The following is a 56,381-nucleotide window of genomic DNA, read 5'->3' on the forward strand; positions in this document are numbered from 1 at the left end:
GAGGAGACCACACATGGCCACAGGTGAGACCGGGTTCGACGACGTCACGTTCGACCTCATCTCCGTGCAGTACCACTCCCTCAAAGCAGGGCACGACTACGGCCAGTACGTGCGCGACGCACGCAACGCCGGCAAGGACGACATCGCCACGTTCTTCGAGCAGGTCATGAGCGAGGACTCCCAGCGCGCCCAGCGCTGCCACGAGTTCCTCTCCGAGCTGACCAAGAACGGGACCTCCGCCACCTCACCGCGCGACGGCGACGGCGCCACGAGCAGCGGCGCCCTGCAGGACGTGGCTTCCGCCGAGTGAGACCCCGGGCGGTGGGCACCCCGTGCCCACCGCCCCGGCCTGGTCAACTCACGACCAGACCCTCAGCCCGGGCCCGGCCCGGGCCTGGGCCCGGACGGGACCGCTCCGTGCTCGGGCGACCAAGGACGTCGAGGCACGCGGTCGACGTGACCGTTGCGGCGGGCCCAGCGCTTCCACGGGACGTCCTGCGGCCAGTGCAGCACGACCGACCGGACACCGCGGCGCCACCGGACCACGAGCCCGCGCCGTGACAGGAGGGGTCGCCCGGAGATCCCCACCCGCAAGGACCGGTCGTACCGCAGGACCGCGACCCGGCCGAGGTGGTAGCTCAGGTCGATGTCGTCGTGCACGTCCGTCCCCGTGTGCACGTGGTCGCGGACAGCCCGCCACGCATCCGCACGGAACGCGGTGTTGGACCCGAAGAGCGCGGCGTGCCCCAGGGTCACCCACATGACCGCGAAGTACAGCCGCATGTAGAGGACGGCGCCGCACCAGGACAAGGCCACGGGCACGTCGTAGAACCGACCAGGCCCGCTCACAGCCCCCACCTCGTCGTGCTCGACGAACGTGCGGCCGATCCGCTGGAGCCAGTCCGGAGGCAGCACGCTGTCGGCGTCGCACCGGGCGATGATCTGGCCGCTCGCCGCGTCGTACCCGGCTGCCGCCGCGTGACCGATGCCGCGCCGCTGCTCCTGGATCAGGACGGCGCCGTACGCGGCAGCCACCTCGGCCGTGCGGTCGGAGCTGCCGTTGTCGACGACGACCACCTCGCTTGCCGAGACGTTCTGCTCAGTGAGCGACTGCAGGCACCTCTGCAGCATGGTGGCGTCGTCGAGGACCGGGATGACGACCGAGATGGTGAGACTCCCGGCGGCGGGCCCCGTGCTCCGGCCGCCCTCGGCGGACGTGCCGGCAGGGGCGCGAAGGCCTCGGCTCGCCCGCACAGGGCGTCCCTCGGCCTCGTCTCGGCGGCTCTCGCTCGCCGGCACGCGCCCCTGCCTCAGCCCGTCAGGCGTTCGCGTCGGAGCTCGACGCGATCTGCGTGGCGTCGCTTCCGTGCTGCACCTCGATGCGACGCGGCTTGGCCTCCTCGGCGACCGGGATGCTCAACGTCAGCACACCGTCGGCGTACGTGGCCGAGATCGCGTCGAGCGCGAGCCCGCGACCGACCGTCACCTGTCGGGCATAGGTCCCGGCCGGGCGCTCCTTGGCGAGCCACTGGACGTCGCCGTCTGTGTGAGACGTCCGCTCGGCCCGGATCGTCAGGCTGCGGTCCTCCACGTTCACGTCGATCGATCCCGGGTCGACGCCCGGCAGGTCGACGTGCAGCACGTAGTGGTCACCGGCGCGGTACAGGTCCATCGGCATCGTCGCCGAGGTCCGCTCGGCCGTGAGCAGCTGACCGAAGAGACGGTCGATCTCCTGGAACGGGTCGAATCGCGTAGCCATGACCCTCACCTCCCTCGAGTCGGGGCACCGGACCGTCCGGCCCCCGGGTGCTGTCCGAACCGTGCTCGGACCGGCTACAGGACAGATATTTAGCACTCAGTACCGGAGAGTGCCAGTGGAGCGGGCAACGAGTTCGGCGCCTCCCCCATCCGAGCTCACCCAGCCCGAGCGGCCCTGTCGCGCGCGCCCGTGACGGTGCCTACGCTGGCCCCGCCGGTCGAGACGGGGCCGCTGCGGGCGCAGCGCAAGGGCGTGCACACATGACCAGCTCCCCCACCGTCCAGGTACCCGACCCGACCGCGGGGCCCGGCCCCCGCCGCGTGCTCGTGACAGGCGCAGACTCGGGCATCGGCAAGGCCGTCGCCGTCGCGCTGGCAGACGACGCCGAGCACGTCGCGATCACGTGGCACGAGGACGAGGACGGGGCGCGTCGGACGGCGGACGAGGTCGCCTCGCACGGCGCCACAGCGCACGTCCTGCACCTCGACCTCACGGACCCGACGAGCGCACCCGGGGTCGTCGACGACGCGGTCACCGCGATGGGCGGGATCGACGCGGTCGTCCTGAACGCCGGAACCGGTACGTCCACCCCCCTGCTCGACCTCACGTGGCAGCAGTGGCGTGACGTGCTCGCCGTCGACCTCGACGGGGCGTTCCTGTGCCTGCAGCGCACCGCCCGGCACCTGGTGGACCAGGGCACGGGTGGTCGCATCGTGGCCATCACGAGCGTGCACGAGCACGCGCCGCGCGTGGGCAGCGCGCCCTACTGCGCGGCCAAGGGTGGGCTCGGGCTCCTCGTGAAGGTCGCCGCCCTGGAGCTCGCCGAGCACGGCATCACGGTGAACGCCGTGGCGCCCGGCGAGATCGCGACACCCATGACGGGCCAGGAGGACCAGTCGCCCTTCGAGGGCGCGGCGCGGCCGGGTGTGCCCCTGGGGCGTCCGGGCGACGCGCGCGAGGTCGCCGCCGTGGTGCGGCTCTTGTGCGGTCCCGACGGCGGCTACGTCACCGGCGCGTCGTGGGCCGTCGACGGCGGCATGCTCACCATGGGCCCGATGGCCGGCTCGCACCTGCAGTCCGACGACTGGCGTCGCCCGTGAGCACGACGCTCGACGACGCCGCCCGGCGGGTGCTGGGCACCGGTGAGCGGCTCCGCGACATCCAGTCCGACGCGCTCCGGTCGCTCGGCTCCCACGACACCCTCCTGGTCGCCCGCAGCGGTGCCGGCAAGACCGCGGTCTACGCCGTCGCGACGCTGCTGACCGGCCGCCTCACCGTCGTGGTGTCCCCGCTGCTGTCCCTCCAGCGCGACCAGGTCGAGGCGCTGCACCACGCCGGTCTTCGCACCGCGTCCGTGAGCTCGGCACGCTCGCCCGCCCAGCGCCGCACGGCCCTGGCCGACGCCCGCAGCGGCGCGCTCGACGCCCTGCTGCTGGCGCCCGAGCAGCTCGTCCGGGCCGAGGTCGTCGAGGCCCTCACCCAGGCGGACGTCGGACTGGTGGTCGTCGACGAGGCCCACTGCGTGAGCGAGTGGGGCCACGACTTCCGACCGGACTACCTGGCGATCGCCCAGACGGTCCGGCGTCTGGGGCGACCTCGGGTCCTGGCGATGACCGCGACCGCGTCCCCCAGGGTCCGGGAGGAGATCGTCGACCGCCTCGGGATGACGGACGCCCGTGTGCTGGTCGGAGACGCAGACCGGCCGAACATCTGGCTCGGCGTGCGCCACTGCGCGACCGCGGGCGACCGGGACGACCTCGTGGTCCGGACGGTGCTCGACGACCACGGTCCGACGGTCGTCTACGCCCGCACGCGCGGCCACGTGGAGGCCCTCGCGGGCGCACTGACCGCCGCCGGACGCCGGTCCGACGCCTACCACGCGGGCCTCGGGGCGCGGCAGCGGGCCCAGGCGCAGGACGCCTTCCTCAGCGGCCGCACGGATCTGCTGGTCGCCACGAGCGCGTTCGGCATGGGGGTGGACCGCGCGGACATCCGGCTGGTGGTGCACGCGGGCCTCCCGCCCTCGCTCGACTCGTACTACCAGGAGGTCGGGCGCGCCGGACGCGACCAGGAGCCCGCACGCGCGGTCGCCGCCGTGCTGCCCGGCGAGGTCGGGCTCAACCGGTTCCTCGTGTCGACGGCAGGACCGCGACCCGCATCCGTGCGCGCCGTCCTGCGAGCGGTACGGGACGGCGCCCGGGACCGTGCGCAGGTCGCCGCCGCAACCGGGCTCGGCTCGCGCACGGTCTCCCGGACGATCGGCGCCCTGGTCGAGGTCGGTGCCGTGCAGGACACCGGGCACGGGCTCGTTCCCGGTCCGCTCGACGACACGGAGGCGCTGAGGTCGCTGCGCGAGCGACGGGACCGCCTGCGCGCCCTGGACGGGTCGCGCGTCGAGATGGTGCAGACCTACGCCGACTCCTCGGACTGCCGCCGCCGGCTGCTCCTCGAGCTGCTGGGTGAACGACACCCGGACCGGTGCGGCGCCTGTGACAGCTGCGACGCCGGCACGAGCCTCGACGTGGTCGTCTCGCGACTGATCGGAGGGCAGCGCGTCGTGCACGCGCAGTGGGGTCCCGGCACGGTCAGCGCCGTGGAGGCGGAACGGGTCACGGTGCTGTTCGAGGACCGGGGGTACGTCACGCTCGACACGGAGATCGCCCTGGACTCCGGCCTCCTGGTCCCCGGCTGATCGCTGCGCGCGCGCACTGCGGGTGCGGCGGCTTACGGTCGGGTGAGCGCCCAGCAGAGGGCGCTCACGGCTCGATCCACGGAGCTGTCATGACCACTTCCACCACCACACGTCCGTTCGCCGTCGTCACCGGAGCCTCCAGCGGGGATCGGGCTCGCACTCGCCACGGTGTTCACCGAGAAGGGCTTCGACGTCATCGTCACGGCCGACGACGACGGCGTCCACGAGGTCGCCGCAGAGCTGGGCAAGGACGGAACCACTGCGCGGGCGGTCCAGGCCGACCTCACCACCCCGGACGGCGTGCAGGACCTCGTCGACGCCGTCCACGGCCACGGCCGACCGGTCGACGCGCTCGCGCTCAACGCCGGTGTCGGCCAGGGCGGCCCCTTCATCGAGACGCCGCTCGACGGGGATCTCGAGGTCATCGCGTTGGACGTCGTCGCACCCGTCCGACTGGCGAAGGCCCTGGTGCCGGACATGGTCGGGCACGGCTCCGGGCGCGTCCTGTTCACGGCGTCGACGGCGAGCCTCATGCCTGGGCCGTACTACGCGACGTACGCCGCCTCGAAGTCCTTCGTGCTGTCGTTCAGCGAGGCGCTCCGGCATGAGCTCAAGGACACGGGCGTCTCGGTGACCGCGCTCCTTCCCGGCCCGACCGACACGGCGTTCTTCGAGCGCGCCGACATGACGGACACCCCGGTGGGGCGCGGCCCCAAGGACGCCCCCGTGAAGGTGGCCACCGAGGCGTTCGACGCGCTGATGGCCGGCAAGGACAAGGTCGAGGTGCACTCGCTCAAGACCCGGTCCCAGACCGCTGCCGCGGCGGTGCTGCCCGACCGCGCCAAGGCCGCCATGCATGCCGGGTTCACCAAGCCGTCCGACGAATGAGGCAGGGCCGCGCCTGCGCCACCGCGTGAGGCCGCAGACCCGCTGCCGCAGACCCGCTCGAGAGCGCACGGCGCGCTCTCGAGCGGGTTCCTCACGCCTGGATGATCGGTCCGTGGGCGTCCGGGTTGGCCGGGTCCTGCGTCGCGGGCGGCGAGTCCTCGGGCTCCTTGTCCGGTAGCCCGTCGAGGGCTTCGGGCAGGTCGGGGACGTCCGGCCGGTCGGGGGTGTTCTCGCTCATGTCGACCTCTCCTCTCGTTGTGGTGCCTGAGGTGCTGGCGCCTGACGACCGCCACGTCGTTCTGGACGGGCGGCGTGTCCTGCGCTCAGAGCTGGAGCCGCACGCCCGCCTCTCGGCGGAGCGCGTCCTGCTGGGCCTCGACGTCGGCGTCCATGGCCGCGGCACCAGCGCCACGACGGAGCACCGGCAGCACGGGCCGCTCGTGGACGTCCTCGAGCTCGAACGCCAGCGCGGCGTACAGCGCGAGCGCGGCCAGGCCGATACCGACCCACCCTGCGAGCCGTGTCCAGTCCGCTGAACCCGTGAGCTGCACGACTCCGGTGCACGCGAACCGCACCGCGCTGAGCGCCATGACGGCGGCGGCGACGAGCTTGCCCGATGCGGAGACCGCCGGCACGAGCATGGCGGCCGCGGCACACACCAGGAGGATGCCGAGCCCCGGCGAGTGCGCCCCGGGCTGGGCCCGCGACGTCGTCACGCCCACCGCTGCCCAGGTACCCGCCAGCACACCCATCCCGGTCCCGGCGACCGGGTCGCGGGCGAGGAACCCGATCGCACTCGCCAACAGCTGGACCGGCACCGTGAACACCAGGACGCCGGCGGCGACGACAGCGGCCTGGTCCGCGGGGACCCAGCCGAGCTGCACGGCCGAGAACCCCGTCGTGGCGACGACCAGCCCGAGGAACCCGAGCGGCAGGGGGGACCCGACGGGCCGCAGCATCACCCGGACAGGTGGGGTCTCGGACGGCGTACTCATCGCAGCAGCCTCATCGCAGCAGCGACCGGGCCCTGTTCGCGGACGTCTCGACCACGCGCAGGCCACGCGACCCGAGGGTGGGCCCGTCCTGGCGACGCTCCGCACGGACGGCGAGCCGACGGGCGATCGTCGCGACGAGAGGGAGAACCAGGACGGCGACGAGGATGAGCCGTAGCCGACGAAAGACCAGGAACCACACGGTGCCTCCCCGTGATCGGGTGGACCACCGACGCACCCTTCCCGACGTCGTTCTCCATCCTCGGCCCACCCAGGGCAGGCCGCACGTCGGACCGTCACCGCTCGACGAGCCGCCCACCGGAGCCGACCACCGCAGCCACCTCCCGAGCCCTGGCCGCCACCGGTCGGGGCACCTCGCGGTGTCCGTTCCAGTGGCGAGCGCGTCCGCCCGGGCTTAGCGTCCCGGGATACCGGTCCGGAGCGGGGCCGGGTGACCGCCGTCCGGGACAGGACGAGTCGCCGGACATGAGAGGTGCGCGGCGCTGCGGCCCGCACACCCCGGACGCTGAACCCAGGGCGCCTCGCGCGCCCGACCTCCCCACGGACGGTCCCGCGGCAGACATTCCAGGCCGCGAGACCTACAACGATCCGTGCTGCGCGCCCCCACGCACTGCCGCACGGATCCCCTCGGATGTATGACACGAGACGAGGAAGACGATGACTGAGTACACCAGCAGCTACGCGGGAACGTCTGACGGCGGATCCACGACGAACGGCGGGTCCACGAAGACGGACACCGCGAAGGACCAGGCCAGCCGTCTCAAGGAGTCAGCCACCCAGAGCGGTGGGCAGCTGCTCGAGGACGCCAAGAGCGAGGCGGCAGCCGTCTCGCAGGAGGCGCGCCGCCAGGTCGGCGACCTCTGGGGCCAGGCACGGTCCGAGCTCTCCGACCAGGCGAGCACGCAGCAGAGCAGGCTCGCGGGCGGACTGACCTCGGTCGGGAGCCAGCTCACGCAAATGGCCTCGACCCAGCCGGACCACAACGTCGCGACGGACGTCGTGCACGAGGTCGGTCAGCGCATCGACACCCTCGGCCGGTGGCTCGACACCCACGGCCCGGACGAGCTCGTCGAGGAGGTCCGCGACTTCGCCCGGCGCCGCCCTGTCACCTTCCTCGCGCTCGCGGCCGGTGCCGGGATCGTGCTCGGACGCCTCACCCGCGGCCTCAAGGACGCCCCGGACGACGCCTCCCGGACGCGGCCTGAAGCCGAACGGTTCACCCCGGCGACCACGGCGACCCCCGTGACGCCCGTGACCACGAACGGCTACGGCTACGTCGCCGAGGAGCGGTCCCCGCTCGCCGACGACCTCACACCGCCGGTGCCGGGTACCGCGGGATGGGACGAGCGATGACGGAGCCCCTGAACGCCCCGCCGCGACAGTCCGTCGGCGACCTGCTCGGCGACGTCACGCGCGACCTGTCGACGCTCATCCGCCAGGAGGTCGAGCTGGCGAAGGCGGAGGTCACGCAGTCCGCCAAGCAAGCGGCCAAGGGCGGGTCGATGTTCGCCGGCGCAGCCGTCGCCGGACACTTCGTCCTGCTGTTCCTCTCGGTCGCCCTGTGGTGGGCGCTCGGTGACGCGATGGACTCCCTGCCCTGGTCCGCGGTGATCGTCGCCGTGCTCTGGGCGGTCGTCGCAGCGGTCCTCGCGTCCCGCGGCCGCGCGGAGGCCAAGCGGGTCGGCGGGATGCCGCGCACCACCGACACGGTCAAGAAGATCCCCAACGCTCTGCAAGGACACGAGGAGAAGAACTCATGAGCACGGACCCGGACCAGATTCGCGAAGACATCGAGCGCACCCGCGCCGAGCTGAGCTCGGACGTGGACGCCCTCACCGACAAGGTCAGCCCGACGCAGGCCGCCCAGCGGCAGGCACAACGGGTGCGTACCGCTGCGACGGGTGTGAAGGACCGCGTCATGGGTGCCGTCTCCGACGGTGTCGACGCCGTGCGCGGCACCACGGCCAGCGGTGCCGAGAGCGTCGGGTCGACCGCGTCGGCACTCGGCGACAAGGCGTCGGACGTTCCCCGCATGGCCGCGTCCAGGACGCGCGGGAACCCTCTGGCGGCCGGTCTGATCGCGTTCGGTGCGGGCTGGCTCATCTCGTCCGTCCTGCCGAGCACCCGGCAGGAGCAACGTCTCGCACAGTCCGCCAAGGACCAGGCGGCACCGCTGGTGCAGGAGGCCAAGGACGCCGCCAGGGACGTGGCGGACAACCTGCGCGAGCCCGCTCAGGACGCGGCCGCCGCCGTCAAGGACCGGGCCGCCGAGGCCGGGTCGACCTTGCGCGACGAGGGCCGTGACGCGGCGTCTGCGATGCGCTCCGAAGCGGGCGACGCGGCGGACAACGTCAAGGGCGCCCACGCGGCGGACGACGGCGGTCAGTCCTTCTAGCGCTGGCAGGCGACGGGGCGGCCACCGCCCCGTCGCCCACCACGGACCCATGCCGCAGGACCCGGTGACCGACGACCTGCGGCTCGTCGCGTCGTGAGTCCGGTCGACGCCTCGGTCCTCGCGGCCGTCCTGGCCGCCGTGCAGGAGCGGCGGCCGGGACCGGCCCCGGACGGCTGGACGCCGAACGTCCAGGGAGCCGTGGGCCAGGTGCTCGGGATGCGGGACGCCGACGGCACCCAGCTCGCGCTCAAGATCTACCCGGGCGCGAGCGACACCCGGCCGGCCGCCGAGGTGCTCGGTCTGCGCCTCGCGGCATCGGTCCTGCCGGTTCCTCGCGTCATGCTCCACGGTGCGCTGGCTGATCGTTCCGCCGGGTACCTGCTGATGACCCGCCTGCCGGGCGTGCGCTGGGCCGACGTCCGGTCCGCGCTCGACCCGAGGAGCGCGACGGCCCTCACCAGCCAGGCGGGCGGCCTCCTGCGCCGGCTGCACTCGGTGCGCGGTGAACGCTTCGGCGGCCTGCTCGGTCCCCGGTACGGCACGGCATGGGAGCGCGTCACCGCACTGCGCGACGCGCTCCTGCCCGCGTACGTGCGCTCGGGTGGGCCGTCGCTCCTTGCCGGCCGGGTGGCGCACCTGGTCCAGAGCCGCCGCGCGGCGGTCGAGTCCTGCCCGGCACCGGTCCTGTGCCACCACGACTTCATCAGCGGCAACATCCTGCTGGCGGACGGGCCGGCTCCCACGATCGCCGGCGTGGTCGATCTCGAGGGTGCCGCGTGGGACGACCCGATGAGCGACCTGGCCCAGACGCTGGTGCACGTGGCGTTTCACGCCCCGGCAGACGTGGAGGCGCTCCTCGAGGCCTACGGCCCGAGCACCCACCTGGAGCGGCTGCGGCTCGACCTGTTCACCGTCCTGCACCGGGTCCGCGAGCGCTCGTGGGTCGCCCTCGACCGGCCGCAGGGGTGGCAGGGGTCGGCGGCGCGGCTCGACGCGCTGATCGCCGCGGTGGTCTGAACCACCCCGTGTTGCGGTGGCCTCGGCCCGGAGTTACGTTCGCGAAATCGTGGCCCGAGGGCCACACCAGGAGCGGGGTTCCGGGCGAGAACAGGCCGGTGGCACCCGCGCTGGTCGCGCAGGCGGAGGCGCTCATGGCGCAGACCGACGTCGTGCGGGCCGCCTCGCCGACGCGGCCGAAACCCTCCCGTGCGCGCTTCCACCGCCGCGAGGCCATCGCGGGCTACCTGTTCATCTCCCCCTGGCTCATCGGCTTCCTGATCTTCACCGCCGGCGCGATGATCTACAGCCTCGTCATCTCGTTCAGCCACTACAACCTCGCGACGAACGCCGCCGTGCCGGCCGGTCTGTCCAACTACCGGGGGCTCGTGGAGGACCCACGAGTTGCCACCGCCCTGGGCAACACGCTCTTCTACGCCCTGCTGGCAGTGCCGCTCGAGATCGCGTTCGCGCTGTTCCTGGCCTCGCTGCTCAACGGCATCGGACGTGGCGCCGGCGCCTTCCGGACGCTCTACTACCTGCCGCGGATGACTCCCCTGGTGGCCACGGCCGCGGTGTTCTTCCTCCTGCTCAACGGGAACACCGGCGCGATCAACCAGGGCCTGCGCGTGTTCGGGATCGAGGGCCCGCAGTGGCTCGTCGACCCCACGTGGATCAAGCCGTCGATCGTCCTCATGCAGCTCTGGGCGGTCAGCGGCACCATGGTGATCTTCCTCGCCGCCCTGAAGAACGTGCCGCGAGAGCTGTACGAGGTGGCGTCGCTGGACGGCGCCGGACCGGTCCGACGGTTCTTCAGCATCACCCTTCCGATGATCTCCAGCGCGATGTTCTTCAACGTCATCGTGCTCACGATCGCCGCGTTCCAGGTGTTCGACCAGGCGTACCTGCTGTTCTGGCGCGACCAGTCGAACTCGTCGCCCGAGGCGTCGCTGTTCTACGCCGTGTACCTGTTCCAGCAGGCCTTCCGGCAGTTCAACTTCGGGTTCGCCGCCGCGATGGCCTGGCTGCTGTTCGTCATCATCATGATCGTCACGTTCGTGCAGATGAGGTTCGGCAACCGGCTCGTCTACTACGAGGGAGACCGCTGATGTCCGCCGTCGGCACCGCGGGTCCGCGCCCGGGCCCGGCCGTCATCGTCGCGCCGAGACCCGAGGACAGGCCACCGGACGGAGGGCCGCACGGACCTCGGCACCGGGTCGGGCGCATCGTGCTCTGGGTGCTGTCCGTCGGCTTCGCCCTGATGTTCCTGTACCCGTTCGCGTGGCTGCTCGCGGCGAGCCTCAAGGGGCGCGGCAAGGTCTTCGACAACTCGCTGTGGCCCGGGACGTTCCAGTGGTCCAACTACGTCGAGGTCTGGCGCGAGCTGCCGCTGCTGCACTGGGTGGGCACGAGCTTCGCGATCGCCGTCATCGCCTCGGTGGCCGTCGCGCTGTCCAGCTCCATCGTGGCGTTCGGCTTCGCCTACTTCCGGTTCCCGGGGCGTGGCCTGCTGTTCGGGCTCGTGCTCGCGACCATGATGCTGCCGGGCGCGGTCACCATGGTGCCCATCTACCTCATCTGGAAGAACGTCGGGCTGCTGGGCACGTGGGTCCCGCTGTTCGGCGCCAACCTGTTCGGGTCGGCGTTCTACATCTTCCTGCAGCGCCAGTTCTTCCTCGGCCTGCCGCGCGAGCTGTTCGAGGCCGCCCGCATCGACGGCGCGAGCTACTGGAAGATGTTCTGGAAGGTCGCGATGCCGCTGTCCATCCCGTCGTTCATCATCGTGCTGCTGTTCGAGTTCCAGGCCAGCTGGAACAACCTGCAGCAGGCGCTGATCTACCTGAACGCGGGCAGCGTCGAGGGGTTCACCGCTCCGCTCGGGATCGCCTACGCGATGACCAAGTACAGCCCGACGGCGGGCGGGCAGGGCGACTACCAGTACGTCATGGTGGCGTCCCTCATCGTCACCATCCCCATGCTGGTGCTGTTCGCCTTCGGGCAGCGGTACTTCATCGAGGGCGTGGCCACCACGGGGCGCAAGGGGTAGGTCACCGCGCGGGGACCAGGAGCTCCGGTCGCGCGATCGCCCCCTCGCACGCCAGCAGCAGGACCCCGACCGACCAGGCGTGCGACAGGGTGAGCAGCATCCCCTTCGGCTGGAACGCCTCCGTCTGGTAGTAGCGCTCGCTCGCCATGCCCCGGTAGGCGTTGAAGTCACCGTCGAACCGCGCGATGAGCTGCCGGAAGCACGCCAGGGTCTCGCGTGCGCGCTCGACGTAGTGGTCGTCGCCCGTGGCCGCCGACAGCTCGGCGAGCTCCACGGTGCAGACGAGCCCGTACGCGTGCAGGTGCGGGTTCGGCGGGGAGGCGTTGTCCGCTCCCCTGGTCCGGAAGTCGTAGACGTCGAGGAGCGTCCCGGCGGGGAACGTCGTGTTGTAGGTGTACCGGAAGGTGAGCATCCAGTCGGCTGCGCGTCGGGCGAGGTCCAGCCAGCGCGGGTCGCCGGTGCGCCGGTGCAGTGCGACGTAGGACATGACGGCGACGTACCCGTCCTCGGAGGTCGGCGCCGCGTCGACGTCCTCGGGTGCACCGTGGAGCAGCCCGTCCTCCACGAACGACGCGTAGTACTCACCGGCGCGCAAGGCAGCCGCCAGGTAGGCGCCGCCGTCCCAGCGGGACGCCTCCGCCAGCGGCCCGACCCACGCGAGCCCGGCGGTGCCGTCCCACGACAGCACGTCACCCGTGAGGGCGTGGTGCGCGGATCCGAGGTTGCCGTCTGCGCGTTGCCGCGCGGCGACGACGTCGAGCGTGGACCGCAGGGCGTCCGACCAGCGGGGGTGCCGGAGCCGCACCTCGGGTCCGAGCTCGAGTGCGCGCAGCAGGAACAGCGATGCCTCGGCGAGCGTGCGTGACTGCAGCGCGTGCGGCCGGCTCGACCAGCTCTGGGTCCAGCCCTTCTCGGCGTACCAGACGCCCCAGAGCGATCCCGACGGCGAGAGCTCGGCGCACACGAAGTCGATCACGCGCTCCGCCCGGCGCACCTCCTCGCCCCGCGCACGGCGACGGCCGTGCACGAGCAGGGCGTACGCCCACGGGATGCCGCTGAGCCACCCGACGTGCATCGCCTGCCTGTCCACCGACAACCCGTCGCGTCCCGCGATCCCGCGGTCGAACCCCACCGTCTCGAGCAGGACGCCGGGCTCGGCGTAGTGCCATCGGCACAGGCCGTCGGCGGCCAGGTCCGCCGCCTCCTCGACGCCCACCCACGGCCGCAGCGGAGCCTCGGCCCGGGACCTCGCGTGCTCGGCCCGCAGGACCGGGGCGTACCCGTGGCGGTCGGCCCCGAGGGCGTGGACCACCGCCTCGAGGATGACCTCCTCGCCGGGCACCCAGCGGTGGCTCGCCCGCTCGGCCGGTCGAGGGGACGGCGAGCCGTCGTAGCTCACCGGTTCCTCCCGGAACGGGAAGGTCAGGTGCAGGGTTCCCCGACGTGTGCCCGCGTCGTGCGCGAAGCCCATCCCCGTCATGCCGAGTGCGGTGGTCTCCGGGGCGAGCATGGCCAGCCCACCCGGACCCGCCCAGCCGAAGACGGCGGGCGTGGCAGCCCGGTCGGCCCGCAGCGCCCAGTGGTCGCTGACCAGGCGGTCGTAGTCGCGCGCACCGACCTCGAAGCGGGGAAAGGCGAGAGGGCTGTCCGCAGGTCGGTTGGCGCCGTAGAACGCCCCGGGCACCAGCCACCACGGCGGGTCGTCGTCGGGGGGCAGCTCGCACCGCACACGGATGGACGCGTCCGCCACGTCCGTCCCGTCGTAGCGGACCGTCAGCCGCAGCGTCCGTCGGCCGGAGCGATCGGGCGGCGACCACCGAGCGTCGGCGCGGAAGCCACGGCAGGTGCCGCGCAGGGTGCCGTCCGGGGCAGACCCGACGTCGAGGAACCGCTCCGCACGCCCGTCCGGGAGCAGCAGCTCGGCCACGTGCTCGACGCGGCCGACCACGGTCCCGTCCGGCGTCCGCAGCTCCAGGGGCACGGTGCTCACGCGTCCACCACCTCGAGGACCGCCTCGGCGTGCTGCCCTAGACGCAGCTCCCCGATGCTCACGTCGAAGGCGACCGGCACCCTGCGACGGGCCGGTCCGCACGCCGTGACCGAGACGTGGACGTCGGCCACACCGCCGCCGGCCACCTCCGTGGTGGCGACGCGAGGCTCGCAACGCCAGCCGCCGGGCACGACCGTCCGCACGACCGCCGGGCGTGGCCCGGCGAACGGGTTGCGCACCTGCACCGTGAAGTCGCTCGGCTCCCCCGCCACGAGCCGCGCGCGGTACGGCGTCGCGCGGGCCAGCACGCCGTCGGCGCCGAGGTCGAGCTCGTCGAGCGGGAGGAGGTCGCGGTGCACGCGGACCACCTCCTCGCCCTGCGCGGCGAGCATCTCGAGGTAGGGGTCGTCTACCCACCGCGGCTCCCAGTGCCCCGAGACCATGACGCCTGGCGCGACCTCGCGGTACAGCCGCGCGCTGTCCCGGTAGTCCCCGACGCGGAAGCGGTTGCGGTACTGGTAGTTGAGGACCTCGCGGCGGCGGCCCGGGATCCCGAGCCCGTCCTGCTGGTCACCCGTCACCAGCACCCGGGTGCCGTCGACCACGACCTCGAACGCCGCCGCGAACAGCGTGTGCCCGGGCAGCTCGTGCACGGTGATCTCGTACTCCCGCCAGGACACCGTCGCGCCGAGCGGAAGCACCCGGTCCACCGGCACGGGATCGAACCACAGGCAGGGCAGGTCGTGCTCGGCGGGTGACTCGAGGACGGGGGCCACGTTGGCCGCCGCCCACACCTGTGTTCCTTCCACGTCCCGCAGGAGGTTCATGCCCGCCACGTGGTCGTCGTGGTAGTGCGTCGCCAGGACCACCTCGACCGCACCGACGCCGTAGGTGCGGCGCAGCGCGGGCAACGACGCGAGCCACGGACGGCGCGACGCCCGGTCGTAGCCGGCCGGCAGGCCCGTGGTCATGTCGTACCCGTAGTCGATGAGGAGCGCGGCACCCGAGCGGGACAGCAGCACGTAGCTGCACGCGAGGCTCGACGTGTTCAGCAGGAGGTGCTCGGTCACCCGCAGGTACGGGTCCTCCCACCGGGTCCGCAGGTCCCACGGCAAAGGTCGACGCGAGTCGACGTAGGCCCGCATGCGCGTCGCGAGCAGCCCGAGTGCGTGCCGCGGGTCATCCATGACGTCCCCGTGCGACGGGAGCAGGAGGTCCACGCCGCGGTCCGTGAGCAGGTAGGCGGACAGCACCGTCATCGCCGGGCCCTCGGTGTCGGTGTAGCTCCACTGGCTCGCCGCGAGCGACCACACCTTGCCCGGCGCGTACACGAGGTCACCGCTGAAGGCCAGGACCAACCCCGCGGCTCGGACCAGGTACGTCACGGACCCGACGGTGTGACCGGGCGTGGGCAGCACCTCGACGTCGACCCCGCCGTACGAGGCGGTGCGGTACTCGGGCACCACGCTGTCCACCGGCACGGGCGCCAGCAGCGAGAAGCGGTCCTGCCGCAGGTTGTAGTCGTTGTCGAGGGGACGGGTGCGCCACATCTCGTCGACCCGGTCGAACAGGTCGCGCTCGACCGGCGGGACGTGCACGCGGATACCGGCGGCCACGGCGCGCGGCAGCCCCTGCGCCTGGTCCCGGTGGTGGTGCGTCAGCAGCACGTCGGTGATCCGGTCGACGCCCATGGCGTCGAGCTCGTCCAGCACGGCACCCGAGCCGAAGTCGATGGCGATCCCGGTGCGCCCGGAACCATGTTCCGCGACGACGACGTACACGTGGCAGGTGTCGGCGACGCGGAACACACCGGGCACCACCTCCGTCGGGGCTGTGCCGCTCATCGCAGGCCGTCGCGTGCGCGGTACGCCGCCCAGGACGAGGCCACCAGAGCGAGGTCCTCGTCCCGCAGCGCCTCCCCCGACCGGTCGATGCGCTCGGCGTAGTAGAGGGCCGGCACACCCCACGTCGTCTGCTGCACGACGTACTCACGCCACTGCGCCAGCGACGCCATCGGCCACTGGTCGGTGTCCACCAGGTGCGTCGGCAGGCATGCCGCCACCGTCGCGGCGCGGACCGCTGCCTGTCCGGCGGCCGAGACGTGCGCGCCGGACGGATCGCGTTCCAGGACGTCGTCGAGCCGGACCATGTCGCACACGTCGCCGAAGGAGGGGTGCGGGGTGTGCGTCACCACGAGGGCGTCGGACTTGGCGCCCTTGGCGGCGAGGTACATGCGCCGCAGCAGCACGTGCAGCGCGGCGACACCCCACGGTCCCCCGCCGCCCGGGCGACGCACGGCCGACCCTGACGGCGACCGCTGCGTGAAGTCGATCTTCAACCCGTCGGCGTCGAGGCCGGCGCTGCCCAGCAGGTACGCGACCAGGTGGTCGAGGCGCTCGAGGTACGCCGGGTTGCCCACGTCGACGGCCACCGGCCGCCCCGCCGGGTCGAGCACGCACTCGGCATCAGGGACACCGGCCGGGTCCCATGCCTTCCACCAGAGCAGGACCCGCTGTCCCGCGCGGTGGCGACCCTCGATCCAGGTGCGCAGGTCGGGCCACCGTTCCTGGTCGGGCTCAGCGGTGCCGTAGGACGCCTGCCACCGGTCGTCCACCACGACCGTGCCAGGGACGACGCCGTGGGCGGCGAGGTGGCCCAGCAGCTCGTCGTACACGTCCGCTCGCGAGAGGTCGCTCGCCGTGGGCGCGTCGGGCGGCGCGACCGGCAGGTCAGACAGGTGCGCCGGGTGAAGCCCGGTCGACCCGGGCACACGGGCGCACTGCGCTCCCCAGCCGCAGAAGATCGGTTCGCGCCACCACGCCGGACCGGCCGCGACGGCTGCCCTGGGCGCGTAGCCCGCGTCCACCAGGTCGTCGCGGTACCTGCGAAGGGCCTCCCACGGGTCGGTGACCGGCCGCAGCACGAGGGCCGGCGTCTGGAGCTCGCCGTCCACGGCGGTGTGCCCGTCGTAGTCGAGGGCGACGAGGTACCCGTCGTCGAGCGGCTCGTACGTCACCTCGGTGAACCCGAGCGCCGCGACGGGGCCGACGACTCCGAGCGACAGCCACTCGCCTTCCGGTACCTCGAGCGGTCCCGCCGCCGGGGGGCGTCCGAGCGCCAGGCACAGCGGCGGTGGAGAGAAGACGGCATGGACCCGGCCGGGCGACCCGTCGCCCAGCACGCCGAGGGCCGCGGCACTGGTCGCCGGGCGGACGACCTGCACGGGCTCGGTGGGCGTCGGGACGAAGACGGAACGGTGCTCGATCGACGAGCGGAACGTGCCGGTCGCACCGGAAGGCAGCAGCGCCGCGCCCCCGAGCAGCCGGACACGTCCCAGGTACCCCCGACCGCGGACCGTCACGGTGAGCTCGAGGCGGTCCTCGCAGCACAGCAGCCGGACGGTCCTGGAGGACCATGCGGTGCTCTCGCAGGACAGCCTGACCTCCATCTCCGACGTGCCGACCTGCCGGACCTCGGGCGTTCCTACGGTCGTCGACACGTCGGCCACGTCGACCCGGTCGAGCGACGCGAGCAGGCTCAGCTGCGACCAGATGCGCCCCTGCCCGTCGGCGAGCACGGCGCGCGGCGGTGCCTGCAGGACGACAACCCGGTAGTGCGGACCGACGAGGGTGCCGTCGGAGGTCAGGACGACGCCCACGCCTGCCTCCACGGCCGCGCCTCCGCGTCGACGACCTCGATCAGCCTCCGCAGCCGCGGGACGGCGACCGCACGGAGGGCCGCGTCGACGTCAGCGGAGCCGACGACGTCGCTCCACAGGGCGCGGCCTGCGAGGAAGCCGCTCGCACCGCCGCGGCACGCCGCCCCGACAGCCCTCTCGAAGTCGCCCGGGTCGACGCCCTGCGACAGGACCACCCACGGCCCTCGCACCACCGCCCCCAGCCGCTCGCACGCAGCGTCGAGTGTCGTGAGCGGGCCGCGACCGGCCTGCGGGACCTGCGCCTTGTAGAGGTCGGCCCCCAGCCCGGACAGCTCGTGGGCCGCCTCCACGATCGCGTCGTCCAGGTCCCACGTAGCGGTGTCCTCCTCGGCGGCGGGCCGCGCCACGGGTTCGAGCACCGAGAGGACACCCCGCCGACGCGCCTCGGCGACGAAGCGCTGCGCCAGCTCGACCCGGTCCTGGCGCCGGGAGTCCCGCCTCCAGATCAGCAGCAGCTTGAGCGCGGCCACGCCCCGCAGGTCGAAGCCGCTGCCGAGCACGACGTCGTCGAGGCCCGTCTCCTCGACCGGGCCGCCCACGTCCTGCACGAGGCTGTCCGTCGCCAGGACCAGACCGGTGGACGAGCTGAGCACGGACCCACGGACCCGCTCGAACGCGGGACCCCGGTCGATGAGGAAGCCGGACGCGAGCGGTCCGAGCTCCCGAGCCACGGCGACCTTGAAGTCGACCACGCTGTCGTCGGTCCGCGGCACGCCCGCGGCGTCGAACATCGTCCGCAGGCTCTCGCGCTGGTCCATCGCGACCATCGCGAAGCCGCCCGAGGGCCGGGCGATCGCATCGAGGGTCACGGTCGTGGGATCGCCTGCCGAGCGGGGCACCTCCCCATCCTGCGAAGCGCTTCTGCGGCCGGTCAAGTGCACGTTGACAGACCCGGGAACCGCTTCTTTTCATGGAGCGGTGCACGCGGTGGAGACGTTTCCTCAGGGGTCGGGCGGTCCGCCGCCCAGCTCGCTGCCGCCGAACTCCTGGCGGTGCCTCGCCAGCCACTGCAGCGTGGCGTCACCCGCGAGGTCCGCGACGTGCAGCGCGGACGTGTCGAGGACCGACCCCGGGCCGGCCGCGGCGAGCAGGGGGACCACGGCCTCACGGAAGTCGGGCGCGGTGTGGACGTCGAGGACGCCCCGTGCGACGACCACCGTCCTGTCACCGTCCAGCTGGATGGTCACGTCCATGTCGGGCTCCGCAGCGTGCTCCGTGCGCCGTCGGTTCTCGCGGCGCCGGTTCTCGCAGGGTACGTCTCACCGGGGGCGACGGCGAGACCCCGACGGGTCGTGCCGTGCCTGAGCGGCGCCCCGGCGACACGGTCCCGGAGCCCGCGCGGCAGGTGCCGCCCACCTCGCGCGCCCGACGGGTCGGCCCCATGTCGAACGCCCGGGCCGGCGAGCAACCGGCCGCCGAGTCCGGCCGCCCGGACGCGACACCGCCGCGGCTCGTCCACATGATCGGGAACGCCCACATCGACCCCGTGTGGCTGTGGCCCTGGCAGGAGGGCTACCAGGAGGCGCGGGCCACCTTCGCGTCGGTGATCGCGCGGATGGACGAGTACGACGACTTCGTGTTCACGTGCGACCAGATGGTCCTGCTGTCGTGGGTCGAGGAGTCGGACCCGGCGCTGTTCGAGCAGATCCGGCGGCGCGAGTCGGAGGGTCGGTGGGTCAACGTCGGAGGGTGGTGGGTCGAGCCCGACTGCAACATGCCCCTGGGTGAGAGCTTCGTGCGACAGGGGCTGTACGGGCAGCGGTTCCTGCTGTCGCGGTTCGGCAGGGCCGCGACGGTCGGCGTGAACCTCGACCCCTTCGGTCACAGCGCGGTCCTGCCGACCATCCTGCGCGGGCAGGGAATCGACTCGTACCTGTACCTGCGCCCGGGGCCTCACGAGAGCGACGTCCACCGCACCCTCCTGCGCTGGGAGGCACCCGACGGGAGCACGGTGCTCGCGTACCGCGTCCCCCACGAGTACTCGAGCGGCGCCGGCCCCGTGGACGGTCAGGTGGACAAGGCGCTCGCCGCGCTCGATCCGGACCTGGGCGAGGTGATGGTGCTCTACGGCGTCGGGAACCACGGCGGTGGACCGACCCGGGCGAACATCGAGTCCATCCACCGCTACGACCGGATGGGGTCGTTCGGCCGCCTGCGCATGGCGGGTCCTCGTGACTTCTTCGACGGTGCGGTGGCGCGCGACGGCATCGCCGCCCGGACCGGTGACCTGCAGCACCACGCACCGGGGTGCTACTCGGCTCACTCGGGCATCAAGACGTGGCAGTACCGCGCCCAGCGGGCCCTGCTGGTCGCCGAGCGGTGGGCCGTCGTGACGGCCGTGACGGACGGCGTCCCCTACCCCCGGGAGGCCCTGGAGGACGCGTGGAAGCACGTGCTCTTCAACCAGTTCCACGACATCCTGCCCGGCACCGCCGTCGAGGCGGCGTTCGACGACGCGCGCGACCAGCTCGGAGCCGCGGTCACGACCGCCAAGCGCGTGACCGCGCGTGCGCACAGCGTGATCGCCCGGCAGGTCGACATCCCGTTCGAGCGGGACTCCCAGCCCGTGCTCGTCTTCAACCCCCACCCGTGGCCGGTCTCGTGCGACGTCGGACTGCACCTCGGCATGGAGCCCGCCGGGGTCGTCGACGACGTCGGTGAGCCCGTCCGGTGGCAGCCGACGCAGTCGCGCGCGGCAGCGGCAGCGCAGGGGCGAAGCTCGCTCGTGCTTCGCGCCGACCTGCCCGCCCTGGGCTACCGCCTCTACCGGGTGCACCGCACCAGCGACGCACAGGTGACTGCGACGTCGCTGGTGGCCACCCCCGACCTCCTCGAGAACGACCTCGTCCGCATCGAGCTCGACCCGGACACCGGCTGGCTGCGGTCGTACCTCGACAAGCGCACCGGCATCGACGTGATGGCCGGCGTCGACGGCAGCACGCACACGCAGGTCTGTGCCGACCCGACCGACACCTGGGGGCACCGGGTCGTGTCGTACGCCTGGCCCGGCGACGCGATGGAGGTGCGGGGCTCCGCCGTCCGGGAGCTGGGCCCGCTGCGGGCCCGGGTCCGGGTGCGACGTGCCTGGGGGGCCTCGACGATGACCGAGGACCTGATCCTCGACCACGACTCGGGCAGTCTTCGGGTGGAGGTGACCCTCGACTGGCACGAGGAGGCGCACCTCCTCAAGGTCCGGGTCCCGACGTCGCTGGACGAGCCGCGTGCGACCTACGAGATCCCGTTCGCGTCGATCGAGCGGCCGGTCGACGGCGCCGAGGAGCCCGGTCAAGGATGGGTCGACCTCACCGGCTCCGTCGCCGGCCGCCCCGCCGGCCTGACGATCCTGGTGACGCACAAGCACGGCTACGACGTCTCCGGCGGCGCGCAGCCGAGCATCGGGATCACGGCCGTCCGGAGTCCCGTCTACGCCTGGCACGACCCGTACCTGCTCGACCCGGACGGCGAGTACGCGTTCCAGGACCAGGGCGTGCAGCGGTTCACCTACGTCCTGGTCCCGCACGCCGGTGACCTCCACGTGGCGGACCCGACGCGCCGCGCCCAGGAGCTCGGGATGCCGCCGCGCGCGATGCTCGAGTCGTCGCACGGGGGGACCCTGCCTCCGCGCAGGTCGTTCGTCACCGACGAGGGCGGCGCCGTGATGATCACGGCGGTCAAGGGCAGCGAGGACGCGACGACCGGTCCAGGCGGTGCAGACCTCGTCGTCCGCGCCGTCGAGACGCAGGGCAAGCCCGCCATGGGTGTGCTCGACCTGCCGCTGCTCGGACGCCGCGTCGAGGTTCCGTTCGGGCCGTTCCAGCTGCGGACCTTCGCCGTCCCCGCGGCGAGCGATGCGCCGCTCGTCGAGCTCGACCTGGTCGAACGGCCGTCGCCGCAGTGAAGCCGGACGACGCTTCGGGATGCGGTGCGGTCGCTGCGGAACGACGCTGGGAGGGCGCACCCGGGCGACGCCCGGGCGCGGAGGCGTCGAGACGGGGCGCACCCTTCGGTCCGTGGGACCGAACGATCCCGTCCGGCGCCGTCGTCGGCTCCGGGGTGAAGGAGTCGTGATGAGGAGGAACCGACGCATCGCCGTCCTGCTGGTACCGGGCGCGGTGCTCGCCATGGCAGCCTGCAGCGGCGGTGGGAGCGGGGCGGCCAGCACGGCCGTCGCCGACTTCGCCGGGACGCCGACCGGGACGATGAAAGGCTGGGCGTTCGACAACCCGGACGAGGTGGGGACGTCGCGGCTCGACTATGCGGCCGAACAGCTCCCCGACGTCGACGTCAAGCTCGACCAGACGGCGTTCGACGCGCAGAAGCTCACCACGCGCCTGGCAGGCGGGGACGTGCCCGACGTGGTCCAGATGGACCGCCGGTACGTCACGACGTATGCCGCGCAGAAGCTGATCATGCCGCTCGACAAGTGCTTCACGGCGCACGACGTGGACGCCGACACCTGGTGGTACAAGTTCGTCGTGGACGACGTGCGGTACAACGACCAGGTGTGGGCGGTGCCGCAGTTCTACCAGCCGCCCGCGATCCTGCTGAACGAGCGGGTGATGCAGGCCGCAGGCGTCACCGACGACCAGATCGACACGTCGAAGCCCGACGTGCTGCTGCCCGCCATCACCAAGATGTACCAGGAGAGCGGAGGCGTCCCGACGACCCTCGGCTTCGACCCGGTCGCCACCGGCCAGGCCGGTCTGTGGGTGCTGGCCAACGGTGGCCGTCTGACCGACGACGAGGGCAAGCCGACGCTCGACGACCCCGCCAACGAGGCCGGGATCGACCTGCTCAAGCAGATCACCGACGCGCAGGGCGGCTTCGCCAAGATCAAGAGCTTCACCGACTCGTTCGACACCTTCGGCGACAACAACCAGTTCGTGGCCGACCAGGTCGGTGCTCAGGTGGACGCCCAGTGGTACCCGAACGTGCTGTCTCCTTACCTGGACAAGGTCCAGCTCGGCGCTGTCCCGTTCCGCGGCAAGGACGGCAAGCCGTTCTCCGTCGCCTCGGGCACGGCCTTCGTCATCCCCGCCCTGGCCAAGAACCCGGCAGCCGCGTGCGCGTGGGCGATCGACCTGACGTCGTCGGCCGCGTGGGACGCCGCAGGTGACGCGCGCGGCGAGACGCGCCAGGAGGACGGCGGCGTGAACACGGGCCTGTTCACCGGCTCACCCGACGCCGACAAGGCGCTGCGAGACAAGTGGGTCGTCCCGTCCGGCAACGCAGGGTTCGACCAGGTCATCTCGACGTACTACGACGTCCTCGACTACGGCCAGACCTTCGGCTCGTCGCCGGCAGGGCAGCAGATCGAGAGCGAGCTCAACAATGCGGTGACTGCCGCCCTTCTCGGCGACAAGTCCACGTCGGAGGCGCTTGCCGATGCGCAGTCCGCGGCGCAGCGCGCCTACGACAACGTCATGGCCGGCAGCTGAGCTCGAGCCCCCGACCGCACGCGGCGTCGCGTGCGGTCGGGGGCCCTCGCCGAGGGCGTCAGGCTGTCGTGAACCCGATCGCCTTGTGCGTCCCGTCGCAGTACGGCTTGATCGTGGAGACGCCGCAGCGGCAGAGCGCGACGGTTGCTCGTCGCCGCGGCACGGGCTGCCCGTCGGCGTCCGTGATGGTCACGTCGCCCCGCACCAGGAGCGGGCCGTCCGGGCACGCCACGATCGTCGGCTCGCGGACCGCACGTGGCGGGAGGCCGCCGCCGCTGCTCACCGGAACCGCGCCGCTCATGGCAGCCTCGCTGCTCATGGCAGCCGCAACGAGCTGACGTCGGCCTCCCACGCGGACAGGACGTGGTCGCCGGCGAGCCCGTCCAGGTACAGGCAGGTGGCCGCCCCGAACAGGATGTCCTCCAGCAGCTCCGGCTCGCTCTGCGCGAGCGCTCCCGCGAGGTCCCGCCCGGCGATCTGCTCGTGGACGGCGTCCGCCTCGACGTGCTCGTCGAAGTACCACGTCGTCCCCTGGTCGAAGCCGTGCCGACGGAACCCGTCCCCGTACAGCCTGTTCGGCAGCGACGAGGTCATCTCGAAGCAGGCCAGGTGACCCGCCGTGGCGCCGCGCCACCGGCGGTGCAGCCCGAACAGCGACATCACGTTCACCCCGGCCAGGGTCACGGCGGGCACACGCTCCACGTAGGCGCCGTACTGGTCGTCCAGCCCTGCACCCCGCATCGTGCGGGCGAACAGCTCGTAGTGCATCCGGCCGGGGTCCCCGCCGCCGTACTCGTCGGCCTGGATCTCGACCAGCGCGGCCTTCGGCTGTCCCAGGAGCCGAGGTATGGCCCACGTGTGAGGGTCCGCCTCCTTGAGCTGGTAGATGGACCGGTGGATGAGGAACTCGTGCAGCTGCTCCAGGCTCGCGCGCTTCGCGACGTAGCGGGCGACGCTCGGGCCGGGCGTGGGCGCCGTGAGGGCGAAGAGGGCGTCGGCGACGGCGTCGCGCTGAGGGACCACCCCGTCGGGCACGGGCACGCGCTCCGCGAGGTGCTGCTCGAGCGCACGTTCGACCACCGCCCGGGCCGACAGGAGGACGGGGTCCCACTCCCACTCGTCGTCGACGCCCTCGAAGCCGCGGTAGAACAGCTCGTACATGACGTAGAGGGAAAGCTGGACGTCGTCGTCCGTCAGGAGGTCCGTGGATCGCTCGGTGACGCGCCGTGCTGTCTCGGTCAGACCGGCACCGTCGGTGCCGTGCACACGTCCCGAACCGAGGAGATCGAGCACGGCGAGGCTGAGCGGTCCTCGAGGCATCGGAAGCTTCACAGGCCAGTCTTTCTGAGTCGCGTCCGGCCTCCCCGATGCTGGAGGGGCGACGCCTCAGACCAGGGTTGCATGTCACCCGCGTGCTGCAAGTCGGGCACCCAGAGCCCGGACCTGGCTGCTGCTGGTGGGGAAACCGGCCGGTGCGCGGCATCGCATCAAGCCACGAGCAACCAGGGCCGTGGCTCGACGCGTCAGTCCTCGGTGACGTCCGCGCCCTCGGCCGGGTCGGTGGAGTGCTGCCTGGCGTCGGAACCCTCGTTCCCGGGCGGGGCGACATCGCCCTCGGCGGGCTCGGTCGTGTGCGCACGCATGTCGTCGTCAGGGACCGGTGGGGTGTTCGTGCTCATCGTTCTGCCTCCTCCGCGTGCGTCCGCAGCACGCTCGTTCTTCGACCGTACGCCGGTGGCGCCGTCCTGCACGGTGGCCTGGTCGCGGTCCCTCCCTCGATACAGTCAGGTATGAGTGTCGTCGACCACCTCTCCCCGTTCTTCGGACGCTGGCAGGGCACCAACCGCCTGCGACTGATGCCCACCGACGACTACCGGTCGTCGGTCGCCACGGCCACGGTCGGACCCACCGCGGGCCGCTTCGTCTCGATCGCCTACACCTGGTTCGACGGTGACGCTCCCCAGGACGGGCTCGTCCTGGTCGGCGGGTCATCCGACGACGCCGCTGCCGTCTGGGTGGACTCCTGGCACACGGGACAGACCTGGATGAGCTTCACGGGCCGTGTCGAGGACGACGAGCTGCGGCTGCTCGGGACGTACCCCGCCGACGAGGGACCCGACTGGGGCTGGCAGATCCGCGTCCAGCCTCGACGTGCGGTCCTCACGATGCACAACATCGTGCCCGGGCGTGAGCCGTACCAGGTCGTCGAGCTCGCCCTGACTGCCGGCTGACCGGCGCGTAGCGCCTACTGATCGTCCTCCTCGTCCAGCTCCGCGATCTCGACCGCAATGGCCAGACCGTCCTCGATCTCGCCGGTCGCGGCCACGATCCGGGCGGTGCCCACGATCGGGGCGATCGCCGCCAGCACCCCACGGACCTGGTCGGCGTCGATCCCGACGTCGCTCGCCACACCGAGGTTGGCCGCGTAGGAGAACGCCGGGGCGTCGACCGCGACCAGCGCGGCGAGCCGGACGAGCATGAGCGTGCCGACGTCCAGGCTGCTGGCCGCAGCGAGCGAGTCCGCCGTCATGGTTGCCAACAGGTCCAGGACCGGGGTGTCGCTCGCTTCGTCAGACACGGTCTTCTCCTTGCTGTGTCGTCTGTCTCGTGGAACCGGGGCCGGTTGACGCCCCCGGACGGTCGCTCGACGGACTCCCTACCGGGTCTGCGCGGCGCGGAGCACGTCCGACGCCACCTGGGCCAGGGTGGCTCGACGGGTGCGGGAAAGTCGGACGAGCTCCTCATAGGCGGAACCCATGTCCAGCCCCTGCTGGAACGCGAGGACTCCCTTCGCCTGCTCGATGACCACCCGGCCGTCGAGCGCTGCGGACATCCGTTCCGCGAGGACCTCCTCCGCGACGACCTCGGGCTGCAGGATCGCGAGCGTCGCGTAGTCGGCGAAGTTCTGGGCGAGCGCAGCCGACGTGGCGCTGAGCTCCGCGGCCTCGACCGAGAAGAGGTTCAACCCACCCAGCGCCCTGCCTCGCCAGACCATCGGGAACGCGTGCACGGCGAGGAACCCGGCGTCGAGGATCGCCTGGCCCACGTCGGGCCAGCGGCCCAGGATGTCGTCTCGGCCGATCCCGTGCGTCGCCTGGCCCGTGTTGCACGCGTCGACGCACGGGCCTACCTCCGTCTGCACCTGGAAGAGCTCGAGCGCGCTCACCTTGTGCGAGGTCGAGCTCAGGAGGTCGAAGGCGCCGCCCGGCAGGCGGACGAGGAATGCGCCGGCGTCGGCAGGCACGAACTCGGCGGCATCCTGGACGAGCTGAGCGAGGATCGTGGTCGTGTCGTGCTCCTGGACGAGGCTGGCGGCCACGTCGGCCAGCGCCTGCGTCGAGCTTCGCGTCGTCATGTCTCCTCGTTCCCACTGCTGTCCTGCGGGCGGGTCTCGTCCTGGAAGACGTCCTGCTCCCCTGGTCTGAAGTCGAGTCGTCGCTCCACGACCTCGATGGCGATCGCGTCGAGGGTGGTGGCCTCGGCGAACGCGTGCGCGCGGAGGATGGCGAGGGCGTCGTCCGGCTCGATGGCCAGCTGAGCCACCGTCATCCCGACCGCTTGGTGCACCCGAGCCCGGTCGGACCACTTCGCGAACCGGCCGCCGGCATCAGGTGACGAGTCGTCGAGCAGCGCAGCACCGACGGCGTCTGCGAGGAACTGCGCGTCCTCGACGCTGTACAGCAGGTCGCCGCTCACTCTGTAGAGGGTGATCACGCCGATCGTCGCGCCCCCTGGGTGCATGGGGATCGCCCAGACGGTCACCGGCCCGGCGATGTCCCCCGCGAGCTCGGTGAACATGGGGAACGGGCCGCCTTGAATCCCGTCGACGTGCGCGACGACCGCCGTGCCCCGGCGGTAGGCGTCCTGCCCGGGACCCTCCCCCAGGACGTCCTGAAGATCCTCGATACGGGCCGATGTGCCGTTCGACGAGTCCAACGTCAGCCGCTCCGGCAGCGTCGACGCGAGCGTGATGGCACCGCCGTCCGCACCGAGGACCTCGACGCAGGCCCGGCACAACCGCTCCGGCAGCGGCAGGTTCGCGGGAGCGCGTGCGGTCGTGGCGGCGAGCGCGGCAAGCACCGTGGCACGTGCGTTCACCGTCCGCAACCCTCTGAAGTGACCATCAGCCAATCTTCCACCAGATCCGCTCGTTGAGCCGGTCGCAGCGCCCGTGGCGATGCATCTGGTGCCGACCCGTCCGGGGGGCCGCTCGCCGCCTCGCCTCCCGGGTGGTCCCGAGGAAGACTCGTGGCGGACGGAGGAGGGAAGCGCTGATGGTGCACCGGACGGACCGAGAGCCACTCCCGGACCTCGTGCGACCGATGCTCGCGGTGCCGGGCGAGCTCCCTGGCGTCGAGACGGGCTGGGCCTACGAGATGAAGTGGGACGGCGTCCGCGCTGTCGCCTACGTCGCTGCAGGACGCGTCCGGCTGATGTCCCGCAACGACCTCGACATCACCCGGTCCTACCCCGAGGTCGCGGCGCTCGGCGAGCAGCTCGGATCGACGTCCGCGGTTCTCGACGGCGAGCTCGTGGCCTTCGACGCAGGTGGCGCGCCCGACTTCGGCCGGCTCCAGCGACGCATGCACGTCGCGGACGCGAGCGCTGCTCGTCGCCTCGCGCGGGACGTGCCGGTCGTGTACCTGGTGTTCGACGTGCTCCACCTCGACGGGCGGTCGACCGTCGGGCTTCCCTACGACGAGCGCCGCCGACTTCTCACAGGGCTCGGGCTGGCAGGAGGCTCGTGGCAGACACCCCCCTCCTTCGACGGGCCCGGCGCCGACGTTCTCGCGGCGAGCAGGGCGAACCGGCTCGAGGGTGTCCTGGCCAAGAAGCGGTCGGCACCGTACCGCCCGGGCGCCCGGTCCCCGGACTGGACGAAGATCAAGCACGTCCGGATGCAGGAGGTGGTTGTCGCGGGGTGGCGCCCCGGCCAGGGAAGCCGCGCCGAGACGATCGGCTCGCTCGTGCTCGGCGTCCACGAGGACGGCCGGCTCCTACCGGCGGGCCGTGTGGGCACCGGGTTCACGAGGTCGTCGCTCGATCAGCTGCTGGCGCAGCTCACGCCGCTGGAGGTCGCAGCATCCCCTTTCCGCGAGCACCTGCCGGCCGCCGAGTCGCGCGGGGTCCACTGGGTGCGCCCGGTGGTCGTCGGCGAGGTGGCCTTCACCGAGTGGACGAGCGACGGCCGGCTGCGCCACCCGGCCTGGCGCGGTCTGCGCCCCGACAAGCGCGCAGGAGACGTCACCCGAGAGGAGTGAGCTCAGTCGTCCCAGGGCGGAGTCTCCTGCAGCTTCGCGTAGTACTTCGCCAGGTGGCTCTTGATGCGGTCGCGATCCTTGTCCGGGACGTCCACCCCACCGCGGGAGCCCTGCATCACCGCGGCCGCCGCGAAGACTCCCCGCGGCACGGCCTCGAGCCTGCCGTCCACGACGTCCGCGATGAGCAGCTTGTAGGCGGTGAAGTTCTCCTTGGCCTCGGCGTCGTACCAGACGTGCGCGTCGCGGTACTTCTCGTTCGGCTCGTCCGTCGCCTTGGCCCATTCCCGGACCCGCTTCTCGGCGGCGGCGCCGTCCCACGCACGGTCGCGGTCGGCCAGGGGAAGGTCCCCGAATGCGGTCACAGCCATGACGCTTCCTCCCTCAGCTCGTGGGTGCTGCGCTGCGCAGGCGCTCGAGCAGCGGCCCAGCGGCCTTCTCCAGGAACTCGTCCTGGCCCTCGTCACCGACCTGGACGATCGCGACGTCGGTGAACCCGGCCTCCCAGTACGGGGACACGGACTCGACGATCGCGTCGAGGTCCGGACCGCAGGCGATCTGCTCCGCGACGTCCTCGGGCCGCACGAACTGGCTCGCGGCCTCGAACGCCTCGGTCGTCGGCAGGTCGGCGTTCACCTTCCAGCCGCCCGCGAACCAGCGGAACTGCTCGTGGGCGCGGGCCACCGCCCGGTCCTTGTCGCGGTCCCAGCTGATCGGGACCTGACCGATCTTCCGTGTCTCGGGCAGCGCGTCACCGCGCGCGTCGTCCCACGCCCGGACGGCGTCGGCATCCGGCTCGACGGCCACGAGATGGTCGGCGAGCGTCGCGAACCGGGCGATCGAGTCAGGTCCGGACACGGCCGCGCCGATCTGGATCGGCTCGTCAGGCAGGTCCCAGACCTTCGCCGAGTCCACCTGGAAGTAGTTCCCCGCGTAGTTCACGCGGTCGCCCGTCAGCAGGGCACGGATGATCTCCACGGCCTCCTCGAGCAGGTCGTGGCGCTCACCGACCGCGGGCCAGCGCTCGCCGACCACGTGCTCGTTGAGGTTCTCCCCCGCGCCGACGTTGAGCTGGAACCGACCGTCGGAGAGCACCCCGAGCGTCGCGGCCTTCTGCGCGACGACGGCTGGGTGGTACCGCAGGGTCGGACAGGTCACGTAGGTCATCAGCTCCACCGACTGCGTCGCCTGCGCGACGGCGCCCAGCAACGACCAGGCGTACGGTGCATGACCCTGCGCGTCCAGCCAGGGGAAGTAGTGGTCGCTGGCCACCTCGAAGTCGAACCCGAGGCGCTCAGCGGCGATGGAGTAGCGGACCAGGTCCTTCGGTCCGGACTGCTCGGTCATCAGCGTGTAGCCAAATCGTGTCACCGATCGACGGTCGCACCCGCGCCGTGAACGCGCATCCGCAGCGGTCGCGGACCGCTCGCGCAGCGGTGCCGCTCGGCTTCCGAGCCGCACGCGGGACCCGGGTGGCGTACCGTCGAACTTTGGCCGAGCAGGCGCTCGGCGCACCTGCACAGAGCGCGGCAGTGGGCACAAGAGAGGACCGTGCTCCAGCACGACGGAAGGCGATCGACGATGGACGACACCCGCACGATGGACGACATTCGCACGGCCGCGATCACCGCGCTCCAGGACGTCCTGCTCGACACGGCCGGCATCGAGGAGTTCCTCGAAGGCGTTGCCCGGGCCGCGGCCCAGCGCGTCGGGTCTGCGACCTCCGCAACCATCACGCTCCGCCGTGACGGCCGTGCCACGTTGGTAGCGGCGAGCGACCCGCGCGCAGCCGAGTGCGACCTGATCGAGTACGCCGCCGCCGAGGGTCCCTGCCTGAGCTCGATCGATCTCGGGCAGACCGTTCACGTCCCCGATCTCGCGCGGGAGACCCGCTGGCCGGCCTGGCGAGAGGCCAGCCAGCAGCACGGGTACTCCTCGGCGGCTGCCCTCCCCCGGCCCGTGCGCCCGGGTGCCGACATCGCCTTGAACCTGTACTCCACGGAGTCGAACGCGTGGGACGAGGCCGCAGTCGTGGTCGCCGACATCTACGCGGACGAGGTCGCCCGTGCCATGACCCTCAGCCTGCGCGCCGCCGATCAGGCGGAGCTGAACGCCGACCTGCGGGCCGCGCTCGTCTCACGCGCCGTGATCGACCAGGCGATCGGCGTCATCATGGCCGAGAACCGCTGCTCCGTCGAGGACGCAATGTCGATCCTGCGCAGCGCGTCCCGGCACCGCAAGGTCAAGCTCCGAGAGGTTGCGGCCGCCATCATCGAGGGCGTCACGGGGCGCGCTCCCAGCGAGGCGGACACCTTCCAGGAGCGCGCCTAGCGTTCGAGTGGCGCCCGACCTGAGGGTGGCCTAGCCTCCGATCTGCTGGACGTTTCACGGTCCGGCACAGGGGTTCGGGACAGGAAGCGTCGCCGGACGTAGGCCACGGTGCTCACCCCCGTGCGCACCGCCGAGCGAGGTCGCGAGGCACCACGGCAAGCGACGCCCGACGAGAGCGGTCGCCGACCCGAGCCTGGCGGTACCGGCACCTGACCGCGCGTGTCCTCACGCGGCCGGTCGTCCCGATGCGATGCCACATGGCTCGCACCCGCGGGTCACAGGCACCTCACCAGGCGACCTGCGGGCGACAAGGAGGAAGCCACGATGAACCCCGACATGGCACTGTCGGCCACGAAGACGGCTCCGGCCGCGCCGACCGGTCGCATGAGCATCGAGCCCGGGAACGAGCGATGGTCGTGGTCGGACGGGATGTTCGCCCTGCACGGCATGGAGCCCGGTGAGGTCGTCCCGACCCCGGCGCTCTTCCTGCGACACGTGCACCCCGACGACCGTCCGCTCGTCGAGCACGTCTTCAACGCGGGGCGGTTCGAGCCGACGGGTTGCGAGTACCGCCTGGTCGACCTGGGCGGCAAGACCCGGACCGTGACGCTGGCCGTCGACTCCCTCGTCGACGGCACCGTGACCGGTCTGCTCGTCGACGTCACGTCGTCCCGGAACCGGGCGATCGCCGACGGCGTGAACGCCCAGCTCGCGCTCGCACTGGAGTCCCGGTCCGTCATCGACCAGGCCAAGGGTGTCTTGATGTCCGGGTTCGGCGTGGACAGCGAGCTCGCCTTCGCGTGCCTGTCCCTGATCTCCCAGCACCGCAACATACGGCTGCGGGTCATCGCCGAGGAGATCCGCGACGCAGCAGCAGCAGGTCACCACCTCAGCGGACCACTCCTGACGCAGATCGAGGCGACGCTCGGCATCCTCGCGGCGCGCGCTGCGGTGCCGACCATCCATCGGTCCCGGACCGAGTCGTCCGGCGAGTCGTCCCCGCAGCCTCGCGTCTCGTCCCCACGGCGTGGCGTCGAGTCGTCGCAACGCTCCGCCTGAGGCAGGGCTCCGCCTGAAGCAGGAGGCAGCAGTGCTCCGCCTGAGGCAGGCGGAGCGGTGCTGCGCGTGAGGCAGGCCGCAGCGGTTGGGCCTGAGGCAGGCCGCAGCGGTTGGGCCTGAGGCAGGCCGCAGCGGTTGGCGACGTCGGCCGTCCGGGAAGCCGCGGGGCGGGCGGAGTGACCTGCTGCTCGCCGGCACGAGGCTTCCAGCACGTCCCACGCGGGGGCTCTCGCCTGCCGTCCACCGCCCGCCCCGCAGCCTCGGTCTGGAGCACGTGCTCCCGTAGCGACGCTGCTGGACCTTCACGTTGCTAGACCGTCGAGCGGCTCCCCGGGGGTGGCGACGACGAACGAGCAGCCGCCTGTGGCGCAGGCGCCTTCTCCACCCGCTCACCGGATCGTCGCGCAACTCGTCCTCGCTCGCAACGGCGGGGCCAGCATCCGCGTGGCCGTCCGCGTGGCGGGTCGACGTCGCCTAGCGGGTGGACGTCCGCGTGGAGGGTGGACGTCCGCGTGGCGGGCGGACGTCCGCGTGGCGGGCGGACGTCCGAGTGGCGGGCGGACGTCCGAGTGGCGGGCCGGACGTCCGAGTGGCGGGCCGGACCGACGCGGCCTAACGTCCGAAGGAGCCGCCGCGACCGGTCGGCTGGAACGTCGCCCCGGGACAGGACACGTCGCCGGGCATGGGACAGGTTCGGGGTGCCCACACCCCCGGACACCGATCGATCGATCCGAGGACGCCTCGGCGCTCCTCCCCCAGCGGATGGTTGCGGCAGAAGGTCTCGCGACCGCGTCGACCTCCAGGGCCGCTCATCGCGGGCCTCGAGTCGACGGCTCCGCCCCGCGCACACGTGAGACGAGGTCACCATGACTGACGAGTACCTGAGCAGCTCCACCCGAGCCGAGGCCGGCGCCACCGAGACCGCCGCGAACGAGTCGACCGGCCTGAAGGAGAGGGCCGCCGACGCAGGCGGGCACATGGTCGGCGAGGTCAAGGCCGAGGTCTCCGGGGTGACGGACGAGACGACCCGCCAGGCCGCCGACCTCTGGTCCCGCGCGCGCTCCGGGTTCTCGGAGCGGGCCGGCGCGCAGCAGAGCCGCCTCGCCACGGGGCTGTCCTCCGCCGCTGCCCAGCTGACGCAGATGGCGTCGCAGTCCGACGCGCAGGGGGTGCCGACGGACCTGGTCCGTGAGGTGGGTCGCCGCCTCGACAGCGCCGGACGCTGGCTGGACGTGCACGACCCTGACGAGGTGCTCGACGAGGTCCGCCAATTCGCTCGGCGTCGGCCGGGCTCGTTCCTTCTCCTGGCCGCGGGTGCAGGAGTGGTGCTCGGTCGGCTCACCAGGGGGCTCAAGGATGCGCCGTCCGCTCGCTCGACCGAGGGCACACCGCGTCACCGGACCGAGGACGACGACCTCCCTGTGTACGCCGACCCGGCGCAGGACCGTCCCCGGTTCACCGACGAGCTCGCAGGACCCGTCCCGACCGTCCCTACCGTGACGCCCACCGCACCGGTGCGGACGTCGGCATGGGCCAGGCCGTGAGCCAGGAGAAGGACCGATGAGCACCGATCCGGACAGGATCCGCGACGACATCGCGCGCACGCGGTCTGAGCTGAGCTCGGACGTGGATGCACTCACGGAGAGGGTGAGGCCCGTCAACGTCGCACGACGTCAGGGCGAGAGGGTCCACGAGACGTTCCTCGGCCTCAAGAACCGCATCGTCGCAGGCCCGTCCGATGGCACCGGTGCGACGGGTTCCGCGGCCTCCTCGCTCGGCGAGAAGGCGAGCGGCCTGCCCGACGCCGCGCGGTCCGGGGCACGGGACAACCCGTTGGCCGCCGGGCTCGTCGCGTTCGGCGTGGGCTGGCTCGCGTCCTCGCTGCTGCCGCGAAGTCGTCAGGAACAGCGGCTCGCGCCGTCTGCGAGGGACCAGCCGGCACCGCCGGCCGACGCCGCCTCGGCGGCCACCACCAACGTCCGAGCCGCAGGCCCGTTCGGCCCGGACGGCCACTGAGAGCCGCGTGGCGGACGCCCGAGGACGTGCGTCCGCCACGCGGTCGGATCAAGGAGCACCGATGACTGCACCCCAGACCCGCGGCACGCGGAGCGTCGACAGGGCGAGCGCGCCCGAGCCGGACGACCCGCGCAAGCCCCGCTCACCCGGCGACCTCACGAAGCGCTCGTGGAGGTACGTCCTTCGCACGACGCTGCGAGAGTTCCTCGACGACCAGTGCACCGACGTCGCGGCCGCCCTGACGTACTACGCCGTGCTCGCGATCGCGCCCGCACTGCTCGCGGTCGTCTCCGTCCTCGGGCTGGTGTCCGACCCGGCACAGGCGATCAACCGGATCCTCGACATCGTCGGTGACGTCGGCCCGAAGTCGGCGGTGGAGACCATCGAGCCGATCCTCACGCGGCTCACGGAGGCGCCCGCCGCCGGCGTGACGTTCGTCGTCGGCCTGGTCGTGGCGCTCTGGTCGGCGTCGGGCTACGTGGCGGCGTTCAGCCGGGGTATGAACCGCGTGTACGACATCGACGAGGGACGGCCGATCTGGAAGCTGCGCCCCGTCCTGCTGGCAGTGACGATCGGCCTGGTGCTCGTCGCCGTGGCGGTCGTGGCCGCGGCCGTGCTCTCGGGCGGTGTGGCTCGTTCGATCGGCAGCATCGTCGGCCTCAGCGACACCGCCGTCACGGTGTGGGACATCGTCAAGTGGCCCGTGGTCGTCCTGCTGGTCGTGACGGCGATCGCGCTCCTCTACCACTGGGCGCCCAACGTCCGGCAACCGAAGTTCCGCTGGCTCAGCCCGGGCGCGCTGGTGGCCGTCATCGTCTGGGTCCTGGCCTCGGTCGCGCTCGGCGTCTACGTGACCACGTTCGGGAACTACGAGAAGACCTACGGCTCCCTGGCCGGTGTCATCGTCTTCCTGCTCTGGCTGTGGATCACCAACCTCGCGCTCATGTTCGGGGCGGAGCTCGACGCAGAGCTCGAGCGAGGCCGTCAGCTGCAGGCCGGCATCGAGGCCGAGGAGACCATCCAGCTCCCGCCGCGCGACACCCGGGCGAGCGACAAGCACCGCGCCAAGCACGAGGAGGACGTGCGCCTCGGGCGCGCCCTGCGCTCGTCCCACGGTGCTCACCAGCCCGACGCGAAGGGCACGTCCACGCCCGACCCGCCGACCTCGTCGCGAACCTGAACCGGTCCCCCTCGGCGACGCCCTTCTCGGTGCCCTGCGAGCGCGGGTCTTCCGGCCCTATCGACGTGTGCAGGCCCGGAGAACGATCGAGGGAGCCCGCAATGCCGCGGGCTGCCCGTGACCGGGCGTCTACTCATCGAGGAGTGCGCACCATGGAAACCATGAGGGCCGGCGTCGTCCGGTCGTTCACCACGGACCTCGACATCGCGGAGGTCGCCATGCCCGCGGTCGGTCCGAACGAAGCGCTGGTCCGGGTCGACTACTCAGGGGTGTGCCACACGGATCTGCATGCTGCCCGTGGAGACTGGCCGGTCAAGCCCGCCCCGCCCTTCATCCCCGGGCACGAGGGGGTCGGGCACGTCGTGGCCGTCGGCGATGCCGTGAGCCGCGTCGCGGTCGGGGACCTGGTCGGCAACGCCTGGCTCGCGTCCGCGTGCGGGGAGTGCGAGTACTGCGAGACGGGCTGGGAGACGCTCTGCCCGAGCCAGCAGAACAGCGGCTACTCGGTGGACGGGTCGTTCGGTCAGTACATGGTCGTGGACGCGCGGTACTGCCCCGTCCTGCCCGCAGACGTCGACCCCGTGGGCGCGGCGCCCGTCCTGTGTGCCGGGGTGACGGTCTACAAGGGCCTGAAGATGACGGACACCAAGCCCGGAGAGTGGGTCCTGGTCTCCGGCATCGGCGGGCTCGGGCACCTCGCGGTCCAGTACGCGGTCGCGATGGGCCGCAGGGTCGCAGCGATCGACGTCGACGACACGAAGCTCGCGCTCGCGACCAAGCACGGCGCCGAGGTCGTGGTCAACGCCGCGACCGAGGCTGACCCGGCGGCGAGGCTGCAGGAGCTCACCGGCGGCGTGCACGGTGCGCTCGTGACCGCCGTCAACGCGCACGCCTTCCCGCAGGCCGTCGGCGCCCTGCGACGCGGTGGCACGGTGTCTCTGGTCGGGCTCCCGCCGGACCAGTTCCCGCTCGACATCTTCACGACGGTCCTGTTCGGCCTGACGGTGCGTGGCTCGATCGTCGGCACCCGCAAGGACATGGCCGAGGCGCTCGACTTCTACGCGCGCGGACTGATCCACCCGACGTACACCGTCCGCCCGCTCGACGACATCAACGCGATCTTCGCCGAGATGCTCGCCGGCGAGATCGACGGTCGCGTCGTCATGGACATGCGCGCCTGAGCCCTCGAGGGCGGTCGGTGGTGCCCGGCCGGGCACCACCGGCTGCCTGAGTCACCCCCTGCGTCAGGGTCGAGCCACCAGCACCGCCGAGGGTGCGGAGCCCGACCGAGGGTACCGGCGTCAGACCCGTGCCCGGCCGCGCCCGAACAACCAGCCGATGAGGCTGATCACCAGGAGCGCGATACCGACCCACAGCAGGACCTTCGCCGCGGCGACGGCAACGCCGAGGACGATCATGACGACACCGACGACGATGAGGATGAGCCACAGAGCCATGGCCGTGTCCTTCGAGACGGGGCGACCGGGGGGTCGCCTTCGGGCCCCTACCGCTCCTTGATCGGGACACAAGCATCGTCGACCCGCCGAGGCGCCGCCGCACGTCGGAGGCCCACGACCGTGCTGGTCGAGATGCAGGCGCCCCGCGGACACGCGACCATGCATCGGTGCAGACCATCCGGTCGAGAGCGGGCCTCCTGCTCAGCGTCGCGCTCCTCGCGGGGTGCGCCGTCGGTTCCACGGGGACCCGGGTGGACGATGCCCGAGCACTCGTCGACCCTGTCGCGCAGGCCTCGTCGGCGGTGCAGACCGCACAGCTGTCCGTCCGGCTGCTGGGCGACGAGGACGTCACGGCTCCAGTCGCTGACACCGCGCTCCTGGACTCGATCCGCGTCCTCGCCGAGGCCGCGGACGCGGTGGTCACGCTGGTACCGGCCGACCCGACCGGCTCCCGGTGGCAGGACGACGCCCTGGAGGCCGTCCAGTCGGCGCAGGTCGCTGTCGCAGGCGCCCGCGCGTGGGCGAACGGCGCGACGACGAGCGAGGAAGCGACGGCAGCCGCGCTCGACGACAGCGCGGCCACCCTGGACGCGATGAGCGCGACGCTCGAGCAGGCGAGCGGCACGTGAAGAAGGTCCTCGGACTCGCGCTCGGCATCCTGACCGCCATCGGTGGGTTCCTCGACATCGGCGACCTGGTGACCAACGCGGTCGTGGGGTCACGGTTCGGACTGTCCCTCGCGTGGGTCGTGGTCGTGGGTGTGATCGGGATCTGCCTGTTCGCGAGCATGTCCGGGCGGGTCGCCGCAGTGAGCGGGCGGGCGACCTTCGAGATCATCCGCGAACGCCTCGGCCCACGCGCGGCGGGCGCCAACCTCACCGCCAGCTTCCTGATCAACCTGCTGACCCTCACGGCGGAGGTCGGCGGCATCGCCCTTGCGCTCCAGCTGGCCAGCAGCGTCGAACCGCGCCTGTGGATCCCCGTCGCGGGCCTGGCGGTCTGGCTCGTCGTGTGGCGCACGAAGTTCTCCATCATGGAGAACGTCACGGGTCTGGTCGGTCTCACGCTCGTCGTGTTCGCCGTCACGGTCTTCCTGCTCGGTCCGGACTGGAGCACGCTCGCGGACCAGACCTTCCACCCGGGCGTCCCCGCGAACGAGGGGCGCGACGTGTACTGGTACTACGCGATCGCGCTCTTCGGAGCGGCGATGACCCCCTACGAGGTGTTCTTCTTCTCGTCGGGCGCCGTGGAGGAGCGGTGGTCGGCCAAGGACCTCGCACAGTCTCGGCTCAACGTGCTCGTCGGCTTCCCGTTCGGCGGCATCCTGTCGGTGGCCATCGCCGCGTGCGCTGCGATCGTCTTCCTCCCCGCCGGGATCGAGGTCTCGTCGCTGTCGCAGATCGTGCTGCCCGTCGCGCTGGCCGGCGGAAAGCTCGCGCTCGCCGTCGTCATCGTGGGCATCGTCGCCGCGACCTTCGGCGCAGCGCTCGAGACGTCCCTGTCGAGCGGGTACACGCTCGCACAGTTCATGGGCTGGTCCTGGGGGAAGTTCCGCCGCCCGGCCCGGGCGGCACGCTTCCACCTGACGATGATCGTCTGCATCCTCGTCGCCGTCGGCGTGCTCATGACGAGCGTGGACCCGATCGCGATCACCGAGTTCTCCGTGGTGTTCTCGGCGATCGCCCTGCCGCTGACCTACCTCCCGATCCTCGTCATCGCCAACGACCCCGAGTACATGGGCAAGCACGTCAACGGGCGGGCCACCAACGCGCTGGCGCTGGTGTACCTCGTCATCATCGTGGCGGCGTCCGTCGCCGCGATCCCCCTGATGATCGCCACAGGAGCGGGCTCATGAGCCTCCCACCCGACGAGCGTCCACCCGGCCGCATCCTGGACGCGCGCCTGCACCTGCTCGACCGGCAGGTTCTCGACGTCGACGGTGTCCCGACCTGCACCGTCGACGACCTCGAGATCCACGGGCTCGACGGCAGCGACCGACCCGACGGCACCCAGACCGCCGTCGTCACCTCGCTGCTCTCGGGCGCGGTCCTGGCAACCCGCGTCCTCGGCGGACGGCCGCCCGCGTCACGCTGGCACCGCATCCGCTGGACGCACGTCACCGACGTCGGGACCACCGTGCGGCTCGGCGTCCACGGCGACGCCCTGGACGTCACCTGGACCGAGCGATGGGTACGCGACCACGTCATCGGACGACTCCCCGGAGGCCGCCATGATCCTGGGTGACCTCCTCGACGCGCGGGTGACCGACGCCGACGGTCGGGGCCTCGGGTTCGTCGTCGACGCCCGGTTCGCGCTCGACGGACCGATCGACGGCCTGCTGGCCGCCCCCCGCCTGCACGGGCTGCTGGTCAGCCCGCGCACCGCCACGTCGTTCCTCGGGTACGAGCGCAACGGGGTGCGCGCTCCGGCGCTCCTGGCGCGTTGGTTCCGGTGGCGGCACCGGGGCACGTTCCTGGTGCACTGGTCGGACGTCCGGTGGGTCGCTGACGGCACGGTCGTCCTGCGGGCCGGATACGAGCGGTACTCCCCCGGCCTGACGGGGACTGCGCCGCAGCAGGGCTGACCCGCGGGGCGTCGACGACCTGCCGTCGCTGGGCCGGGCGGCGGTACGACAGGGCTGTGCCGATCCGGTCATCATGCCTCGACGGCCACCGCCGGAGCAGGGCCGGACGGCCCTGGTCCTGCAGGTCAGCGAGCCGACAACCTTCGGGGAGGACCACACCCACACAGAATCGGGGACCCCGTGCTGACCGCCGCGACCGCCTGGACCACGTTCTCCTCGACGGCCGCGGCGCCACCCGGCACCGGCTCCGGCGGCGAGGCGAACCTGGTGCTCCCCGACCTCTGGTCGGTGACCGTCACCGGCGGCGTCTCCGGCGCTCTGCTGCTCGGGGTGGGGCTCGTCGTGTGCGTGCTCGGGCTCGGCTTCGGGATGCTCGCGTTCGTCCAGCTGCGCCGGATGCCGGTCCACGCGTCGATGCTCGAGGTCTCCGAGCTCATCTACTCGACGTGCAAGGCCTACCTCGTCAAGCAGGGCCGGTTCCTGATGATGCTGTGGGCCTTCATCGCCGCGGTGATCGTCGTGTACTACCGCTTCCTCATCGACTTCCCCTGGAGCCGCGTCGCGATCGTCATCGCGTTCAGCCTGCTCGGGATGGCCGGCTCCTACGCGGTCGCCTGGTTCGGCATCAGGGTCAACACGTTCGCCAACTCGCGCACCTCGTTCGCGGCGCTGCGCGGTCGCCCGCTGCCCGTGCACAGGATCCCGCTGAAGTCGGGCATGTCGATCGGGATGGTCCTGATCAGCCTCGAGCTCCTGATGATGCTGGTCATCCTGCTGTTCCTCCCCCGCGAGGTCGCGGGTGCGTGCTTCATCGGCTTCGCGATCGGCGAGTCGCTCGGCGCGGCTGCCCTGCGCATCGCGGGAGGCATCTTCACCAAGATCGCGGACATCGGCTCGGACCTGATGAAGATCGCGTTCAAGATCAAGGAGGACGACGCCCGCAACCCCGGTGTCATCGCCGACTGCACGGGTGACAACGCGGGCGACTCGGTGGGCCCGAGCGCCGACGGGTTCGAGACGTACGGCGTGACCGGTGTCGCGCTCGTGACGTTCGTCCTGCTGGGCGTCCACGACCCGGGCGTCCAGGCCACCCTCCTGGTCTGGATGTTCGCCCTTCGCGCGGTCATGATCGTCGCGTCCGTCGTGTCCTACCTCGTCAACGACGCGTGGGTCCGCCGCCAGTACCGTGACGCGACCCGCATGAACTTCGAGACGCCGCTGACGTCGCTGGTCTGGGTCACGTCGGCCGTCTGCATCGCGGCGACGTACGCGACGACGTACGTCATCCTCGGCACGGGACCGACGGCCGACCACTGGTGGGTCTTCGCGACGATCGTCGCGTGCGGCACGCTTGCCGGCGCCGTGATCCCCGAGCTGGTCAAGGCGTTCACGTCGACGGGCTCCCGCCACGTGCGCGAGGTCGTCATGAGCTCACGTGAGGGCGGCCCGTCGCTCAACATCCTGTCGGGGCTCGTCGCCGGCAACTTCTCCGCCTACTGGCTCGGCGTCACGATCGTGGGACTCATGGGCGGCGCGTACCTGCTGTCCGGGATCGGGCTGTCGGCGCTGATGCTGGCGCCCGCAGTGTTCGCGTTCGGGCTGCTCGCGTTCGGCTTCCTCGGCATGGGGCCCGTGACGATCGCCGTGGACTCCTACGGGCCCGTGACGGACAACGCGCAGAGCGTGTACGAGCTGTCGATGATCGAGGAGGTCGACGGCATCGAGGGCGAGCTCGCCGCGGACCACGGTCTCACGCCCGAGTGGGACCGCGCCAAGACCATGCTCGAGGAGAACGACGGCGCCGGGAACACGTTCAAGGCGACCGCCAAGCCGGTGCTCATCGGCACCGCGGTCGTCGGCGCCACGACGATGATCTTCTCGATCATCATGGGCCTCACCGACGGCCTGACCACCGGGCTGCAGAACCTTTCCCTGCTGCACCCGCCGTTCCTGCTCGGCCTCGTCATGGGCGGCGCGGTGATCTTCTGGTTCACGGGAGCCTCCATCCAGGCCGTCACCACGGGCGCCTACCGGGCCGTCGAGTTCATCCGCACCTCCATCAAGCTCGACGGCGTCACCAAGGCCAGCGAGGCGGACTCGCGCCGGGTCGTCGAGATCTGCACCCAGTACGCACAGCAAGGCATGCTCACGATGTTCCTCGGGGTGTTCTTCGCGACCCTGGCCTTCGCGTTCGTCGAGCCGTACTTCTTCATCGGCTACCTGATCTCCATCGCACTGTTCGGTCTCTACCAGGCGTTCTTCATGGCGAACGCGGGTGGTGCGTGGGACAACGCGAAGAAGATCGTCGAGATCGACCTGCACGCCAAGGGCACCGCGCTGCACGACGCGACGATCATCGGCGACACGGTCGGCGACCCGTTCAAGGACACCTCGTCGGTCGCCCTGAACCCGGTGATCAAGTTCACGACGCTGTTCGGCCTGCTGGCGGTGCAGCTCTCGGTCCAGCTCGTCGACGACGGGCGGCACACCCTGGTCGCGTGGCTGTCCGCGCTGTTCTTCGGGGCGTCCGCCTTCTTCGTCTACCGCTCGTTCTACGGCATGCGGATCAAGGCCGCCCTCTCCGACGGGGACCTGCCGAACGAGCCGGGCGACGACGACAGCGCACCCGACGCCGACGACGTGCCGGCTGAGACGACCGACAACCGGCTCGTCGAGACGATGGTGGGTGACCGGTGAAGGTCGCGATCCACTACCCGGACGCGCGCGTCGACCCCAGCGGTCACGTCGCGGACCACGACGCGGGCTCGACCCTCGTCCGGCGGCTGCTGCGGATCTTCCCGGGGTCGCTCCTGATCGGTGACGTGCCCCGCGGGTGCGTGGGCTTCGCGGTGCGTCCGCTCGAGCTCGTCGACCCGGCCGAGCACGTCGTGATCAACATGGCGGCGCTCGAGTCCATGACGATCTGGCGGGCGCTCGCGCGCTCGGGGCGTGACCCGCGGCTCATGAACTTCGTCTGGAAGAACACGTCGAGCATCACCGACCCGGTCGAACGCGCGGCGGTCGCGCTCTCGTGCGCGCTGTTCCCCACGTTCGCCAACTCGGAGCGGACCGCCGGGGAGGTGCACGAGATCGTCGACCGCTGGACCATCCCGGCCCTGGCCGAGAAGGCCGACGTGGCGTGGGTGAACCTCGGGATCCGGCTGGACCACGTGCTCCCACGTCGGGACCCGGACGTCCCGGTCGTCCTCTACCCGGCGATCTACCTGTCCGAGCGCAAGCAGCCCCAGGTGTTCCTCGACGTGCTCGAGCGCCTGGCACGGCGCACGCCGCTGCGTGTCGAGGCACGCCTGCACGAGTCGCACCTCGCGTCCGAGACGGCGATGCGCCTGTCCCTGCGCGACTGGGCGTGGGTCGGCCCGCTGACCTCCTCCCGGGAGGACTACTGGGCGGCCCTCGCACGCACGACCGCGTTCCTTGCGACGGCGAAGGACGAGTCCTACGGCCTCGAGTACATCGAGGCGCTCGTCGCGGGCGCGGTCGGCGTGCTGCCGGACCGTCCCTGGGCCAGAGCGATCCTGCCGCCGGCGTACCCGTTCCTGTACCGGACGACCGCGGAGGCGGAGGCGATGCTGCTGCGGGCCCTCACCGAGCCGGACGCATGCCGCCGGGAGGCGGACGTGGCCGCGGGGGGCAGCTTCGCGCAGTGGCTGCGCGCACGGCACAGCGACGACCGGTTCGACGCCGCCATCATCGACCAGGTGGAGCGCTGGTTCGGCGCGTAGGGCGAACCGCCCGTCAGGCGCGGCCGTCGACGAGGTCCCCCGTCGAGGTCGAGCTCGCCGACGGTCGTGCGGCCGGCGGGCGCCGACGCTACGACCGCGTAGATTCCGAATGGGCCGCGCGAGACTTCACCTCAGATCATGACGGCGTGTCACCCGAGACAGGAGGACAGATGTCCGAGCCTCAGCCAAGCCCGATGCTCACGCCTGCCGAGATGGCCCGCGCGGCAGAGGACGCCGCGCACGCGAAGGCGACGGGCGTGCCCCTGAAGTCGTTCATGCTGGGGCTGACCGCGGGCGGGTACATCGCCCTCGGCTTCGTCTTCTACCTCACCACGCAGGTAGGCGCCGAGAACATGCCGTACGGGATCGGACGACTGGTCGGTGGGATCGCGTTCTCCACCGGCCTGGCGCTGGTCGTGCTGACCGGAGCGGAGCTGTTCACGTCGTCCACGCTGACGCTCACGGCGCGCGCCGCGGGCCGCATCAGCTGGTCTCAGCTCCTGACCAACTGGGGCATCGTGTACGGCGCGAACTTCCTGGGCGCCCTGACGATGGTCGCCCTGATCTACGTCGGTGGCACCTGGCACAACGCGAATGACGCCTGGGGTGCCGTCGTGCTGAGCACGGCGCTCGGCAAGATGCACCACACGTTCCTCCAGGCTTTCGTCCTGGGCATCCTGTGCAACCTCCTGGTGTGCCTCGCCGTGTGGGCCGCCTACGCCGGGCGGACGGTCACCGACAAGATCGTGGCGGTCACGCTGCCAATCGCCTTGTTCATCGCCGCGGGGTTCGAGCACTGCGTGGCCAACATGTTCCTGCTGCCGCTCGCCGTGCTCATCAAGGACACCGCAGGTTCCGATTTCTGGACCGCCACCGGGCTCGACGAGCAGGAGTTCGCCAGCCTGACGATCCCGCACTTCCTCGGGCACAACCTGCTGCCCGTCACGCTCGGGAACATCGTCGGCGGCGGCGTCATGATCGGGATCTTCTACTGGACGGTGTTCCGTCGCCACCACCGACTGACGACACCCGCGAGCTGAGCAGACTCGCGCGGTCAGTCGGCCTCTTCCGCCCGGTCCGCGAGGGCGAGCTCGTCGGCGTGCTGGACGTAGCCGTCGATGTGCCGCTCGTCCGGACCGACGTACTCCGAGAGGGGACGGATGAGCGCGTTCGACGCCGCCTGCTCGAGGATGTGCGCCGTCCAACCGGTGATCCGGGCAGCCACGAAGATCGGTGTGAAGGTCGCCGTGTCGAAGCCGATGAGGTTGTAGGCCGGCCCGGACGGGTAGTCCAGGTTCGGGTAGATCCCCTTGCGGGACACGAACTCCGACTCGAGCGCGGTGTACAGGTCGAGGACGTCCGGGCGGTCGTAGTGCGCGACGAGACTCTCCAGGGCGACCTTCATGGTCGGCACCCGGGAGTCGCCCCGCTTGTAGACGCGGTGGCCGAAGCCCATGATCTTGCGCTTCTCACCGAGTGCGTTGTCGAGCCACGCCGGGACGTTCGCGGCGTCGCCGATCTCCTCGAAGGTGCGCATCACGGCCTCGTTGGCACCACCGTGCAGCGGACCCTTGAGGGCACCGATCGCGGCCACGACCGCGGAGTAGAGGTCGCTGAGCGTCGAGGTGACGACCCGGGCGGTGAACGTCGACGCGTTGAACGAGTGCTCGGCGTACAGGATCATCGACCGGTTGAACGCGTCGACAACCGTCTCCTCGGGCTCCTCGCCGAAGGTCATCCAGAGGAAGTTCGCGGCGTAGTCCAGGTCGTCGCGCGGCTCGACGACGTCCAGGCCGCGACGACGGCGCTGACCGTAGGCGACGATCGCCGGGAGGGCAGAGAAGAGCTGCAGGCTGCGCGCCAGGTTGCTGTCGGCGCTCCCGGTCACGTCGAGCACAGAGCCCGAGCCGGCAAGGTCCACCGCACCGAGCAGGCTGACGGCGGTGCGGACGTCGTCCATGGGATGTCCGTCCACCGGCAGCAGGTCCAGGACGGTCCGGACGTCCGGGTCGAGCGGTCGCAGGGGGCGCTCGGCCGCTCTCTGGGACGCGAGCTGCTCGTCGTCGGGCAGCTCGCCGTGCCACAGCAGGTACGCGACCGCCTCGAACGACTGGGTCGACGCCAGCTCCTGCACGGGGTAGCCGCGGTAGAGCAGCGAGTTGGTCTCGGGGTTGACCTTCGAGACGGCCGTGACGTCCGCGACGACACCGGCCAGACCCTTCTTGATGTCGCTCATGCACCGCTCCTGTTGTTGTCCAGGTCGAACGTGAAGATTCCGCTGTCGAACGCGGAGTAGCTCTCGTAGTCGAGCAGCTCGTAGAGGCGCGCACGCGTCTGCATCTCGGGCACCGTCGAGGTCAGCGAACCCTCGGCGAGGATCGTCTCGAGGCCGCGTTCCGCCGCGCCCATGGCGAGCCGCAGGAGCGACACCGGGAAGATCACGATGTTCACGCCGACGTCCGCGAGCTGCGCGGTCGTGAACAGCTCGCTCTTGCCGAACTCGGTCATGTTGGCCAGGATCGGCACGCTCACCGCGGCCCGGACGGCGGCGAACTCCTCGAGGGAGGCCATCGCCTCCGGAAAGATCGCGTCTGCTCCCGCGTCCTGCAGCGCCTTCGCCCGGGCGACCGCCGCCGCCAGCCCGTCGACGCCACGGATGTCGGTGCGGGCCATGATGAGGAAGTTCGGGTCGCGCCGACCCTCGACCGCGGCGCGGATGCGCTTGAGCGCTGTGGCCTCGTCGACGACCTCCTTGCCGTCCAGGTGCCCGCAGCGCTTGGGGTTCACCTGGTCCTCGAGGTGCATGCCGGAGATGCCCGCGTCCTCGAGCACCTGGACGGTGCGGGCCACGTTCATCGGCTCGCCGAACCCGGTGTCCGCGTCGATCAGGGTCGGCAGGTCGGTGACCCGCGCGATCTGCCCGCCACGCTGCGCGACCTCGGTCAGGGTCGTCAGGCCGATGTCGGGCAGACCCAGGTCCGCCGAGAGCACCGCGCCCGAGATGTAGACGCCCTCGAAGCCCTTGTCCTGGATGAGGGCCGCACTGAGCGGGTTGAAGGCCCCGGGCATCCGGACGAGCTCGCCCGCGTCAAGCCGTGCCCGGAACGCCGCGCGCTTGTCGGCCGCGGTGACGGTCGAGTGCAGCATCAGAGCAGCCCCTTCGGTGCCTCGGGGAGTCCCGCGACGAGGACGTTGAGGTCGCCCACCTCGGCGGCGGTCAGCGTCGGCAGGCCCTGGGCGAGCGCGAGGAACGCGTCGATCTGGTCCGCGCCGAGAACGGGGCCCGCCAGCGTGCGGAACTTGCGCACGTAGTCGGGGCGCGTGAAGGGTCGCGCGCCGAGGGGGTGCGCATCGGCGAGCGCGATCTCGTCGACGATCCGGCCGCCCCCGACCAGGTCGATCTCCACGCGGCCCCCGAACGCCTTCTCGGCGAGGTCGTTCGAGTGGTACCTGCGGGTCCACTCCGGGTCCTCGACCGTGCTGATCTTGTGCCAGAGCTCCACCGTGTCCGGACGCGTGGCCCGCGACCGGGCGTACGAGAGGTTGTGGTCCCACGCACCGTCCTGCAGTGCGACCGCGAAGATGTAGGCGATCGAGTGGTCAAGGGTCTCGCGGCTGGCCGTGGGGTCGAACTTCTGCGGGTCGTTGGCGCCGGTGCCGATCACGTAGTGCGTGTGATGGCTGGTGGCGAGCACGATCCGCTCGACGTTCGCGGGGTCGCGGATCTCCGGGTGCGTGGCACCCAGCGCACGGGCGAGGTCGATCCACGCCTGCGCCTGGTACTCGGCGGAGTGCTCCTTGGTGTAGGTGTCGAGGATCGCGCGCTTGGGCTCGCCCGGCTCCGGCAACGGCACCTCGTACCGTCCGTCGGGCCCGTCGAGCAGCCACGCGATGACGCCGTCCTCGCCCTCCCAGATCGGCGACGGGCTCGTCTGCCCGCGCATGGCCCGGTCGACAGCCTCGATCGCCATCTTGCCCGCGAACGCCGGTGCCGACGCCTTCCAGGTCGAGATCTCGCCCTTGCGTGACTGCCGCGTCGCCGTCGTGGTGTGCAGGGCCTGGCCGATCGCCTGGTAGATCGTCTCGACGGGCAGGCCGAGCAGCGTCCCGATGCCCGCGGCCGCGCTCGGGCCGAGGTGCGCGACGTGGTCGATCTTGTGCGCGTGCAGCGAGATCGCCTTCACCAGGTCGACCTGGATCTCGTAGCCCGTGGCGATGCCGCGTACGAGTGCCGCGCCGTCCTTGCCCGTGTGCTGGGCCACCGCGAGGATCGGCGGGATGTTGTCGCCGGGGTGCGAGTACTCGGCGGACAGGAACGTGTCGTGGTAGTCGAGCTCGCGCACCGCGACGCCGTTCGCGTAGGCAGCCCACTCCGGCCCGTACCTGCCCTCGATGCCGAAGACGGTCGCCCCTGCTCCCCCGGATGCGGGACCGACCGGGTGGGCCTGCGCCTGCCCCCGAGCCGCGACGATCGGGGCCCGCGCGAGCGACGCCACAGCGACCGACGCGTTGTCGATGAACCGGTTGACGATCATCTCCACGACGTCGGGGTCGACCGCCACCGGGTCGGACGCGACCTCGGCGATCTTCCACGCCAGCTGCTGCTCGCGCGGCAACGGCTCGGAGCTCTTGTAGGTCCGCAGAGCGTGCAGCAACATGTCGTGCCCTTCTCGGTTCTCGCGCGCATCGGTACCACGCATGATCATCAACGCCCGGTGCCGCCCCGCAGCGGTACGCCTGATCGACACCGAGAGCATCATGCACGCCCACGGCCCACGTCGGCACGAGGTACCCGCAGCACCCGCCGAGCGCGTCGCGTCGACGCTACGTATCCCGTGCCGTCTCCCGCCACCGGTCGGGGCCGGGCAGACTCGAGGCATGGGCGCGGACTGGGTGCTGCACGTCGACCTCGACCAGTTCGTCGCGGCGGTCGAGGTGCTCCGCCACCCCGAGCTGGCCGGCAAGCCGGTCGTGGTGGGAGGCCGCGGCGACCCCACCGAGCGAGGGGTCGTCTCGACGGCCTCGTACGAAGCGCGCGAGTTCGGCGTCCACTCGGGGCTGCCGCTGCGCGTCGCGGCGCGCAAGCTGCCCGACGCGGTGTTCCTGCCGGTGGACGCGCCCGCGTACGAGGCCGCCTCGGAGCAGGTGATGGCGACGCTGCGCTCGCTCGGCGTCGTCGTGGAGGTGCTCGGATGGGACGAGGCCTTCCTCGGCGCAGCCACCGAGGACCCGGAGGCACTGGCGCGGCAGGTCCAGGCGGCCGTCCTCAGCGCGACGCGGCTGCACTGCTCCGTGGGGATCGGCGACAACAAGGTGCGGGCAAAGATCGCCACCGAGTTCGGCAAGCCGGCCGGCATGTTCCGGCTCACGGCGGACAACTGGTTCGACGTGATGGGCGACCGGCCCACGCGCGACCTGTGGGGTGTGGGGACGAAGGTGTCCCGGCGGCTCAGCGCACTGGGCATCACGACCGTGCGGGAGCTCGCCGACGCGTCCGGCGAGGCCCTCGTTGCCGAGTTCGGACCGAAGATGGGCGTCTGGTACCACGGGCTCGGACGAGGTCTCGGCCCCGGCACGGTCGACGACACCCCGTGGGTGCCCCGTGGTCACAGCCGCGAGACGACCTTCCAGCAGAACCTCACGACGCCCGGGCAGGTGCGGTCGGCAGTCGCCGAGCTGGCTCGTGCGGTCGCGCAGGACGCCGCCGACGACGGACGCGACGTCCTGCGTGTCGCCCTCAAGGTGCGCTACGCACCGTTCGAGACCAAGACCATGAGTCGCAAGCTCGGCCAGCCGACCCGCGACGCCGACGTCGTCGTGGCAGCGGTGCACGCCCTCGCCGAGTCTCTCGAGGACCGCGAGGTTCGGCTCCTGGGTGTCCGGGCGGAGATGGTCATGCCCGTCGAGACGGACCCGAGCGAACGGACCCCGGTGCGAGGCCGGATCTGACAGCTAGCCCGCGAGAGCGGCGCGCAGGAACGCGATGTCCTGCGCCTGACCGTCCGCTGGAGTCTCGACCACGGCGTCGCACCCGGCTTCGCGCACGACGTGCGCGATCAGCTCGGGCGGGATCGTGCCGGTCGCGAAGCCGGCGTGCCGGTCCCGCTGCGATCCGGCCTCGTCCCGAGAGCTGTTGGCGTGCACGAGGTCGATGCGCCCCGTGATCGCGCGCACGCGGTCCACGATCGTCTCGAGGTCCTCCCCCGCGGCCCAGGCATGGCACGTGTCGAGGCACAGCCCGACGTCGTACTGGCCGATCGCGTCCCACAGCAGCGCGATCCGGTCCAGGGTTCGTGCGCAGGCGTTGTCGCCACCCGCCGTGTTCTCGACCAGGACGCGCACCGGGAACGTCGCGCGCTCGAACGTCTTGCGCCAGTTGTCGATCCCCACGGAGATGTCGTCGCCGTCGCCGACGTGGCCGCCGTGCACGATGAGCCCACGCGCGCCCAGGTCTGCTGCGGCCGCGGCGTGCTGCGCGATCATGTTCCGGCTCGGGATCCGGATCCTGTTGTTGGTCGACGCGACGTTGACGAGGTACGGCGCGTGCGCGTAGATGCCGAGCCCCGAGGCCAGGAGCGCGTCCGCGTCGTCGCGGCGGACCGGCTTCTTCCACCCCTGCGGGTCTGCCAGGAACAGCTGGACGCACTGGGCGTCGATCTCGGCAGCGACTGCCACCGGGTCGGTTCCGTGCGCGTGCGCACCGATCAGGACCACGACGGTCTCCCTTCCTTGAGCTCGCGCCAGGCTAGACCGCAGCGCCGACACGGCGCACCGCGGGTCAGCCGATCAGCGGACGCCCCTCGGGGCGCCGGAACAGTCGCTGGCGCTCGCGGAGGACGAGGGCGGACGCGAACGTCACCGGCCCCAGCCTGCCCGCGAACATCAGCAGGACGAGCACGAGCTGCTGCGCAGGGTAGAGGTCGGGTGTGATGCCGGTGGTCAGCCCCACGGTCGCGAAGGCGGACACGACCTCGTACAGAATCTGGTCGAGCGTGTACGGGCTGGTCATGGCCAGTCCGAGCGTGGAGATCACCACCGCGGCGACGCTCAGGAGAGCCACCGAGAGTGCCTGGCGGATCGTCGCCGTGGGCAGGCGCCGGTCGTAGAGGTTGGCGTCGGGGTCGCCCCGCAGCTCGGCGACGATCACCAGGAGGAGCACCGCGAACGTGCCCACCTTGATGCCGCCGGCGGTGCTCGCGCTGCCGCCGCCGATGAACATCAGCACGTCGACACCCAGGAGCGTGCCCGTGTTCATCGCCCCCGGATCGACGCTGTTGAACCCGGCGGTGCGCGGCATCACCGCCTGGAAGAACCCGGCAAGCGCACGGCCGGCCGGGTGGAACGCGCCCAACGTGTCGGGGTTGTTCCACTCCGCGATCGTGACGAAGAGCGTGCCGCCGACGAGCAGGATCAGCGTCATGGTGACGGTGAGCCGGGTGTGGACGCCCCACGGCCCTCGGCGCCTGCGCAGGAGCTCCAGGATCACCGGGAAACCGAGTCCACCGATGATCACGGCGAACGCGATCGGCAGGCAGATCCAGGGATCCGTCGCGAAGCCGATCAGGTTGTCGCTGAACAACGAGAAGCCGGCGTTGTTGAACGCGGACACGGCGTGGAAGACGCCCAGCCACAGCGCCTCCGACCAGGAGTTGTCGTAGGCGGTGGCGAACCGCAGGGTGAGCACGACCGCCGTGACTGCCTCCACCGTGAGGCTGATGCGTGCGACGCCGAGGAGCACCGAGCCGACATCGCCCAGCCGGATGCTCTTCGTCTCCTGGGCCGCGAGCAACCGAGAATTCAGACCGAGCCTTCGGGAGATGAGCAGACCGAGCATCGTGGCCAGCGTCATCACGCCGAAGCCGCCGACCTGGATCAGCACGAGGATGATGACCTGACCGAACCCCGACCAGTACGTCGCGGTGTCGACGACCGTCAGCCCCGTCACGCACAGTGCGGACGTCGCCGTGAACAGAGCCTCCAAGGGACTCGCGGCCCCGGGGCCCGACCTGGCGTTCGGCAGCAGCAGCAGCAACGTGCCGGCGGCGACCCCCAGCGCGAACGCCGCGACGATCCTGCGCCCGGGCCTCCTCGGACCCTTGCGGGGGTCACGGCGAAAACGCGGGAGTCGCAAGGGGCCCCGGCCCGAGGGTGCGACCATCGGGACTACTCAGGCGGACGGACGAGCCGGTCCAGCCCGCCGTCACCCGCCTCAGGCACGCGCGCGGGCCGGGACGACCGCCTCCTGCGTCGCCAGCACCCTCGGACGCGCCGCCTTGCGCCGCATGACGACCTTGTCGAGCTCGCCCACGACCGGCAGAAGGAGCGCGAGCCCCAGGCTCGCCAGCCACTGCCCGCCGGTGAGGGACTGCGTGGTGAGCCACCCCTGCAGGAAGTCCAGCTCCGTGGCGAGCACGACCAGCACGGCCGGGACCGAGAGCACCTTGACGGCGGTCAGCAGCGGCGCGGCGAGCCCGGACTCCGGTTCCCGCCGCAGCACGAGGCCGGAGAACACCGAACCGAGACCCATCACGACGAAGGCCATGGTCATCGACGCGGTGGGGTGGTCCGGCGTCGGTGTGTCCGGCCCGAAGACCAGCGGGACCGCCGACGACAGGGCGAGCACAGACCCGTAGAGGATCCAGCGCCGCACGGCCCAGCCGTTGCTGATGCCGATGTTCGGGTCTCGGGGCGCGCGGTCCATGATCCCGGGCCCGACCGGGTCGAGCATGATCGCGATCACCGGGGCGACCGCGACGAAGAAGTTGAGGAACAGCACCATCATCGGAGTCATCGCGACGCCGCTGGCGATGTTGAAGACGCTCGCCGCCAGGAACAGCAGCACGAGCCCGATGAGCTGGCTCATCTGGAACCGGATGTACGCGGTGATCTTCTGGTAGATGCTGCGGCCCAGCTCGACCGCATGCACCAGGGTGCTGAAGTTGTCGTCGGTGAGCACCAGACGTGCCGCCTGCTTGGTGACCTCGCTTCCGGAGCCCATCGCGACGCCGATGTCCGCCTGCTTGATCGCGGCTGCGTCGTTCACGGCGTCGCCGGTCATGGCAACGACGAGACCTTCGCGCTGCATGAGCTGAACCAGGCGGAGCTTGTCCTCCGGCGTGACGCGGCCGAAGACGTGCAGGTTCGGCAGCCGCTCGAGCAGCTCCTCGTCGGTCAGCTTCGCCAGCTCGGGGCCGCTGATCGCGCCCGGTCCCAGGCCCAGCTGGGCACCGATCGCGCTGGCGGTGACCGCGTGGTCGCCGGTGATCATCCGGACCTCGATGCCGGCCTTGAGCGCGATCTCGACGGCGATCTTGGCCGTCGGGCGCAGCGGGTCGACGATCCCCACCAGGCCGACGAACACGAGCTCCTCGACGTAGGACATGGGGTCCGCCACGATCGCGGCCTCGTCCACGGGCGTGAGGAACCGGGCCGCGAACGCGAGCGTGCGCAGACCCTGCTTCGAGAGACGGTCCTGCTCGGCCTCGATGTCGGCGCGCATCGTCTCGAGGTCGACGATCTGGCCGGGGCCCGCCAGCGCCTTCGTGCACCGCTGCAGGACGACGTCGGGACCGCCCTTGACCACCTCGACCAGGGTCCGGTCACCGCGCCACGGCAGCCACTGCGCGGTGGCCATGAACTTGTACGCCGAGTCGAACGGCACCGACGCGATGCGCGGGTACGTGCGTCGGCTCTCTTCGGCGTCGACCCCGATCTTGGCGGCCAGCACCACGAGGGCGGCCTCCGTGGGGTCGCCGATGATCTCTCCGGAGTCCGAGACCGTCGCGTCGCTGGCCAGGACCAGTCCGTACGCGAGCGGGGTCAGGTCCGGTACCTCGCCGCCGGCCGCCTGCAGGATCCTGCCCGTCTTGCCGTACCCGGTGCCCTCGACCGTGAAGTGCCGGCCGACGGTGTACAGCGCGGTCACCGTCATCTCGTTGAGCGTCAGCGTCCCGGTCTTGTCCGAGTTGATCGAGCTGGTCGCGCCCAGGGTCTCGACGTCGTTCAGGTTGGCGACGACAGCCTTCGCGTCGGCGAGCTGCCGAGCCCCGTACGCGAGCATCGCCTGCACGAACGTCGGGAGGCCGGTCGGGATCGCCGAGATCGCCACGGCGGTCGCGAGGAAGAGCAGGTCGCTGGCGGACTGGCCACGCAGGACCCCGATGAGGACGATGACCGCGACGGCGCTCCACGCGATGGCGCCAAGCACCTTGGTCAGGCTGTCGAGCTCACGCTGCAGCGGGGACTTCGTCTTCTCGACCGTCGACAGCAGGGTCGCGATGTTGCCGATCTGCGTGGTCATCCCCGTCGCGGTGACGAGGATCGCCCCGGTGCCGCGCGTCACGGACGTGTTCTGGAACACCATGTTGGCCCGGTCGCCCAGCGGGACGTCGTCGTCGGCGAGCGACGCGACGTCCTTGCCGATCGGCGTGCTCTCGCCGGTGAGAGCCGCCTCCTGCGTCTCCATCGTGGCTGTGCGGAAGAGCCGCCCGTCCGCAGGCACGATGTCGCCCGCCTCGAGCTCGACGACGTCGCCGGGCACGAGCTGGCTCGCCGGGATCTGCACGAGCGTGCCGTCACGTCGGACCTTCGACTGAGGCTCCTGCATCGTCGCCAGGGCGTCGACGCTCTTGCGGGCCTGCATCTCCTGCCGGGCGCCGATCAGCACGTTGAGGATGACGAGGAACCCGACGATCAGTGCCGTCGAGCCCTGTCCGATGGCGGCACTCACCACGGCGACCGCGACCAGCATGATGTTCATGGGGTCGCGGACCTGCTGCAGCACGACCGCCCAGAGGGACGGGGGTGCCTGCGCGGTCAGCTTGTTCGGACCGAACCGGGCCTGGCGCTCGCTCACCTGAGCACTGGAGAGTCCAGTCGCCAGATTGCTCTCCAGCTCCGTGGCCGTCTCGTCGGGTGTACGGGACCACCACCTCGTGGGCTCGCTCTGCGGCGTGGTGATCTCCGGAGGCGCTGAGGTCGGTGTCACGTGGACTCCCATCGATGTCGCAGTCGGTGCTCGACTCCGTGGCCACGGTATCTCCACAAAGCCGACATTGGCGGAACGTGGCCCGCCAGGGGTCAGCTGGTGACGTCGCGCCCGTGAATGGTCAGCGCCCAGATCACGAGGACGTCCAGCGCGATGAGGATGGATCCCCAGACCGGGTAGTACGGCAACCAGGCGAAGTTGACGACAGCACTGAACGTGGCGACGAGCACGCCGACGGCGCGGGCCCACACCTGGCCGACGAGCACGAACACACCTGCGGCTGCCACGGCGATCCCCAGGATGAGGTGGATCCAGCCCCACGTCGTGACGTCGAACTCGAAGACCCACTTCTGACCGGCGACGAAGAACGTGTCGTTGAGAAGCGCGACAAGACCTTGCATGGCCTGGAAGAAGCCGATGACGATCAACATCGTCGCGGCGAACAACGTCATGCCGACAGCCAAACCGCTGCGCTTCTCCGTCACGATGGGCTCCAATTCGTGGGTCCGGTCGTCGCGACGCGCGGACGCCTCACGACCCTCGACCGATTCAGGGCGAGTGCCCTGAATCGGATCATGGCCGAAACCGCAGGTCAAGGCCCGAGGACGCCCGAATCTGCCCCGACCGCGCGGTGGTCACAGAGTGCGCAGGACCAGGAGGAACTGCCCGCCCCCGGGTTCGACGCTCACCTCGACCCGCAGGCCTGGCGCGAACCGGGACAGGCGGTCCGCGAGCCAGGTGGCAGCCTCGTCGCCATCGGACCGGCTCGGGCACCGACCCACGACCTCGCGGCCACCCTTGCGCGTCAGCCGCTCGACGGTCGCGACGATCGGCGCCGGCTCGATCACGAACAGGTCCGGAGACCACGGCACGACGGGCTTGATCGCACCTTTGCGCGTGTTGCACGCGCGGTGCGCGAGCCGCTCCGACCCCGGGGCGGGCTTCTTGCCCTTCGGTGTCGCTCCCCCGTCGATGCTCGGGCCCCGGTCGGCGTTGACGGACGCGTCCGGGTCCACGGGCTCGTCGCACAGCCAGCATCGCCAGCCGTCGCGCTGGCCGACCTCGTCAAGGGTGCTCATGGCCGGAGGCTACGTGATCGACCGCATGCGTCGACGGAATGGCGGTCGACCCCCGGCGCCGGCGAGGCACGTGTCGCTGCCGCCGATGGGTACCGTCGAGGCCATGACCGACGGAGGCTGGCTCACCGCCGAGCAGCTGCACGCCTGGAAACAGCTCATCGCCCTCGTCGAGCTCCTGCCCGGCGCACTGGAGTCCCAGCTCCAGCGCGACGCGAACCTCAGCCACTTCGAGTACTACACGCTGGCCATGCTCTCCGAGGCGCCCGACCGCACCCTGCGCATGACGGCCCTGGCGGCCAGGACGAACGCGACGCTCGCACGCCTCTCGCACGTGGTCTCGCGCCTGGAGAAGCGCGGTCTGGTGCGTCGCGAACGGTGCCCGCAGGACCGGCGCGCGACGAACGCGGTGCTCACGACCGCCGGCTGGGACACGGTCGTCCGAGCGGCCCCGGGGCACGTCGCCACCGTCGCAGACCTGGTCATCGCCCCGTTGGACAGCGCCGACATCGCCGACCTCGACCGCATCACCGCCAGGATCCTCACCCGCCTCCAGCCCGAGCACGTCCTCACGAGCACCGACGAGCCGCAGACACCCCGCACCTGACCGGCGCCCCGGCCCGGCGACTCGCGGACGGCACCACCGGTTGCCGCGACGCGAACGGCGGCCGAACTCTTGAACGGCCCGACCGTCTGCGGGTGTCGGTGTCACCCGATCGGGATAAGTTGCGCGACGCACCGCAACCCGGTGCACCCCCGACATCATGGGAGGACTCCGGCATGAGAATCAGCAGAGGTCGCAGAGCTGTGACGGTCGCCGCCGCAGCGGGACTCGTCGTCGCCATCGCCTCGCCGGCCACGGCGGACGACCAGGGGAATGCTCGCGGGCACGGCGGTTCCGACGACTACCACCTCACGGTCATGGGCACCACGGACCTGCACGGCAGCGCCCTGAACTGGGACTACTTCAAGAACGCGGAGTACGACGACAGCGCCCACAACGACGTGGGGCTGGCCAAGGTCTCCACGCTGGTCGACCAGGTCCGTGCGGACAAGGGCAGGACCAACACCCTCCTGATCGATGCCGGTGACACCATCCAGGGGACGTCGCTCGCCTACTACTACGCCAAGGTCGAGCCGATCGGTAAGCGCGTCGAGCACCCGATGGCCGCAGCGATGAACGCCATCGGCTACGACGCCGCAGCCGTCGGGAACCACGAGTTCAACTACGGCATCCCCTACCTGCGGACGTTCGAGAAGCAGCTCGACTTCCCGCTGCTCGCGGCGAACGCCCTGAACGACGCCTCGGGCCGTCCCGCGTTCCAGCCGTACACGATCAAGACCGTGCGGCCGCCGCACGGCAAGCCGGTCCACGTCGGCATCCTCGGCCTCACCAACCCCGGGATCGCGATCTGGGACAAGGCCAACGTCGAGGGCAAGATGCACTTCGACGGCCTGGTCGAGCAGGCGGCCCGGTACGTGCCCGAGATGAAGCGCAAGGGCGCCGACGTCGTCGTCGTCGCCGCGCACTCCGGCGCGGACACGTCCTCCTCCTACGGCGACACGCTGCCGTTCCCGGAGAACGCCGCGACGCTGGTCGCTCAGCAGGTGCCCGGGATCGACGCGATCCTCGTCGGGCACGCCCACCAGGAGATCGCGCAGCGCGTCGTCACCAACACCGCGACCGGCAAGCCCGTGGTGCTCTCCGAGCCCTTGAAGTGGGGTGAGCGGCTCTCGGTCTTCGACATCGACCT

At 71.4% G+C, this 56,381-nt stretch carries 57 protein-coding genes (1 of these 57 running past the window's edge); 30 read left to right on the forward strand and 27 right to left on the reverse strand.

What is annotated here, in order from left to right; translation table 11 throughout:
* Nucleotides 1-13: 13 nt before the first annotated feature.
* Entirely contained in the window at nt 14-310 is a 297-nt protein-coding gene (locus N553_RS23555) for a hypothetical protein (protein ID WP_051640349.1), read from the forward strand.
* Nucleotides 311-372: 62 nt separating this feature from the next.
* On the opposite strand, the gene N553_RS23560 is transcribed toward N553_RS23555, so the two are convergent.
* Nucleotides 373-1,254: a glycosyltransferase family 2 protein gene (locus N553_RS23560; RefSeq protein WP_051640350.1), complete on the reverse strand. Its 882-nt coding sequence runs from the start codon at nt 1,252-1,254 to the stop codon at nt 373-375.
* Between the two features lie 64 nt (nt 1,255-1,318).
* On the reverse strand, nt 1,319-1,759 hold the full coding sequence (locus N553_RS0118330; protein WP_028047744.1) for an Hsp20/alpha crystallin family protein: 441 nt from the start codon (nt 1,757-1,759) through the stop codon (nt 1,319-1,321).
* Nucleotides 1,760-2,019: 260 nt separating this feature from the next.
* On the opposite strand from N553_RS0118330, the gene N553_RS23565 reads away from it, so the two are divergent.
* The 3 genes from N553_RS23565 to N553_RS23575 all read left to right on the forward strand — a co-directional run bounded on the left by N553_RS23565 (nt 2,020) and on the right by N553_RS23575 (nt 5,339).
* The gene (locus tag N553_RS23565) at nt 2,020-2,859 is read left to right on the forward strand and encodes an SDR family oxidoreductase (RefSeq protein ID WP_081844760.1); all 840 of its coding nucleotides are present in this window, start codon (nt 2,020-2,022) and stop codon (nt 2,857-2,859) included.
* Entirely contained in the window at nt 2,856-4,451 is a 1,596-nt protein-coding gene (locus N553_RS23570; protein ID WP_034623425.1) for a RecQ family ATP-dependent DNA helicase, read from the forward strand. Before N553_RS23565 ends, N553_RS23570 begins: the two co-directional genes overlap by 4 nt.
* Before the next feature lie 168 nt (nt 4,452-4,619).
* The gene (locus N553_RS23575) at nt 4,620-5,339 is read left to right on the forward strand and encodes an SDR family oxidoreductase (RefSeq protein ID WP_231505319.1); all 720 of its coding nucleotides are present in this window, start codon (nt 4,620-4,622) and stop codon (nt 5,337-5,339) included.
* 91 nt (nt 5,340-5,430) lie between these two features.
* Here N553_RS23575 and N553_RS25205 read toward each other — a convergent pair whose 3' ends face one another.
* From N553_RS25205 to N553_RS0118360, 3 genes are all read right to left on the reverse strand, one after another.
* On the reverse strand, nt 5,431-5,577 hold the full coding sequence (locus tag N553_RS25205) for a hypothetical protein (protein WP_156043905.1): 147 nt from the start codon (nt 5,575-5,577) through the stop codon (nt 5,431-5,433).
* Between the two features lie 85 nt (nt 5,578-5,662).
* Complete coding sequence (locus tag N553_RS0118355; protein ID WP_028047745.1) at nt 5,663-6,334, reverse strand: hypothetical protein; 672 nt, start codon at nt 6,332-6,334, stop codon at nt 5,663-5,665.
* Between the two features lie 10 nt (nt 6,335-6,344).
* Nucleotides 6,345-6,533, reverse strand: coding sequence for a hypothetical protein (locus N553_RS0118360; RefSeq protein ID WP_028047746.1), 189 nt, complete (start codon nt 6,531-6,533; stop codon nt 6,345-6,347).
* 476 nt (nt 6,534-7,009) lie between these two features.
* Between N553_RS0118360 and N553_RS23580 the strand changes: the two genes are divergently transcribed.
* From N553_RS23580 to N553_RS23590, 6 genes are all read left to right on the forward strand, one after another.
* Nucleotides 7,010-7,705 (forward strand): hypothetical protein, encoded by a 696-nt coding sequence (locus tag N553_RS23580; RefSeq protein WP_051640352.1) that lies wholly within the window; start codon nt 7,010-7,012, stop codon nt 7,703-7,705.
* The gene (locus N553_RS0118370; protein ID WP_034623478.1) at nt 7,702-8,112 is read left to right on the forward strand and encodes a phage holin family protein; all 411 of its coding nucleotides are present in this window, start codon (nt 7,702-7,704) and stop codon (nt 8,110-8,112) included. Before N553_RS23580 ends, N553_RS0118370 begins: the two co-directional genes overlap by 4 nt.
* Nucleotides 8,109-8,747, forward strand: coding sequence for a DUF3618 domain-containing protein (locus N553_RS23585; RefSeq protein WP_034623426.1), 639 nt, complete (start codon nt 8,109-8,111; stop codon nt 8,745-8,747). The genes N553_RS0118370 and N553_RS23585 overlap by 4 nt, the downstream gene beginning before the upstream one ends.
* Before the next feature lie 93 nt (nt 8,748-8,840).
* Nucleotides 8,841-9,764, forward strand: coding sequence for a phosphotransferase family protein (locus tag N553_RS0118380; RefSeq protein ID WP_028047748.1), 924 nt, complete (start codon nt 8,841-8,843; stop codon nt 9,762-9,764).
* 134 nt (nt 9,765-9,898) lie between these two features.
* Nucleotides 9,899-10,852 (forward strand): carbohydrate ABC transporter permease, encoded by a 954-nt coding sequence (locus N553_RS0118385; RefSeq protein ID WP_028047749.1) that lies wholly within the window; start codon nt 9,899-9,901, stop codon nt 10,850-10,852.
* The gene (locus tag N553_RS23590) at nt 10,852-11,790 is read left to right on the forward strand and encodes a carbohydrate ABC transporter permease (RefSeq protein WP_081844761.1); all 939 of its coding nucleotides are present in this window, start codon (nt 10,852-10,854) and stop codon (nt 11,788-11,790) included. The genes N553_RS0118385 and N553_RS23590 overlap by 1 nt, the downstream gene beginning before the upstream one ends.
* Before the next feature lies 1 nt (nt 11,791).
* Here the strand turns inward: N553_RS23590 and N553_RS23595 are convergent, their stop codons facing one another.
* The 5 genes from N553_RS23595 to N553_RS0118415 all read right to left on the reverse strand — a co-directional run bounded on the left by N553_RS23595 (nt 11,792) and on the right by N553_RS0118415 (nt 18,691).
* A complete protein-coding gene (locus N553_RS23595) occupies nt 11,792-13,780 on the reverse strand; it encodes a hypothetical protein (protein WP_051640353.1) in 1,989 nt (662 codons plus the stop codon).
* Complete coding sequence (locus N553_RS0118400) at nt 13,777-15,624, reverse strand: MBL fold metallo-hydrolase (RefSeq protein WP_034623427.1); 1,848 nt, start codon at nt 15,622-15,624, stop codon at nt 13,777-13,779. The genes N553_RS23595 and N553_RS0118400 overlap by 4 nt, the downstream gene beginning before the upstream one ends.
* A complete protein-coding gene (locus N553_RS23600; protein ID WP_034623484.1) occupies nt 15,621-17,438 on the reverse strand; it encodes a hypothetical protein in 1,818 nt (605 codons plus the stop codon). Before N553_RS23600 ends, N553_RS0118400 begins: the two co-directional genes overlap by 4 nt.
* On the reverse strand, nt 17,423-18,337 hold the full coding sequence (locus N553_RS0118410) for a hypothetical protein (protein ID WP_028047751.1): 915 nt from the start codon (nt 18,335-18,337) through the stop codon (nt 17,423-17,425). Before N553_RS0118410 ends, N553_RS23600 begins: the two co-directional genes overlap by 16 nt.
* A 102-nt stretch (nt 18,338-18,439) precedes the next feature.
* Entirely contained in the window at nt 18,440-18,691 is a 252-nt protein-coding gene (locus N553_RS0118415) for an STAS domain-containing protein (protein WP_028047752.1), read from the reverse strand.
* Between the two features lie 188 nt (nt 18,692-18,879).
* Between N553_RS0118415 and N553_RS23605 the strand changes: the two genes are divergently transcribed.
* Nucleotides 18,880-21,396 carry an alpha-mannosidase gene (locus N553_RS23605; RefSeq protein ID WP_081844762.1) on the forward strand — a complete coding sequence of 839 codons (2,517 nt, stop codon included), beginning with the start codon at nt 18,880-18,882 and terminating at the stop codon, nt 21,394-21,396.
* Between the two features lie 169 nt (nt 21,397-21,565).
* A complete protein-coding gene (locus N553_RS0118430; RefSeq protein WP_156043906.1) occupies nt 21,566-22,936 on the forward strand; it encodes an ABC transporter substrate-binding protein in 1,371 nt (456 codons plus the stop codon).
* Nucleotides 22,937-22,994: 58 nt separating this feature from the next.
* On the opposite strand, the gene N553_RS23610 is transcribed toward N553_RS0118430, so the two are convergent.
* The 3 genes from N553_RS23610 to N553_RS25470 form a co-directional block, all read right to left on the reverse strand.
* A complete protein-coding gene (locus N553_RS23610) occupies nt 22,995-23,237 on the reverse strand; it encodes a CDGSH iron-sulfur domain-containing protein (protein ID WP_051640376.1) in 243 nt (80 codons plus the stop codon).
* A 14-nt stretch (nt 23,238-23,251) separates the two neighbouring features.
* Nucleotides 23,252-24,256 (reverse strand): iron-containing redox enzyme family protein, encoded by a 1,005-nt coding sequence (locus tag N553_RS0118440; RefSeq protein WP_081844770.1) that lies wholly within the window; start codon nt 24,254-24,256, stop codon nt 23,252-23,254.
* A gap of 203 nt (nt 24,257-24,459) precedes the next feature.
* On the reverse strand, nt 24,460-24,615 hold the full coding sequence (locus tag N553_RS25470) for a hypothetical protein (RefSeq protein WP_197030132.1): 156 nt from the start codon (nt 24,613-24,615) through the stop codon (nt 24,460-24,462).
* A 111-nt stretch (nt 24,616-24,726) separates the two neighbouring features.
* On the opposite strand from N553_RS25470, the gene N553_RS0118450 reads away from it, so the two are divergent.
* Nucleotides 24,727-25,167, forward strand: coding sequence for a DUF1579 family protein (locus N553_RS0118450; protein WP_034623432.1), 441 nt, complete (start codon nt 24,727-24,729; stop codon nt 25,165-25,167).
* Nucleotides 25,168-25,181: 14 nt separating this feature from the next.
* Here the strand turns inward: N553_RS0118450 and N553_RS0118455 are convergent, their stop codons facing one another.
* From N553_RS0118455 to N553_RS0118465, 3 genes are all read right to left on the reverse strand, one after another.
* On the reverse strand, nt 25,182-25,514 hold the full coding sequence (locus N553_RS0118455; RefSeq protein ID WP_028047756.1) for a hypothetical protein: 333 nt from the start codon (nt 25,512-25,514) through the stop codon (nt 25,182-25,184).
* Nucleotides 25,515-25,592: 78 nt separating this feature from the next.
* Nucleotides 25,593-26,291, reverse strand: coding sequence for a GAF and ANTAR domain-containing protein (locus tag N553_RS23620; protein WP_051640355.1), 699 nt, complete (start codon nt 26,289-26,291; stop codon nt 25,593-25,595).
* Nucleotides 26,288-27,034, reverse strand: a complete 747-nt coding sequence (locus N553_RS0118465) for a GAF and ANTAR domain-containing protein (protein WP_028047757.1) — start codon at nt 27,032-27,034, stop codon at nt 26,288-26,290. The genes N553_RS23620 and N553_RS0118465 overlap by 4 nt, the downstream gene beginning before the upstream one ends.
* Before the next feature lie 176 nt (nt 27,035-27,210).
* Here N553_RS0118465 and ligD point away from each other — a divergent pair, with 176 nt between their 5' ends.
* Nucleotides 27,211-28,197: a non-homologous end-joining DNA ligase gene (gene ligD / locus N553_RS23625; RefSeq protein WP_051640356.1), complete on the forward strand. Its 987-nt coding sequence runs from the start codon at nt 27,211-27,213 to the stop codon at nt 28,195-28,197.
* 2 nt (nt 28,198-28,199) lie between these two features.
* On the opposite strand, the gene N553_RS0118475 is transcribed toward ligD, so the two are convergent.
* A complete protein-coding gene (locus N553_RS0118475) occupies nt 28,200-28,565 on the reverse strand; it encodes a hypothetical protein (protein ID WP_028047758.1) in 366 nt (121 codons plus the stop codon).
* Nucleotides 28,566-28,578: 13 nt separating this feature from the next.
* The gene (locus N553_RS0118480; RefSeq protein ID WP_028047759.1) at nt 28,579-29,565 is read right to left on the reverse strand and encodes a TIGR03557 family F420-dependent LLM class oxidoreductase; all 987 of its coding nucleotides are present in this window, start codon (nt 29,563-29,565) and stop codon (nt 28,579-28,581) included.
* A 210-nt stretch (nt 29,566-29,775) separates the two neighbouring features.
* Here N553_RS0118480 and N553_RS0118485 point away from each other — a divergent pair, with 210 nt between their 5' ends.
* The 6 genes from N553_RS0118485 to adhP all read left to right on the forward strand — a co-directional run bounded on the left by N553_RS0118485 (nt 29,776) and on the right by adhP (nt 35,961).
* On the forward strand, nt 29,776-30,525 hold the full coding sequence (locus N553_RS0118485) for a GAF and ANTAR domain-containing protein (RefSeq protein WP_028047760.1): 750 nt from the start codon (nt 29,776-29,778) through the stop codon (nt 30,523-30,525).
* A gap of 324 nt (nt 30,526-30,849) precedes the next feature.
* Nucleotides 30,850-31,584, forward strand: a complete 735-nt coding sequence (locus tag N553_RS23630) for a PAS and ANTAR domain-containing protein (protein ID WP_081844763.1) — start codon at nt 30,850-30,852, stop codon at nt 31,582-31,584.
* Between the two features lie 866 nt (nt 31,585-32,450).
* Nucleotides 32,451-33,128: a hypothetical protein gene (locus tag N553_RS23635; protein ID WP_051640358.1), complete on the forward strand. Its 678-nt coding sequence runs from the start codon at nt 32,451-32,453 to the stop codon at nt 33,126-33,128.
* A 16-nt stretch (nt 33,129-33,144) separates the two neighbouring features.
* Entirely contained in the window at nt 33,145-33,600 is a 456-nt protein-coding gene (locus N553_RS23640; RefSeq protein ID WP_051640359.1) for a DUF3618 domain-containing protein, read from the forward strand.
* Between the two features lie 61 nt (nt 33,601-33,661).
* Complete coding sequence (locus tag N553_RS23645) at nt 33,662-34,780, forward strand: YihY/virulence factor BrkB family protein (protein ID WP_034623434.1); 1,119 nt, start codon at nt 33,662-33,664, stop codon at nt 34,778-34,780.
* Between the two features lie 161 nt (nt 34,781-34,941).
* Complete coding sequence (gene adhP / locus N553_RS0118510; RefSeq protein WP_197030135.1) at nt 34,942-35,961, forward strand: alcohol dehydrogenase AdhP; 1,020 nt, start codon at nt 34,942-34,944, stop codon at nt 35,959-35,961.
* Nucleotides 35,962-36,081: 120 nt separating this feature from the next.
* Here adhP and N553_RS25475 read toward each other — a convergent pair whose 3' ends face one another.
* Nucleotides 36,082-36,237, reverse strand: a complete 156-nt coding sequence (locus tag N553_RS25475; protein ID WP_197030133.1) for a hypothetical protein — start codon at nt 36,235-36,237, stop codon at nt 36,082-36,084.
* Nucleotides 36,238-36,404: 167 nt separating this feature from the next.
* Here N553_RS25475 and N553_RS0118520 point away from each other — a divergent pair, with 167 nt between their 5' ends.
* From N553_RS0118520 to focA, 7 genes are all read left to right on the forward strand, one after another.
* Nucleotides 36,405-36,866 (forward strand): hypothetical protein, encoded by a 462-nt coding sequence (locus tag N553_RS0118520; RefSeq protein ID WP_028047762.1) that lies wholly within the window; start codon nt 36,405-36,407, stop codon nt 36,864-36,866.
* Nucleotides 36,863-38,092 (forward strand): NRAMP family divalent metal transporter, encoded by a 1,230-nt coding sequence (locus N553_RS0118525; RefSeq protein WP_028047763.1) that lies wholly within the window; start codon nt 36,863-36,865, stop codon nt 38,090-38,092. Before N553_RS0118520 ends, N553_RS0118525 begins: the two co-directional genes overlap by 4 nt.
* Nucleotides 38,089-38,481, forward strand: coding sequence for a hypothetical protein (locus N553_RS0118530; RefSeq protein ID WP_028047764.1), 393 nt, complete (start codon nt 38,089-38,091; stop codon nt 38,479-38,481). The genes N553_RS0118525 and N553_RS0118530 overlap by 4 nt, the downstream gene beginning before the upstream one ends.
* A complete protein-coding gene (locus N553_RS0118535) occupies nt 38,468-38,821 on the forward strand; it encodes a hypothetical protein (RefSeq protein WP_028047765.1) in 354 nt (117 codons plus the stop codon). Before N553_RS0118530 ends, N553_RS0118535 begins: the two co-directional genes overlap by 14 nt.
* A gap of 180 nt (nt 38,822-39,001) precedes the next feature.
* Complete coding sequence (locus N553_RS23650; RefSeq protein WP_231505320.1) at nt 39,002-41,518, forward strand: sodium-translocating pyrophosphatase; 2,517 nt, start codon at nt 39,002-39,004, stop codon at nt 41,516-41,518.
* Nucleotides 41,515-42,564 carry a glycosyltransferase gene (locus N553_RS0118545; protein WP_028047766.1) on the forward strand — a complete coding sequence of 350 codons (1,050 nt, stop codon included), beginning with the start codon at nt 41,515-41,517 and terminating at the stop codon, nt 42,562-42,564. The genes N553_RS23650 and N553_RS0118545 overlap by 4 nt, the downstream gene beginning before the upstream one ends.
* Nucleotides 42,565-42,734: 170 nt before the next feature.
* Nucleotides 42,735-43,604, forward strand: coding sequence for a formate transporter FocA (gene focA / locus N553_RS0118550; RefSeq protein WP_028047767.1), 870 nt, complete (start codon nt 42,735-42,737; stop codon nt 43,602-43,604).
* A gap of 14 nt (nt 43,605-43,618) precedes the next feature.
* Here focA and N553_RS0118555 read toward each other — a convergent pair whose 3' ends face one another.
* The 3 genes from N553_RS0118555 to N553_RS0118565 are packed head-to-tail and all read right to left on the reverse strand — an operon-like array spanning nt 43,619 to nt 47,222.
* Nucleotides 43,619-44,800: a bifunctional 2-methylcitrate synthase/citrate synthase gene (locus N553_RS0118555; RefSeq protein WP_028047768.1), complete on the reverse strand. Its 1,182-nt coding sequence runs from the start codon at nt 44,798-44,800 to the stop codon at nt 43,619-43,621.
* Complete coding sequence (prpB, locus tag N553_RS0118560) at nt 44,797-45,711, reverse strand: methylisocitrate lyase (RefSeq protein ID WP_028047769.1); 915 nt, start codon at nt 45,709-45,711, stop codon at nt 44,797-44,799. Before prpB ends, N553_RS0118555 begins: the two co-directional genes overlap by 4 nt.
* The gene (locus tag N553_RS0118565; protein WP_028047770.1) at nt 45,711-47,222 is read right to left on the reverse strand and encodes an MmgE/PrpD family protein; all 1,512 of its coding nucleotides are present in this window, start codon (nt 47,220-47,222) and stop codon (nt 45,711-45,713) included. The genes prpB and N553_RS0118565 overlap by 1 nt, the downstream gene beginning before the upstream one ends.
* A gap of 220 nt (nt 47,223-47,442) precedes the next feature.
* On the opposite strand from N553_RS0118565, the gene N553_RS0118570 reads away from it, so the two are divergent.
* On the forward strand, nt 47,443-48,513 hold the full coding sequence (locus tag N553_RS0118570) for a DNA polymerase IV (protein WP_028047771.1): 1,071 nt from the start codon (nt 47,443-47,445) through the stop codon (nt 48,511-48,513).
* A gap of 3 nt (nt 48,514-48,516) precedes the next feature.
* Here the strand turns inward: N553_RS0118570 and N553_RS0118575 are convergent, their stop codons facing one another.
* The 5 genes from N553_RS0118575 to N553_RS0118595 all read right to left on the reverse strand — a co-directional run bounded on the left by N553_RS0118575 (nt 48,517) and on the right by N553_RS0118595 (nt 54,630).
* A complete protein-coding gene (locus N553_RS0118575) occupies nt 48,517-49,278 on the reverse strand; it encodes a deoxyribonuclease IV (RefSeq protein WP_028047772.1) in 762 nt (253 codons plus the stop codon).
* A gap of 64 nt (nt 49,279-49,342) precedes the next feature.
* Nucleotides 49,343-50,722: a TrkH family potassium uptake protein gene (locus N553_RS0118580; RefSeq protein WP_081844765.1), complete on the reverse strand. Its 1,380-nt coding sequence runs from the start codon at nt 50,720-50,722 to the stop codon at nt 49,343-49,345.
* A 51-nt stretch (nt 50,723-50,773) separates the two neighbouring features.
* Nucleotides 50,774-53,563 (reverse strand): cation-translocating P-type ATPase, encoded by a 2,790-nt coding sequence (locus tag N553_RS0118585; RefSeq protein ID WP_081844766.1) that lies wholly within the window; start codon nt 53,561-53,563, stop codon nt 50,774-50,776.
* Nucleotides 53,564-53,643: 80 nt separating this feature from the next.
* Nucleotides 53,644-54,003 (reverse strand): hypothetical protein, encoded by a 360-nt coding sequence (locus tag N553_RS0118590; protein ID WP_231505322.1) that lies wholly within the window; start codon nt 54,001-54,003, stop codon nt 53,644-53,646.
* A gap of 183 nt (nt 54,004-54,186) precedes the next feature.
* The gene (locus N553_RS0118595) at nt 54,187-54,630 is read right to left on the reverse strand and encodes a hypothetical protein (protein ID WP_028047776.1); all 444 of its coding nucleotides are present in this window, start codon (nt 54,628-54,630) and stop codon (nt 54,187-54,189) included.
* A gap of 103 nt (nt 54,631-54,733) precedes the next feature.
* Here N553_RS0118595 and N553_RS23655 point away from each other — a divergent pair, with 103 nt between their 5' ends.
* Together N553_RS23655 and N553_RS0118605 are read left to right on the forward strand one after the other, a co-directional pair.
* Nucleotides 54,734-55,234 carry a MarR family winged helix-turn-helix transcriptional regulator gene (locus N553_RS23655; RefSeq protein WP_034623502.1) on the forward strand — a complete coding sequence of 167 codons (501 nt, stop codon included), beginning with the start codon at nt 54,734-54,736 and terminating at the stop codon, nt 55,232-55,234.
* Between the two features lie 173 nt (nt 55,235-55,407).
* Nucleotides 55,408-56,381, forward strand: partial view of a bifunctional UDP-sugar hydrolase/5'-nucleotidase gene (locus tag N553_RS0118605; RefSeq protein WP_028047777.1) — the 5' portion only. It continues 862 nt past the right edge of the window; the window shows 974 of its 1,836 coding nt (coding positions 1-974); the start codon lies at nt 55,408-55,410; its stop codon lies off the right edge, out of view.

Origin of the sequence: Cellulomonas sp. URHE0023 (genome assembly GCF_000688475.1) — a bacterium.
Taxonomy (GTDB): domain Bacteria; phylum Actinomycetota; class Actinomycetes; order Actinomycetales; family Cellulomonadaceae; genus Cellulomonas.

Coding starts and splice junctions, on each gene's coding strand:
- N553_RS23645 (WP_034623434.1), top strand. CDS start 33,662: ATGACTGCACCCCAGACCCGCGGCACGCGGAGCGTCGACAGGGCGAGC.
- N553_RS25470 (WP_197030132.1), bottom strand. CDS start 24,615: ATGAGCACGAACACCCCACCGGTCCCTGACGACGACATGCGTGCGCAC.
- N553_RS25205 (WP_156043905.1), bottom strand. CDS start 5,577: ATGAGCGAGAACACCCCCGACCGGCCGGACGTCCCCGACCTGCCCGAA.
- N553_RS23590 (WP_081844761.1), top strand. CDS start 10,852: ATGTCCGCCGTCGGCACCGCGGGTCCGCGCCCGGGCCCGGCCGTCATC.
- N553_RS0118570 (WP_028047771.1), top strand. CDS start 47,443: ATGGGCGCGGACTGGGTGCTGCACGTCGACCTCGACCAGTTCGTCGCG.
- ligD (WP_051640356.1), top strand. CDS start 27,211: ATGGTGCACCGGACGGACCGAGAGCCACTCCCGGACCTCGTGCGACCG.
- N553_RS0118400 (WP_034623427.1), bottom strand. CDS start 15,624: ATGAGCGGCACAGCCCCGACGGAGGTGGTGCCCGGTGTGTTCCGCGTC.
- N553_RS23630 (WP_081844763.1), top strand. CDS start 30,850: ATGAACCCCGACATGGCACTGTCGGCCACGAAGACGGCTCCGGCCGCG.
- N553_RS0118475 (WP_028047758.1), bottom strand. CDS start 28,565: ATGGCTGTGACCGCATTCGGGGACCTTCCCCTGGCCGACCGCGACCGT.
- N553_RS25475 (WP_197030133.1), bottom strand. CDS start 36,237: ATGGCTCTGTGGCTCATCCTCATCGTCGTCGGTGTCGTCATGATCGTC.
- N553_RS23580 (WP_051640352.1), top strand. CDS start 7,010: ATGACTGAGTACACCAGCAGCTACGCGGGAACGTCTGACGGCGGATCC.
- N553_RS0118530 (WP_028047764.1), top strand. CDS start 38,089: ATGAGCCTCCCACCCGACGAGCGTCCACCCGGCCGCATCCTGGACGCG.
- N553_RS23655 (WP_034623502.1), top strand. CDS start 54,734: ATGACCGACGGAGGCTGGCTCACCGCCGAGCAGCTGCACGCCTGGAAA.
- N553_RS0118595 (WP_028047776.1), bottom strand. CDS start 54,630: ATGAGCACCCTTGACGAGGTCGGCCAGCGCGACGGCTGGCGATGCTGG.
- N553_RS23635 (WP_051640358.1), top strand. CDS start 32,451: ATGACTGACGAGTACCTGAGCAGCTCCACCCGAGCCGAGGCCGGCGCC.
- N553_RS0118415 (WP_028047752.1), bottom strand. CDS start 18,691: ATGGACGTGACCATCCAGCTGGACGGTGACAGGACGGTGGTCGTCGCA.
- N553_RS0118590 (WP_231505322.1), bottom strand. CDS start 54,003: ATGACGTTGTTCGCCGCGACGATGTTGATCGTCATCGGCTTCTTCCAG.
- N553_RS0118535 (WP_028047765.1), top strand. CDS start 38,468: ATGATCCTGGGTGACCTCCTCGACGCGCGGGTGACCGACGCCGACGGT.
- N553_RS0118330 (WP_028047744.1), bottom strand. CDS start 1,759: ATGGCTACGCGATTCGACCCGTTCCAGGAGATCGACCGTCTCTTCGGT.
- N553_RS23620 (WP_051640355.1), bottom strand. CDS start 26,291: ATGACGACGCGAAGCTCGACGCAGGCGCTGGCCGACGTGGCCGCCAGC.
- N553_RS0118485 (WP_028047760.1), top strand. CDS start 29,776: ATGGACGACACCCGCACGATGGACGACATTCGCACGGCCGCGATCACC.
- N553_RS0118450 (WP_034623432.1), top strand. CDS start 24,727: ATGAGTGTCGTCGACCACCTCTCCCCGTTCTTCGGACGCTGGCAGGGC.
- N553_RS0118585 (WP_081844766.1), bottom strand. CDS start 53,563: ATGGGAGTCCACGTGACACCGACCTCAGCGCCTCCGGAGATCACCACG.
- N553_RS0118440 (WP_081844770.1), bottom strand. CDS start 24,256: ATGCCTCGAGGACCGCTCAGCCTCGCCGTGCTCGATCTCCTCGGTTCG.
- N553_RS23555 (WP_051640349.1), top strand. CDS start 14: ATGGCCACAGGTGAGACCGGGTTCGACGACGTCACGTTCGACCTCATC.
- adhP (WP_197030135.1), top strand. CDS start 34,942: ATGAGGGCCGGCGTCGTCCGGTCGTTCACCACGGACCTCGACATCGCG.
- N553_RS0118355 (WP_028047745.1), bottom strand. CDS start 6,334: ATGAGTACGCCGTCCGAGACCCCACCTGTCCGGGTGATGCTGCGGCCC.
- N553_RS23605 (WP_081844762.1), top strand. CDS start 18,880: ATGTCGAACGCCCGGGCCGGCGAGCAACCGGCCGCCGAGTCCGGCCGC.
- N553_RS23610 (WP_051640376.1), bottom strand. CDS start 23,237: ATGAGCGGCGCGGTTCCGGTGAGCAGCGGCGGCGGCCTCCCGCCACGT.
- N553_RS23565 (WP_081844760.1), top strand. CDS start 2,020: ATGACCAGCTCCCCCACCGTCCAGGTACCCGACCCGACCGCGGGGCCC.
- prpB (WP_028047769.1), bottom strand. CDS start 45,711: ATGCTGCACTCGACCGTCACCGCGGCCGACAAGCGCGCGGCGTTCCGG.
- N553_RS0118370 (WP_034623478.1), top strand. CDS start 7,702: ATGACGGAGCCCCTGAACGCCCCGCCGCGACAGTCCGTCGGCGACCTG.
- N553_RS0118385 (WP_028047749.1), top strand. CDS start 9,899: ATGGCGCAGACCGACGTCGTGCGGGCCGCCTCGCCGACGCGGCCGAAA.
- N553_RS0118565 (WP_028047770.1), bottom strand. CDS start 47,222: ATGTTGCTGCACGCTCTGCGGACCTACAAGAGCTCCGAGCCGTTGCCG.
- N553_RS23640 (WP_051640359.1), top strand. CDS start 33,145: ATGAGCACCGATCCGGACAGGATCCGCGACGACATCGCGCGCACGCGG.
- N553_RS23585 (WP_034623426.1), top strand. CDS start 8,109: ATGAGCACGGACCCGGACCAGATTCGCGAAGACATCGAGCGCACCCGC.
- N553_RS0118430 (WP_156043906.1), top strand. CDS start 21,566: ATGAGGAGGAACCGACGCATCGCCGTCCTGCTGGTACCGGGCGCGGTG.
- N553_RS0118555 (WP_028047768.1), bottom strand. CDS start 44,800: ATGAGCGACATCAAGAAGGGTCTGGCCGGTGTCGTCGCGGACGTCACG.
- focA (WP_028047767.1), top strand. CDS start 42,735: ATGTCCGAGCCTCAGCCAAGCCCGATGCTCACGCCTGCCGAGATGGCC.
- N553_RS0118580 (WP_081844765.1), bottom strand. CDS start 50,722: ATGGTCGCACCCTCGGGCCGGGGCCCCTTGCGACTCCCGCGTTTTCGC.